The organism is Methylonatrum kenyense (genome assembly GCF_023195885.1).
Taxonomy (GTDB): Bacteria; Pseudomonadota; Gammaproteobacteria; order Nitrococcales; family Aquisalimonadaceae; genus Methylonatrum; species Methylonatrum kenyense.
In genome coordinates this window covers 1-54,971 of the sequence record NZ_JALPKO010000008.1, presented here as the reverse complement: position 1 = coordinate 54,971, position 54,971 = coordinate 1, and the positions used below count along the sequence as shown (strand labels likewise).

60 protein-coding genes, 4 tRNA genes and 1 other RNA gene (1 of these 65 running past the window's edge) are annotated in these 54,971 nt (G+C 62.0%); 54 read left to right on the top strand and 11 right to left on the bottom strand.

Annotated features, from left to right (window positions below; all coding sequences use genetic code 11):
- Positions 1–567, top strand: the 3' portion of a protein-coding gene (locus M0534_RS10655; protein ID WP_248568411.1) for a glycosyltransferase family 2 protein. The gene continues 318 nt to the left of window position 1, outside the view; 567 of the gene's 885 nt are visible here — the last part of the coding sequence; its start codon lies off the left edge, out of view; the stop codon is at positions 565–567.
- A gap of 3 nt (positions 568–570) precedes the next feature.
- Here the strand turns inward: M0534_RS10655 and M0534_RS10650 are convergent, their stop codons facing one another.
- The 9 genes from M0534_RS10650 to galE form a co-directional block, all read right to left on the bottom strand.
- Positions 571–2,106 carry an exosortase C-terminal domain/associated protein EpsI gene (locus M0534_RS10650; RefSeq protein ID WP_248568410.1) on the bottom strand — a complete coding sequence of 512 codons (1,536 nt, stop codon included), beginning with the start codon at positions 2,104–2,106 and terminating at the stop codon, positions 571–573.
- A 4-nt stretch (positions 2,107–2,110) separates the two neighbouring features.
- The gene (locus tag M0534_RS10645) at positions 2,111–3,724 is read right to left on the bottom strand and encodes a TIGR03016 family PEP-CTERM system-associated outer membrane protein (RefSeq protein WP_248568409.1); all 1,614 of its coding nucleotides are present in this window, start codon (positions 3,722–3,724) and stop codon (positions 2,111–2,113) included.
- A complete protein-coding gene (locus M0534_RS10640) occupies positions 3,699–4,595 on the bottom strand; it encodes an AAA family ATPase (RefSeq protein WP_248568408.1) in 897 nt (298 codons plus the stop codon). The genes M0534_RS10645 and M0534_RS10640 overlap by 26 nt, the downstream gene beginning before the upstream one ends.
- The gene (locus tag M0534_RS10635; protein ID WP_248568407.1) at positions 4,592–6,154 is read right to left on the bottom strand and encodes an XrtA system polysaccharide chain length determinant; all 1,563 of its coding nucleotides are present in this window, start codon (positions 6,152–6,154) and stop codon (positions 4,592–4,594) included. Before M0534_RS10635 ends, M0534_RS10640 begins: the two co-directional genes overlap by 4 nt.
- A gap of 78 nt (positions 6,155–6,232) precedes the next feature.
- The gene (locus M0534_RS10630; protein ID WP_248568406.1) at positions 6,233–6,853 is read right to left on the bottom strand and encodes an XrtA/PEP-CTERM system exopolysaccharide export protein; all 621 of its coding nucleotides are present in this window, start codon (positions 6,851–6,853) and stop codon (positions 6,233–6,235) included.
- Between the two features lie 381 nt (positions 6,854–7,234).
- On the bottom strand, positions 7,235–7,792 hold the full coding sequence (locus M0534_RS10625; protein ID WP_248568405.1) for a fibronectin type III domain-containing protein: 558 nt from the start codon (positions 7,790–7,792) through the stop codon (positions 7,235–7,237).
- Between the two features lie 122 nt (positions 7,793–7,914).
- The gene (locus M0534_RS10620) at positions 7,915–8,838 is read right to left on the bottom strand and encodes a VanZ family protein (RefSeq protein WP_248568404.1); all 924 of its coding nucleotides are present in this window, start codon (positions 8,836–8,838) and stop codon (positions 7,915–7,917) included.
- A gap of 8 nt (positions 8,839–8,846) precedes the next feature.
- A complete protein-coding gene (locus M0534_RS10615; protein ID WP_248568403.1) occupies positions 8,847–10,274 on the bottom strand; it encodes a mannose-1-phosphate guanylyltransferase/mannose-6-phosphate isomerase in 1,428 nt (475 codons plus the stop codon).
- Between the two features lie 20 nt (positions 10,275–10,294).
- On the bottom strand, positions 10,295–11,293 hold the full coding sequence (gene galE / locus M0534_RS10610) for a UDP-glucose 4-epimerase GalE (RefSeq protein WP_248568402.1): 999 nt from the start codon (positions 11,291–11,293) through the stop codon (positions 10,295–10,297).
- Between the two features lie 124 nt (positions 11,294–11,417).
- On the opposite strand from galE, the gene pcaD reads away from it, so the two are divergent.
- From pcaD to M0534_RS10365, 49 genes are all read left to right on the top strand, one after another.
- A complete protein-coding gene (gene pcaD, locus M0534_RS10605) occupies positions 11,418–12,194 on the top strand; it encodes a 3-oxoadipate enol-lactonase (protein WP_248568401.1) in 777 nt (258 codons plus the stop codon).
- A gap of 618 nt (positions 12,195–12,812) precedes the next feature.
- A tRNA-Tyr gene (locus tag M0534_RS10600) sits at positions 12,813–12,897 on the top strand.
- A 41-nt stretch (positions 12,898–12,938) separates the two neighbouring features.
- Positions 12,939–13,076, top strand: a non-coding RNA gene (locus tag M0534_RS10595) — RtT sRNA.
- A 324-nt stretch (positions 13,077–13,400) separates the two neighbouring features.
- Positions 13,401–13,474 (top strand) — tRNA-Gly (locus tag M0534_RS10590).
- A 64-nt stretch (positions 13,475–13,538) separates the two neighbouring features.
- A tRNA-Thr gene (locus tag M0534_RS10585) sits at positions 13,539–13,613 on the top strand.
- 76 nt (positions 13,614–13,689) lie between these two features.
- Positions 13,690–14,880, top strand: coding sequence for an elongation factor Tu (gene tuf / locus M0534_RS10580; protein ID WP_248568389.1), 1,191 nt, complete (start codon positions 13,690–13,692; stop codon positions 14,878–14,880).
- Positions 14,881–14,980: 100 nt separating this feature from the next.
- Positions 14,981–15,056: transfer RNA gene (locus tag M0534_RS10575), tRNA-Trp, on the top strand.
- A 52-nt stretch (positions 15,057–15,108) separates the two neighbouring features.
- A complete protein-coding gene (gene secE / locus M0534_RS10570; protein ID WP_248568400.1) occupies positions 15,109–15,489 on the top strand; it encodes a preprotein translocase subunit SecE in 381 nt (126 codons plus the stop codon).
- A 1-nt stretch (position 15,490) separates the two neighbouring features.
- A complete protein-coding gene (nusG, locus tag M0534_RS10565) occupies positions 15,491–16,024 on the top strand; it encodes a transcription termination/antitermination protein NusG (RefSeq protein ID WP_248568399.1) in 534 nt (177 codons plus the stop codon).
- Positions 16,025–16,164: 140 nt separating this feature from the next.
- A complete protein-coding gene (gene rplK, locus M0534_RS10560; protein ID WP_248568398.1) occupies positions 16,165–16,596 on the top strand; it encodes a 50S ribosomal protein L11 in 432 nt (143 codons plus the stop codon).
- Position 16,597: 1 nt separating this feature from the next.
- Positions 16,598–17,293 (top strand): 50S ribosomal protein L1, encoded by a 696-nt coding sequence (rplA, locus tag M0534_RS10555; protein WP_248568397.1) that lies wholly within the window; start codon positions 16,598–16,600, stop codon positions 17,291–17,293.
- A gap of 328 nt (positions 17,294–17,621) precedes the next feature.
- Complete coding sequence (gene rplJ / locus M0534_RS10550; RefSeq protein WP_248568396.1) at positions 17,622–18,149, top strand: 50S ribosomal protein L10; 528 nt, start codon at positions 17,622–17,624, stop codon at positions 18,147–18,149.
- A gap of 86 nt (positions 18,150–18,235) precedes the next feature.
- Positions 18,236–18,613: a 50S ribosomal protein L7/L12 gene (gene rplL / locus M0534_RS10545; RefSeq protein WP_248568395.1), complete on the top strand. Its 378-nt coding sequence runs from the start codon at positions 18,236–18,238 to the stop codon at positions 18,611–18,613.
- A 187-nt stretch (positions 18,614–18,800) separates the two neighbouring features.
- The gene (gene rpoB, locus M0534_RS10540) at positions 18,801–22,865 is read left to right on the top strand and encodes a DNA-directed RNA polymerase subunit beta (RefSeq protein WP_248568394.1); all 4,065 of its coding nucleotides are present in this window, start codon (positions 18,801–18,803) and stop codon (positions 22,863–22,865) included.
- 87 nt (positions 22,866–22,952) lie between these two features.
- Positions 22,953–27,221, top strand: a complete 4,269-nt coding sequence (gene rpoC / locus M0534_RS10535) for a DNA-directed RNA polymerase subunit beta' (protein WP_248568393.1) — start codon at positions 22,953–22,955, stop codon at positions 27,219–27,221.
- Positions 27,222–27,505: 284 nt separating this feature from the next.
- A complete protein-coding gene (rpsL, locus tag M0534_RS10530) occupies positions 27,506–27,880 on the top strand; it encodes a 30S ribosomal protein S12 (RefSeq protein ID WP_248568392.1) in 375 nt (124 codons plus the stop codon).
- Between the two features lie 42 nt (positions 27,881–27,922).
- Positions 27,923–28,393, top strand: coding sequence for a 30S ribosomal protein S7 (gene rpsG / locus M0534_RS10525; protein WP_248568391.1), 471 nt, complete (start codon positions 27,923–27,925; stop codon positions 28,391–28,393).
- 19 nt (positions 28,394–28,412) lie between these two features.
- Positions 28,413–30,506 (top strand): elongation factor G, encoded by a 2,094-nt coding sequence (gene fusA, locus M0534_RS10520; RefSeq protein ID WP_248568390.1) that lies wholly within the window; start codon positions 28,413–28,415, stop codon positions 30,504–30,506.
- Between the two features lie 85 nt (positions 30,507–30,591).
- Positions 30,592–31,782, top strand: coding sequence for an elongation factor Tu (tuf, locus tag M0534_RS10515; protein ID WP_248568389.1), 1,191 nt, complete (start codon positions 30,592–30,594; stop codon positions 31,780–31,782).
- Positions 31,783–31,788: 6 nt separating this feature from the next.
- Positions 31,789–32,100: a 30S ribosomal protein S10 gene (gene rpsJ / locus M0534_RS10510; RefSeq protein ID WP_248568388.1), complete on the top strand. Its 312-nt coding sequence runs from the start codon at positions 31,789–31,791 to the stop codon at positions 32,098–32,100.
- A 72-nt stretch (positions 32,101–32,172) separates the two neighbouring features.
- Positions 32,173–32,829, top strand: coding sequence for a 50S ribosomal protein L3 (rplC, locus tag M0534_RS10505; protein WP_248568387.1), 657 nt, complete (start codon positions 32,173–32,175; stop codon positions 32,827–32,829).
- Positions 32,829–33,431 (top strand): 50S ribosomal protein L4, encoded by a 603-nt coding sequence (gene rplD, locus M0534_RS10500; RefSeq protein WP_248568386.1) that lies wholly within the window; start codon positions 32,829–32,831, stop codon positions 33,429–33,431. Before rplC ends, rplD begins: the two co-directional genes overlap by 1 nt.
- On the top strand, positions 33,428–33,724 hold the full coding sequence (gene rplW, locus M0534_RS10495) for a 50S ribosomal protein L23 (RefSeq protein WP_248568385.1): 297 nt from the start codon (positions 33,428–33,430) through the stop codon (positions 33,722–33,724). The genes rplD and rplW overlap by 4 nt, the downstream gene beginning before the upstream one ends.
- Positions 33,725–33,753: 29 nt before the next feature.
- On the top strand, positions 33,754–34,590 hold the full coding sequence (gene rplB, locus M0534_RS10490; RefSeq protein WP_248568384.1) for a 50S ribosomal protein L2: 837 nt from the start codon (positions 33,754–33,756) through the stop codon (positions 34,588–34,590).
- Between the two features lie 13 nt (positions 34,591–34,603).
- The gene (gene rpsS, locus M0534_RS10485; protein ID WP_248568383.1) at positions 34,604–34,879 is read left to right on the top strand and encodes a 30S ribosomal protein S19; all 276 of its coding nucleotides are present in this window, start codon (positions 34,604–34,606) and stop codon (positions 34,877–34,879) included.
- Between the two features lie 6 nt (positions 34,880–34,885).
- Entirely contained in the window at positions 34,886–35,215 is a 330-nt protein-coding gene (gene rplV, locus M0534_RS10480) for a 50S ribosomal protein L22 (protein WP_248568382.1), read from the top strand.
- Between the two features lie 8 nt (positions 35,216–35,223).
- Positions 35,224–35,910 carry a 30S ribosomal protein S3 gene (rpsC, locus tag M0534_RS10475; protein ID WP_248568381.1) on the top strand — a complete coding sequence of 229 codons (687 nt, stop codon included), beginning with the start codon at positions 35,224–35,226 and terminating at the stop codon, positions 35,908–35,910.
- Between the two features lie 19 nt (positions 35,911–35,929).
- Positions 35,930–36,343 carry a 50S ribosomal protein L16 gene (rplP, locus tag M0534_RS10470; RefSeq protein ID WP_248568380.1) on the top strand — a complete coding sequence of 138 codons (414 nt, stop codon included), beginning with the start codon at positions 35,930–35,932 and terminating at the stop codon, positions 36,341–36,343.
- Complete coding sequence (rpmC, locus tag M0534_RS10465) at positions 36,343–36,546, top strand: 50S ribosomal protein L29 (RefSeq protein ID WP_248568379.1); 204 nt, start codon at positions 36,343–36,345, stop codon at positions 36,544–36,546. The genes rplP and rpmC overlap by 1 nt, the downstream gene beginning before the upstream one ends.
- The gene (gene rpsQ / locus M0534_RS10460; protein WP_248568378.1) at positions 36,543–36,806 is read left to right on the top strand and encodes a 30S ribosomal protein S17; all 264 of its coding nucleotides are present in this window, start codon (positions 36,543–36,545) and stop codon (positions 36,804–36,806) included. Before rpmC ends, rpsQ begins: the two co-directional genes overlap by 4 nt.
- 32 nt (positions 36,807–36,838) lie before the next feature.
- The gene (gene rplN, locus M0534_RS10455; RefSeq protein WP_248568377.1) at positions 36,839–37,207 is read left to right on the top strand and encodes a 50S ribosomal protein L14; all 369 of its coding nucleotides are present in this window, start codon (positions 36,839–36,841) and stop codon (positions 37,205–37,207) included.
- 12 nt (positions 37,208–37,219) lie between these two features.
- Positions 37,220–37,540, top strand: a complete 321-nt coding sequence (rplX, locus tag M0534_RS10450; RefSeq protein ID WP_248568376.1) for a 50S ribosomal protein L24 — start codon at positions 37,220–37,222, stop codon at positions 37,538–37,540.
- 4 nt (positions 37,541–37,544) lie between these two features.
- Positions 37,545–38,084 carry a 50S ribosomal protein L5 gene (gene rplE / locus M0534_RS10445; protein ID WP_248568375.1) on the top strand — a complete coding sequence of 180 codons (540 nt, stop codon included), beginning with the start codon at positions 37,545–37,547 and terminating at the stop codon, positions 38,082–38,084.
- 13 nt (positions 38,085–38,097) lie between these two features.
- Entirely contained in the window at positions 38,098–38,403 is a 306-nt protein-coding gene (rpsN, locus tag M0534_RS10440) for a 30S ribosomal protein S14 (RefSeq protein ID WP_248568374.1), read from the top strand.
- A 41-nt stretch (positions 38,404–38,444) separates the two neighbouring features.
- On the top strand, positions 38,445–38,837 hold the full coding sequence (gene rpsH / locus M0534_RS10435; protein ID WP_248568373.1) for a 30S ribosomal protein S8: 393 nt from the start codon (positions 38,445–38,447) through the stop codon (positions 38,835–38,837).
- 13 nt (positions 38,838–38,850) lie between these two features.
- Positions 38,851–39,384 carry a 50S ribosomal protein L6 gene (rplF, locus tag M0534_RS10430; RefSeq protein ID WP_248568372.1) on the top strand — a complete coding sequence of 178 codons (534 nt, stop codon included), beginning with the start codon at positions 38,851–38,853 and terminating at the stop codon, positions 39,382–39,384.
- Positions 39,385–39,398: 14 nt separating this feature from the next.
- Positions 39,399–39,752 (top strand): 50S ribosomal protein L18, encoded by a 354-nt coding sequence (rplR, locus tag M0534_RS10425; protein WP_282571398.1) that lies wholly within the window; start codon positions 39,399–39,401, stop codon positions 39,750–39,752.
- A gap of 14 nt (positions 39,753–39,766) precedes the next feature.
- Positions 39,767–40,264: a 30S ribosomal protein S5 gene (gene rpsE, locus M0534_RS10420; RefSeq protein WP_248568371.1), complete on the top strand. Its 498-nt coding sequence runs from the start codon at positions 39,767–39,769 to the stop codon at positions 40,262–40,264.
- A gap of 4 nt (positions 40,265–40,268) precedes the next feature.
- The gene (gene rpmD / locus M0534_RS10415) at positions 40,269–40,457 is read left to right on the top strand and encodes a 50S ribosomal protein L30 (RefSeq protein ID WP_248568370.1); all 189 of its coding nucleotides are present in this window, start codon (positions 40,269–40,271) and stop codon (positions 40,455–40,457) included.
- A gap of 1 nt (position 40,458) precedes the next feature.
- Complete coding sequence (gene rplO / locus M0534_RS10410; protein WP_248568369.1) at positions 40,459–40,893, top strand: 50S ribosomal protein L15; 435 nt, start codon at positions 40,459–40,461, stop codon at positions 40,891–40,893.
- Positions 40,894–40,922: 29 nt separating this feature from the next.
- A complete protein-coding gene (secY, locus tag M0534_RS10405) occupies positions 40,923–42,254 on the top strand; it encodes a preprotein translocase subunit SecY (protein ID WP_248568368.1) in 1,332 nt (443 codons plus the stop codon).
- A 100-nt stretch (positions 42,255–42,354) separates the two neighbouring features.
- The gene (rpmJ, locus tag M0534_RS10400; RefSeq protein WP_248568367.1) at positions 42,355–42,468 is read left to right on the top strand and encodes a 50S ribosomal protein L36; all 114 of its coding nucleotides are present in this window, start codon (positions 42,355–42,357) and stop codon (positions 42,466–42,468) included.
- A 78-nt stretch (positions 42,469–42,546) separates the two neighbouring features.
- The gene (gene rpsM / locus M0534_RS10395) at positions 42,547–42,903 is read left to right on the top strand and encodes a 30S ribosomal protein S13 (protein ID WP_248568366.1); all 357 of its coding nucleotides are present in this window, start codon (positions 42,547–42,549) and stop codon (positions 42,901–42,903) included.
- A 44-nt stretch (positions 42,904–42,947) separates the two neighbouring features.
- Complete coding sequence (gene rpsK / locus M0534_RS10390) at positions 42,948–43,337, top strand: 30S ribosomal protein S11 (RefSeq protein WP_248568365.1); 390 nt, start codon at positions 42,948–42,950, stop codon at positions 43,335–43,337.
- A gap of 17 nt (positions 43,338–43,354) precedes the next feature.
- Positions 43,355–43,975, top strand: coding sequence for a 30S ribosomal protein S4 (rpsD, locus tag M0534_RS10385; protein ID WP_248568364.1), 621 nt, complete (start codon positions 43,355–43,357; stop codon positions 43,973–43,975).
- Positions 43,976–44,028: 53 nt separating this feature from the next.
- Positions 44,029–45,030, top strand: a complete 1,002-nt coding sequence (locus M0534_RS10380) for a DNA-directed RNA polymerase subunit alpha (RefSeq protein WP_248568457.1) — start codon at positions 44,029–44,031, stop codon at positions 45,028–45,030.
- Between the two features lie 49 nt (positions 45,031–45,079).
- Positions 45,080–45,484 carry a 50S ribosomal protein L17 gene (rplQ, locus tag M0534_RS10375; RefSeq protein ID WP_248568363.1) on the top strand — a complete coding sequence of 135 codons (405 nt, stop codon included), beginning with the start codon at positions 45,080–45,082 and terminating at the stop codon, positions 45,482–45,484.
- Between the two features lie 205 nt (positions 45,485–45,689).
- Positions 45,690–46,418, top strand: a complete 729-nt coding sequence (locus tag M0534_RS10370) for an SAM hydrolase/SAM-dependent halogenase family protein (RefSeq protein WP_248568362.1) — start codon at positions 45,690–45,692, stop codon at positions 46,416–46,418.
- Between the two features lie 212 nt (positions 46,419–46,630).
- Positions 46,631–47,611: a malate dehydrogenase gene (locus M0534_RS10365; protein ID WP_248568361.1), complete on the top strand. Its 981-nt coding sequence runs from the start codon at positions 46,631–46,633 to the stop codon at positions 47,609–47,611.
- 121 nt (positions 47,612–47,732) lie between these two features.
- Here M0534_RS10365 and uvrA read toward each other — a convergent pair whose 3' ends face one another.
- Positions 47,733–50,591, bottom strand: coding sequence for an excinuclease ABC subunit UvrA (gene uvrA, locus M0534_RS10360; protein ID WP_248568360.1), 2,859 nt, complete (start codon positions 50,589–50,591; stop codon positions 47,733–47,735).
- A 210-nt stretch (positions 50,592–50,801) separates the two neighbouring features.
- On the opposite strand from uvrA, the gene M0534_RS10355 reads away from it, so the two are divergent.
- From M0534_RS10355 to M0534_RS10345, 3 genes are all read left to right on the top strand, one after another.
- Positions 50,802–51,011 (top strand): heavy-metal-associated domain-containing protein, encoded by a 210-nt coding sequence (locus tag M0534_RS10355; RefSeq protein ID WP_248568359.1) that lies wholly within the window; start codon positions 50,802–50,804, stop codon positions 51,009–51,011.
- A gap of 59 nt (positions 51,012–51,070) precedes the next feature.
- Positions 51,071–51,610: a DUF411 domain-containing protein gene (locus M0534_RS10350; protein WP_248568358.1), complete on the top strand. Its 540-nt coding sequence runs from the start codon at positions 51,071–51,073 to the stop codon at positions 51,608–51,610.
- 69 nt (positions 51,611–51,679) lie between these two features.
- Complete coding sequence (locus M0534_RS10345; RefSeq protein WP_248568357.1) at positions 51,680–52,495, top strand: M48 family metallopeptidase; 816 nt, start codon at positions 51,680–51,682, stop codon at positions 52,493–52,495.
- 241 nt (positions 52,496–52,736) lie between these two features.
- Here M0534_RS10345 and M0534_RS10340 read toward each other — a convergent pair whose 3' ends face one another.
- The gene (locus M0534_RS10340; protein ID WP_248568356.1) at positions 52,737–54,179 is read right to left on the bottom strand and encodes a glyceraldehyde-3-phosphate dehydrogenase; all 1,443 of its coding nucleotides are present in this window, start codon (positions 54,177–54,179) and stop codon (positions 52,737–52,739) included.
- 230 nt (positions 54,180–54,409) lie between these two features.
- On the opposite strand from M0534_RS10340, the gene M0534_RS10335 reads away from it, so the two are divergent.
- On the top strand, positions 54,410–54,859 hold the full coding sequence (locus tag M0534_RS10335; protein ID WP_248568355.1) for an SRPBCC family protein: 450 nt from the start codon (positions 54,410–54,412) through the stop codon (positions 54,857–54,859).
- Positions 54,860–54,971 lie beyond the last annotated feature (112 nt).

Sequence of the window (54,971 nt, the reverse complement as noted above, 5' to 3'; positions counted from 1 at the left end):
GCTTTCGCGTCGAATCCGGACGTGGGCATCGTTTACGGTGATTACGTCTTCATTAACTCTGCGGGCCGGGAGGTGGCAGTCAGCAATATGCGGCGCCATAGCGGCCGAATCGTCGCCCAACTCCTGCGCGATAACTGCGTCAGCATGAATACGACCATGGTCCGCCGGCGTTGTTTCGAAGAGCACGGCGGTTTCAGCGAGTACCGGGTCGCCGATGATTATGATTTATGGCTTCGTTTTTCAGCTTATTACCGATTTTTTTATGTGCCGGAACGTCTGGCCTGCTATCGCATGATGGAAGATCAGATTTCCTCTGACAAAATGGCGCGATTTGAAAGTAACGAACGCATCATTCGCCGATTTCTAGAGGCGCACGGGGATCGCGTGACCACATCGGAGGCGCGTGCCGGCTGGTGCTATTTTCATACCCGAAGGGGCCGTTACCTGGCATCTCGGGGAATGACACTGCAGGCTGCGGGTGCGTACGGGCGCGCACTCGCATACGGCCCGTTTTCGAGAGCACCCTGGCGCGCGTTGGCAAAACTGGTTCTCACGGGCACCGGGTAGCCATCAGCGAGCCGAGCCGGTGAGCAGATTTTCGAGTACGGTAAGCGTCTCGCCCTCCAGGGTGCTTGCAAGGAGCTGTTTCTCCGCGGCGCAATCTGTGGCCGAGCAGCGCATGTCCAGGCTCACCAGTGCACCATCGCGGCGGCCTGACAGCGCTCCGCGGAGCATCTGCGCCTTGATCGCAAGGGGGCCACTGGTCCAATTGCCAGCAACGGCATAGCCCGCAGCCAGGGCATGGGATTGGTCAAGGTGGCGGTGGCGCAGTGTCATAATCGACCAGCCATCAATCGGACCCGTTTCCCGGTGCTCGATGATCCATTCGTCCGGATCAACCAGTCGATTGCCGTATTGCACCAATTCGTGTCCCTGTCGCTGCGGCGCGTACAGCCAGATGCCGAGGTGGATTGTTGTGTTCAGGCGACTGCCTCCACGGTAAGCGGTGCGCAGCACTTGGTCGGCACGGTGCATGTCCGGGCTCCAGGGGCCGGGCGTCGCGCCAGGCATCTGTTCCCGATCGGCAAGCTGCGCAGGGGCGGTCAGCGGTCGCACTTCGGCGGCCTTCTCTGCACCAGTCAGGTAGAGGGCAGGAATCCATACGACCGCAGCCAGGACGAGCACACCGCATGCCGCCCTACTCCAGTGTGACGCGTTGCGGGGAATCAGATTTCGGCTGGTTCCCGCGTCGGCTTCCCGCTCTCCCGCCAGCCACCGGGCGAACAGGAAGAACGGAATCAGCGCGAGGGCGAACAGGATCCAGCCAAACAGTTCATGCTGGCTGATCAGACTGCTTTGCATTTCCGTCTCGTAGCCAACCAGGATGATGGTGAAAATACGCGCCCAGTTGACCACCAGTGCCAGCGCCACGGCAGTGGCATGCAGGGCTATCCAATCCCGGATGCGGGACAGGTTGAGGGCGCTGAACAGCGTCGCCAGGGTAAGGCCGACGATCAGGTAGCGAAGCCCGGAGCAGCCGTGGGCGATTTCGAAGGTGCCGATGTCCAGAAGATGGATGTAGACGCCTTCGACCTCGAAATGAATCCCGCGCAAGCCCAGCAGGACGGTGTTGATTTCGGTCGCAAGGAGCTGCAGCGGGAGAGCCAGGTAATCCCAAAAGGGCACGGCATAGAGAAGTATGCCGACCGGCACGGCAAAGGCCGCGCCGCCGCGAATTCCGAGCAATGCGAGAATGCAGGCCCACCACAGCAGCACCAACCCGATCTGCTGAAGGACCATCACGTTGATCATTGCGGCCAGACCGATGCCGACGGCAAGCACCGCGGCCAGCAAGATGCCGGCCGCGTTTGGTCGAATTCGAAAAGGTCCCGACTGGACCAGGCTGCGCGTCACCAGGAAGGTGGAAATCGCCAGAACCAGGAGGCCGTGCGAATAGGCCTCATCGAATCGAAGCCAGCGATTGAGCAATAATTCCGCCGGGTAAGGAAAGCTTGCAACGACCAGCACCAGCGTGCCGAAGGCGACCAGGCCATCGGTGCGGCGCCAGATCGGTGCCGCTCGGCCCTGCATGGTGGTTGCGCTCATCGCGTCAGAATACGCGGGTCAGTTCCAGAATGACCGCGTTTTCCGTGTATTGCGCGGCACGGTCATCGGAGCTCCGGTGCTGACGCCGCAGCGTGGCGCCGGCCTGCATCTGGGGGCTAAGCAGGTGCGCAACGCTGATCTGGGCCAGCCAGAGGTCGTCGTCGCGGCCCTCACGAAATTCCAGTCGTTCCCAGCCAGCTCTCGGGATAACCGCGGTTCGCGGCAGCCATTGCCAACGCCAGAAGGCATCGGCGCCGTAGCGCTCCTCAGAGTCCCCCGCAACGACGAACTCGCGTCGTTCATGGAACCCCCGGAGAACCACCCGGGACCGACCGGTTTCATACGCGGCCGACCCGGTTGTTCGCTTGCGCACGAAAATTTCCCGCTCGATGTCGACCAGGCTGATCAATTCCGGATCGCCGGTTACCGGATCGATCTCGATCTGGAATGTCTGCTCGCCGATGGTGAAACGGTCCGAAATCTGTTGGGTCTCTCGGTAACTGAGGCTGAGATCGAGGCGAGCTGTTTGGTGCGATATAAGACCAAAGTAGGTGTCACCAAAGAAGCGCCGACCGTAGCGACCCTCGATCTGGGTACGGTCACCTTCCCAGCGCAGTCCGGCATCCCAGTAGCTGCTGCCGAATCGATCCTGACTGCCATCGGGCCGTGGTTCAGTTTCATAGCCGCCACGGCCAACGACGCGCAGCCGGTCGGTGATCAGGTAGCCAAGTTCGAGGAAGGCATCGTCGAAATAGCGAGCACGGGGGTCAATATCCTCGCGCCTCACCCGTTCAGAGCGCACCGATGCTCGCCAGGAAAAAGGATCCGCGGCGTCAGGGCTGACAAGGTTGAAACTGCCCAGATGGCGGGTAACGTTGGGCACGCCCTCGTTATAGTTCGTGCGGGAATAGGCGTAGCGTGTGACCGAACTGCCGACCGGGCCGAAGTCCTGCAGAAGGTAAGGGCTTGCGCGCAGTGTCAGGGCATCGGCCCGGTTCCTGGTGGCGAGCGCATTGTCGCGGCTGAATGCTCCGCGGCTGGTGATTGGCTGTTGCTCGTAGGTGGCGCCCGCATCCAGAAACAGTCGTTCTTGAATCACCGAGGTGGTGCTGTCGGCGTTGAGGGTGTGGAGCACATCGTTGCGGCTGGAATCATCCCAGTAGTGCAGCAACTGCGCCTGGTAATCCGTTTGCACCCGGAAACGCGGACCGATGCGGCAGAAGCTCACTGCCGGAATCAGTTCGCTGATAAACTCTGATTCCTCGTCATCTCTGGAGAGCGTGACGTTGTCCGTATAGGTCTGACGAAACGTCAGCGACGGCGTGAGCAGGAAAGGACGCCCCTGCTGGCGTTCCAGATGGATAGCCGAGAGGCCGCCGTCCCGGTCGCCGCGGCTTGGCAAGGGTAGTCGGCAGGCGGCGAGTGTCGGAGCCCCGGCCGGGCCTGTGGCTGCCCGGTCGCGTTGTGTGGCCTGGGCCGCCAGGTCACCGGGCGCTGCAACGAGCAGCGCCATGGCCACCGAGGCCGACAACAGACCGCCCGAGACAGGTTGGCGCTGATGTGAATCGCGCAGATTAGTCTGGACGCTGCGCTCACGAACTCCTGTCTGCGGTTCCATAGTAGCCCCCGTAATAGCCGCCGTAATCATCCCCGCCGGGCCCGCCAAAACTTTGGTTCAGAACCAGATTGATGGCTTTGTTGGGATCGAGTTGTTCGATGGCGGACGTCACCTGGTGGCGTAGCGTTGATGACGCCTTTACTACCATGACGACCTGGCCGACATTGGACGACAGGGCGCACGCCTCCGGCGTACCCAGCAATGGTGCCGAGTCAAACAGGATGATCCGACGAGGTGACGGGTCTGCCAGGGCCGCGACTATGCGTTCCATGCGGGCACTGGATAATAACTCCTCACTATCCGCATGCTGTTTGCCGGCAGGGAGCACATAAAGTGATTCGATGCTGGTTGGCATGACGACTTGGCCTGCGCCAAGGCGGTCGTCGGCAAGCAGGTCAACCAGCCCGGGGCGATCCTGAACTCCCAGCAGTTTGCTGGCGTGTGCCCGAGAGACATCCCCGTCGACCAGAACCACGGAGAGATCCGGATCATGCGCGATGCTAAGTGCCAGGTTGATTGACGTAAAGGTTTTGCCTTCGCCGGCGACGGCGCTGGTAATCATGATCAGATTGCCACGCTCGATGGCCGGGGCACCGCGGCCGAGCGCGTTGGCAATCAAGGGACGCTTGATCCGTCGGTATTCGTCCCGCATCTGGCGTTCGAGACGCAAGGGCGGCTGCACGCCCAACTTGCGCAGCCGGTTGATGTCAACCTCCAGCATCGGCGCCTGGGTGTCGAATACCGGGGGCGGCTCGACACCCTTGCTCTTGTTATCCAGGGGGAGGACAGGTTCCGGTGGTGCGTTTCCGTCCACTGCATGGTTGCGACCGGGCCTGCGCAGACGGCCCAGAGCTTTCTCGATGGTACTCATATCGGCAGGTTCCGCATTAGTGTCTGCAGTTGGGCTGCCGCGACGTCCGCATAAAGTGCGGTTGCACCGATCATGCCGATCAGGGTCAACGCGACCAGGCTGAAAACGGAAAAACCAATCAACTTCATGTGACGTTGGGTTTGCGTCATGGCCAGGCTGACGGAGCCAAGTACCGGGCGACCAGTGAGGTCCGACAGCAATTGTCGGGTATGGAAAACCGGCCGAATCTGGTGCAGAAAGAAGGCAAATGCGCCGCCAATACCGAAACTGATTGGCAGAAGTGCAAGGATGTAGAAATCACGCGGTGGACCTGCCGCCTCCACCGGGCGGACGGGTGGGTCAATCAGGCGAAACTGGAACTGGCCGCCGGAGGTGTCGGCCTCGGTCGACATTTCTGCGGTACTCAGCCGGCTGAGGAGGGTCTGATAGCGATCCCGCGTCACCTCGTAGTTCCGGTTCAGATCGGCCAGGCGAGCCTCGACGTCAGTGATTTCGTCGACCTGGGCCTGCAGGTTGCGAATCCTGTTGCGTTGATCGGATATCCGGGCCTCAATGGCGGCAATTTCTCCGTTCCAGTCGTTCAGGCGGATGCGGAGTTCCTGATAGACCGGGTTGGCACTGAGGTTTGCGCGCGTGGTTGGCTGCGGTTCGGCGGCAACGCGATCCCGTTCGGCCTGTTGTCTCTCGATCTGGCCCTGTAATGCAATGACGTCCGGATGTGCTTCGGTATACCGCAGCAGCAATTCGTCAAGTTGTTCATTGCCTCGCCGAATCTGCTCATCCAGCACTGTCAGACGGGGGTTGGGAACGGTTTCGCTCTGCCGACCACTTTCCAGCGCAGCGATTTCCTGTTGCAGGCGGTCCCGCCGATTGGCCGCTGTCCGCAGGTTCGACTCCAGCTCTTCGAGTGTCTCTTCCGCTCCACGCAGGCGGCCATAGTAATCTCGACCACCCTGCTCCGGGAGCAAGCCCATGTTTTCGCGTTTGAAGTCGGCCAGGCGTTGCTCTGCGGTACGCAGGCGGTTCTCGTATTCAGCCACCTGGCGTTCCAGAAAGCCGGTGGCTGTGGCGGAATCGGTTAGCGTCATGCCGAGGGTCTTCTCGGTCATGATGTCCACTACCGCCTGGACGACCTGTTGCGCCTTCTCCGGGTTCGAGTTGGTATAGGCGATCTGATAGAGATTGTTTCGGCTTCCGCTGATGTTTATTCCCTGAGCGAGTCCCCGGAGCAAACGCTCCTGCTCCACTTCGCTTCGCGCGGCGAGCATCAGGTCCGCGTCGTTCGCAATGCGCTCCAGATTTTCGCGGTTGAGCAGGGTTGTTGTCAGTGCCTGAACGCGCGCATTCAGGTTTGGCGAAACCGCGAGATTCGCAAGCAACGGCTCCAGCATCGATTGCGTATCGACCTGCACCCGCGCCTGGACCCGGTATTCGTCGGGCATCGTGAGGACAACGTAAGCCCCGGCCGAAGACACAAGAAAGACGATCACCAAGGCGAACCAGCGAAACCGCCAGGTGCCGCGCAGTTCTCCGAGAATATAGGTATACAGTTCATGCATGGCCCAACTCCACCCGCGTGCGAAAGGCCCCTGTAAGCGGGCCGGTTCGACGATCGGCCCAGCCACAGCCAAGCGGTTCTAGAAAATCGACTCCGGAATAACCAGTACGTCGCCTGGCCGCAGTGGGTGGTTTTGACGCATGTCGCCATTTGAAATCAGGTCATTCAGCCTCACGTTGTAAGTTCGGCTGTCGTCTCCAGTGCCGCGGACCAAACGGGCCCGGTTGCCGGCAGCGAACTGGGTCAATCCACCAACTTCAATTACCGCATCCAGGACCGTCATGCCGTCCCGGTAGGCAATCGCCTGCGGCTGGACCGCCTGTCCGATAACGCGAATCTGGTCCTCGTAGGTGCCCACGAAACCCGTGACCATAACGGTGACGTTGGGGTCACGGATAAAGGCGGACAGTTCTGATTCGAGGTCCTCGGCCAGGACGGACGGCGTTTTGCCGGCGGCGCGAACGCTTTGCACCATGGGCACCGAGATCTTGCCGTCCGGTCGCACCGGGATATCCACTGACATGTCGGGGTTGTTGCGGACATAAACGCGCAACTGATCGCCGGGACCGATGACGTAATCGGCATCACCGATGTCGGCAGGTGTCGGCACTGTGCCACGGGTCTGGCCACCGGCACATGCCACCAGACTGAAAGTCAGGAAAACGAGCAGCATTCGGGCAAGTAAACGTGAACGCGTCATCGGTAGGCCCCCCCTGGTACGCCATTTTTTTGAATACAGCCAATCCGGACTCCGCAATCGCCTCCGTGGGCGCCTGTCAGCCATCGGGCAGCGTCGCCGGATCCTTCCTGTCTACCGGTTAAGCATTGCCCGTAATTCGCATGTCGTCAATTTACGACAGCTTGCAATTGCGTCAGTACGTCGGCGGCTTGTCGTCACTGACAAGATAGGCCGTGCTTAACACAACCGCCAGCGTGCGCGGAGAAATTTTTTCGTTGATTTTTCGGGAGGGTGGGGCACGGTTGCCATAGGCCGCGTTCCGTCGCGGCTATGGGATCTTGGTTGGTTCAGGAATGGGTAGTGGGTTAGAGGTCATCCGCTACACGGAGTGATTACGAGCAGTCAGTTGACGTCGACAGCGAGTTCCTCTGAGTAGGGGCTCCAGCGACCGTCGCTGTCCTTGGTCCTGACGGCGAAATGGTAAGTGCCGGAGCTCAGGCCCTCAACGGTCGTTCCGTAAAAATTCTCTTCTTCGAACACACTGCCGGAATAGTCGGATTCGTCGTGGCGACGGTACACCAGTTCGTGACCCTCGATTTCGTGGGTGTAGAGGCGTTGATCATTCTGGCGCTCGTGCGGAGGTTCCCAGGAAAACTCGATGGAGTTTCCGGAGACGGCAGTGCCGCTGCCGGACGATGTTCCATCACTGCTGCTGGTGCCGCTGTCATCACTGCTGCTGGTGCCGCCGCTGTCATCACTGCTGCTGGTGCCACTGTCATCACTACTGGCGGTAGTGCCGCCGTCGCTACTGCTGGATGTGCCACTGTCACTGCTCCCGGAACTGCTTCCTCCGCCTCCACCGCCAATACAGCCGGTGATCAGGAGGCTGCAGAGAAACAAGGCGGGAATCGACCACGAACGAACGGACCGGGATGAGACCCGATAGCTTGACTCAGGCATTCACGATGCTCCTTAGAAAGGCTGCGGCCAGTTGGGCCGCGAAACATGGGTACGGTCGGTCAATCCAGCATGCCCGGGATTGCTATCCCACTGGAGTGCCGCACGGAGAGATTAAAAGATGTTCAAAAACAGTGGTATCTGTGATCTCTGGACGACAGAAACACGGTGTCGACGATTAATTGACGTTGCTCCCCGAGGTTGGTGGTGAATAACGCAAGTTCGTCGATTCGGGCGAGGTCGAGGTGCCGTTCGCGGGGTGCGGTGCGGATGTTCTCGGTTGGAATGCGCAGTTCGTTGCGACCCGGTTCGAGTGTGGTGTGCAGATTGTAGCGATCCTGGTAGTTGCCGCCGCGTTGCCAATGCTCGTGGTCGCGAATGGAAACCGTCAGCGGCAATGCGGTGTCGGCCGGATTACGCAGTACCAGATGCAGGCAATGAGTGTCGTTCCAATTACCCAGGGACCGTTTCAGCGTCGTTCCGGCGTAGCGACCCGGGGTGAGGTCGACATGCAGCATGGGTTTCCCGTCCGGTCCCGTGCGAATGTCGCCCTGGGTCCAGCGTCGATGCTCGAAGGCGTGGTTGAAGTCGGCCAGCACCGGGAAACTCAGCCGCGCACCGACCCGGTCCCAGAGGCCGGTAATCGGCAGGTACAGGCTGGCGCTAGCCAGCGGCAGGGCGAGCAGGGGCAGAAGCAGTCGACGATGTTTCAGTTGCGTGCAGGCGCCGACGACCAGGCCGATGCCATTCAATAACAGGTCATCGATGCTCGGCTGTCGCCCGGTCAATGCCTGCAGGCCCTCGATGCTGGCGCCAAGCAGGAACAGCCCCGCCAGAATCGCCAGAATCCGTCCCGGTGGGCGTGGTGACCGCATGCGTGACAGGCACCAGGCCGCGGCCAGGGCGAAGAATGCGACATGCGCGATTGCCGACAATTCCTGGGGTGGCCCGGGGCCGCCGGTCAGTCCCTCGAGGTCGATAAAGAACAGGGGCACGATCAGGACAAGCAGCGCTGGCAAGAGATAAGTCGCGATGCGCTGCATGGCCATCGGTGCGTTCAGCAGCGGCCGTAGTTGTCGTCGAATCGCAGTATGTCGTCCTCACCGAGATAGCTGCCGGTCTGCACCTCAATCAGTTCCAGCGGTATGACTCCGGGGTTCTCCAATCGATGCATCGTTCCCAGGGAGATGTACGTCGATTGATCCTCGCTGACCAGGTAGCTTTCCTCACCGCGCGTGACCCGCCCGGTGCCACGGACCACCACCCAGTGTTCGGCGCGGTGATGGTGCATCTGCAGCGACAGTTGCTGCCCGGGATTGACGATGATGCGTTTCACCTGGAAACGATCGGCACTGGCAATTCCCTCATAGCAGCCCCAGGGGCGTGTTACCCGGCGATGTTGCAGGGTCTCGCTGCGTCCCTCGCGGCGGAGTCGCTCGACCACGGTCTTGACCTGCTGAATGCGATCACGTTTCGCGACCAGGACGGCGTCGACAGTTTCTACAATGATGCAGTCGTCGAGTCCGAGGCCGGCCACCAGTCGGCTGTCCGCATGCACAAAGGTGTTGCGGCAGTCCTCAAGCAGTGTGTCACCGGACTGCGTGTTACCCAGCTCGTCGGCGGTCCGGGCCTGTTGCAGGGCCGACCATGAGCCAAGGTCGCTCCAGCCCGGGTCCATCGGCACGACCATGGCACGCGTGGTGTGTTCCATCACTGCGTAGTCGATGGACTCGGATGGCGCAGCCGCGAATGCCTGCTCGTCAAGACGGAGGAAATCCAGGTCATGCCGGCCTTCGGTCAGGGCGCGACGGCAGGCATCCACGATCGCCGGCGCCTGTCGTTCAAGTTCCTCAAGCAGGCTTTCCGCCCGGAACAGAAAAATGCCACTGTTCCAGTAGTAATCGCCGCTGGCAAGGTAGTCACGTGCGGCTGGCAGGTCCGGTTTCTCGACGAACTGCGCGACCGGTAAGGCCGGGCCAGTGGCGTTGTCGTGCCGTGCGCGGATATAGCCATAGCCGGTTTCGGGATGGGTCGGGCGGATGCCGAATGTCACCAGCGCGCCCTCCGTGGCAGCTTCCAGACCGTCAAGCACGGCCGACTGGAATGCATCGACATCGTCAATCAGGTGGTCAGAGGGCATGACCAGCAAGATGGCATCGGGCTCCCCCTGCAGGCAATGCAGTGCCGCAACCGCGATGCCTGGCGCAGTATTGCGCCCAACTGGTTCGAGCAGGATGTGGGGTGTCCAGACGTCCAGTTGCCGTAATTGCTCGGCAACCAGGAAACGGTGGGCCTCGTTGCAGACGACGATCAGGTCGGAGCCGGTCGTCAGCCCCTGACATCGGGCGGCGGTTTGTTGCAGCAGCGTCATATCCGGCGAAGCGAGGCGCAGCAACTGTTTTGGAAAATGTTCCCGCGACAGGGGCCAGAGGCGTGTCCCGGCGCCGCCCGAGAGGACTACGGGGATGATCCGGCTGTCATTCATGGCTTGTCTCTTTCTGGTAATCAGATGCTGGCGTGACTTTCCAGTAATTTGCGTTCCCAGGCGAGCGATGTCGACACGATGGTCTGCAAGTCGTCGTACCGTGGCTCCCAGCCGAGTACGCTGCGAATGCGACTCGCCTCCGCGATCAGCGTTGCCGGATCGCCGGCGCGACGGGTTTCCTCGCGAACCGTGAGTTGCCTATCGGACACCCTGCCCACCATGTCCAGCACTTCCCGCACGCTGTAACCGTGTCCGTAGCCGCAGTTGAGGGTGGTGGAATCGCCGCCACGGCGCAGATAGTCCAGGGCACGAAGATGCGCCGCCGCGAGGTCCTCGACGTGGATGTAATCGCGAACCCCGGTGCCGTCGGGTGTCGGGTAGTCGGTGCCGTAGATGGCAACATGCGGACGTTTGCCCACAGCCGCCTCGCAGGCAACCTTGACCAGCAGGGTGGCGCGGGGTGTGCGCTGCCCGATCCGGCCGCCCGGATCACTGCCGGCCACGTTGAAATAGCGAAGCGTGACGAAGCGCAGCGGGCTGGCCGCAGCCAGGTCGCGGAGCATCCATTCAGACATCAGTTTCGAGTACCCGTACGGATTGATCGGCGCCGGGGTGGCGTCCTCCCGCGCAATGCCGCCTGCTGGTGTGCCGTAGACCGCCGCGGTGGACGAGAAAATGAAATACGGGATCTGCTCCTGCTGGCAGCAGACCAGCAGGTTGCGGGTCGCGCAGGTATTGTTGCCATAATATTTCAGCGGGTCGGCGACTGATTCGGGGACTATCGTGTGGGCCGCAAAATGCATCACGGTATCGATGCGGTGCTGCTGCAGGATGGCCCGCACCAGCGCTTGGTCTGCGGTGTTGCCGACGATCAGCTCGGCGTCGGGTACAGCGTCCGCAAAGCCGGTGCTGAGGTCGTCCAGCACCACCACCTGCTCGCCGCGGGCGGCGAGTTGTTGCACAACGTGGCTGCCGATATAGCCGGCACCTCCGGTGACAAGTACGTTGGTGCGCGGCATGTGCATTGGTCTCCCTGGTAGCCCGGTTCCAACCTTGAACGTATGCGAATGCGGGTAAAAGGCAAGATCGCGACCCGATGCCTGGTTTAGTGGCGGGGGGGATCCCATCCGCAGGAGGAAGTGAATGCAGTTGCTCGAGACAGCACAGGGGGTTGTGCATTACCGGCTGGATGGCGCCGAGGACGTGCCGGTGATGGTAATGCTGAATTCGCTTGGCACTGATCTCCGGATCTGGGACGACCTGGTCGAGCGGCTTACACCGTCATGGCGCGTGCTGCGCTACGACCTGCGTGGGCACGGCCTGACGCCCGCCACGCCGGGGCCCTACTCGATGGAACTGCTGGCCTCTGACCTGCTGGCGTTGCTGGACGCGCTGGGCATCGACCGTTTCGCGCTCTGCGGTCTGTCCATCGGTGGCATGATTGCGCTGCAGGTGGCGGCGCATGCGCAGGGGCGGGTGACGCATCTGGCGCTGTGTGACACCACGATGAAGATGCCGGAGCCTGCAATGTGGCACGAACGTGCCCGGCAGGCCCGAGACGAGGGCCTTGAGGCAATGGCCGACGCGGCGATCGAGCGATGGTTTACGCCCGCGGTTCGGAGGACCCCATTTGCGGCCGGGGTTCGGACTATGGTCGCCCGAACCTCTGCGGAGGGTTACGCAGCGTGTTGCGAGGCAATCGCTGCCATGGACCTGGAGCTGTTGGCGCAAAAAGTGGAGGCGCCGACCCGCGTTTTCGTCGGTGAACATGATCCGGCGACGCCGGTGGCCGCCGCGGATGCCATCTGCAAGGCGATCCCGCAAGCCGAATTGACGGTGATGCCGGGGCTTTACCATCTGGCCTGTATCGAGCGTCCGGATTTGTTTCTTCCGGCGATGGAGCGGTTTTTGTCGCCGTGATCGGGGCGGTCCGGAGGGGGCTTGGGTTTGGTGCCCGACGTGGTGGGTGGTGCCGGGTTCGGGCGCCTGACACCGCCTGCATTCATTGTGCTTAATGCGCCATACGTGGATTGGTTTTTGGACAAAAAGGTTTTCGGTTTTCGGACCAAAGCAGGAACTGGCTGCGCCTCCTGCATTAGCACTACGTCCTGGTGGTCGTCGTAGGGTGGGTCAAGCGAAGCGGACCCACGCGGTGTAATGTGCAAGAATTCGCCACCGAATTACGCGCAGCTGTCGTTGGGTGAATTGGGCGCATGCGAATCCACGCCGTGTGATCCGTCACGATCGTGGCAACAGGCTCTCGGTCACCGCCGCCACCAATGCCCATGCCTGCACTGGTTCGTCCGAACACCTTCCTTGTCCGAAACCCTGCGTTGTCCTGCCAACAGATCACACCGCGTGGGTCCGCTTCGCTTGACCCACCCTACAAAGGCCGGATCGGGCCTTGTGTGAAGCACATTATATATGACGCGCGGGGATCGGCGCTGGGTGGTCAAATGCAGTTGACAGCATACCCCGCCTTGCCGCAGAGTACGGCGCCTTCAGCGAAGCCGTGCGCGGAGCCGCTGGAACGAATACGGAGGGGTTCCCGAGCGGTCAAAGGGGGCAGACTGTAAATCTGCTGGCAAAGCCTTCGGAGGTTCGAATCCTCCCCCCTCCACCAGAATTGATCGGCAGGGCGCCAGCAATGACTGAAGGCGACAGCCGGAGCCTCCCAGGGGGAGGATGAGAACCGAGAGAGGTTCGAGCGATCCGCAAAGCGGATCACAACGCAGGAGCGCAGCGACTGCGACCCGAAGGGCGTAGCGCCGGAGGCGCGGAGTAATCCTCCCCCCTCCACCAAGTTATGAGACGGGCAGTGTGCTGCAGCGATTGCGCGGCATTTGCCGAAGCCTCCCAGGGGGGGGTGGTGAGAACCGAGAGAGGTTCGAGCGATCCGCAAAGCGGATCACAACGCAGGAGCGCAGCGACTGCGGGCCCGAAGGGTCGGAGCACCGGAGGTGCGGAGTACTAAAATCGCGAATGCGATTTTGAACAGCGGAGCAGAGCGACGCTGGCCCTTACAAGGGTGGAGCCGGAGGCGACATAATCCTCCCCCTTCCACCAGAATTGATCGGCATGGCGCCAGCAGTGATTGTAGGCGACAGCCGGAGCGGGACAAATCTCGCGGGTGTAGTTCAATGGTAGAACCTCAGCCTTCCAAGCTGATGATGTGGGTTCGATTCCCATCACCCGCTCCACTTGGTTGGCCCTGCTGAGGGGTCCGGTCTCGGCAGAGGCTGGCAGTAGCAAGGTCGGTTTACGGCCCGTGTAGCTCAGGGGTAGAGCACTCCCTTGGTAAGGGAGAGGTCCCCAGTTCAAATCTGGGCACGGGCTCCAATTTCTCTATGGCGGACGCATGGCCGGGCAGTGTACCGGCGGTCCGGAATCAGGAAGAGGCCGGGGGTAGAACACCATGTCCAAGGCGAAGTTTGAGCGTAGCAAGCCGCACGTAAATGTTGGGACGATTGGTCATGTTGACCATGGCAAGACGACGCTGACGGCGGCGCTGACGAAGGTGATGGGCGAGCAGTTTGGTGGCGAGTTCCGTGCGTACGACATGATCGACAACGCACCGGAGGAGCGCGCTCGCGGCATCACGATTGCGACGGCGCACGTGGAGTACGAGTCGACGGATCGTCACTACGCGCATGTGGACTGCCCGGGTCACGCGGACTACGTGAAGAACATGATCACGGGTGCGGCGCAGATGGATGGCGCGATCCTGGTGTGTTCGGCGGCGGACGGCCCGATGCCGCAGACCCGCGAGCACATCCTGCTGGCCCGCCAGGTTGGTGTGCCGTACATCGTGGTGTACCTGAACAAGGCGGACATGGTGGACGACGAGGAGCTGCTGGAGCTCGTCGAGATGGAAGTCCGCGATTTGCTGTCGACCTACGATTTCCCGGGTGATGACACCCCGATCGTGACCGGTTCGGCGCTGAAGGCGCTGGAGGGTGACACCTCGGACATCGGCGTGCCGTCGATCGTCAAGCTGGTCGAGGAGATGGACAAGTACATTCCGACGCCGGAGCGTCCGAAGGATCAGCCGTTCCTGATGCCGATCGAGGACGTGTTCTCGATCTCGGGCCGGGGCACGGTGGTCACGGGCCGCGTCGAGCGTGGAGTTGTGAAGACCGGCGAGGAAGTGGAGATCGTTGGTATTCGTGACACGCAGAAGACGGTGTGCACGGGTGTCGAGATGTTCCGCAAGCTGCTGGATCAGGGCGAGGCGGGCGACAACATCGGTGCGCTGCTGCGTGGCACCAAGCGTGACGAGGTGGAGCGCGGGCAGGTGCTGTGCAAGCCGGGTTCGATCACGCCGCACACGAAGTTCGAGTGCGAGGTGTACATCCTTGGCAAGGACGAGGGTGGTCGTCACACGCCGTTTTTCAATGGCTATCGTCCGCAGTTCTATTTCCGGACGACGGACGTGACCGGATCGTGTGATCTTCCGGAGGGCACCGAGATGGTGATGCCGGGGGATAACGTGAAGATGACGGTGACGCTGATTGCGCCGATCGCGATGGAAGACGGTCTGCGCTTTGCGATCCGTGAAGGCGGCCGCACCGTGGGTGCCGGCGTCGTCTCCAAGATCATCGAGTAAGGGCGCTTCCGCCCGCTGACGACCGCGGTCGTCATCTGGACTTGACGGCGTGGGGCGCGTATGGTGTCCCACGCTTCCCAGTTCCAGGTTCCGTGAATACAGGCCAGTAGCTCAATTGGCAGAGCAGCGGTCTCCAAAACCGCAGGTTGGGGGTTCGAGTCCCTCCTGGCCTGCCAGTGACAGCGTGGAACGGCGCGGTCGGTGCTGGCAGCTGCATAACAGGCCCAGATGAAATCCAAAACGCTTCCTGAAAAATCGCCGGCTGACACGATCAAGCTGGCAGCTGCTGCTGTCATCCTTGGTGCGGGGATCGTCGGTTTCTATGTCTACGAGGACCAGCCGCAGCTGATGCGCGTGCTGGGCATCCTGTTCGTGGTGGCTGCCGCGGTTGCCGTGGCCATGACTACCGCGCAGGGGCGGAGTCTCTGGGGCTTTTTGAAGGAGTCACGGGTCGAGCTGCGCAAGGTGGTCTGGCCCACCCGGCAGGAAACCCTGCAGACCACGCTGATCGTGCTGATCGTGGTGCTGATCGTTGCCATCTTCCTGTGGTTGATGGACATGTTCCTGTTCTGGGCCGTCGATGCCATCGTGCGACCGGGAGGGTCCTGACATGAGCAAGCGCTGGTATGTGGTGCACGCTTACTCGGGCTTCGAGAACAAGGTCAAGCAGGCCCTCGAAGATACGATCAAGCGCGTCGGCATGGAAGACAGGTTCGGCGAGATCCTGGTGCCCACCGAGGAAGTCGTCGAAATTCGCAATGGCCAGAAGCGGCGCAGTGAGCGCAAGTTCTTCCCGGGCTATGTCCTGGTCCGCATGGAGATGGACGACGAGACCTGGCACTTGGTGAAGGGTGTGCCGCGAGTGATGGGTTTCATCGGCGGTTCCAGCGACCGGCCGGCGCCGATCTCCGACAAGGAGGCCGACCAGATCCTGAACCGCGTTCGCGAGGGCGTGGAAAAGCCGCGGCCGAAGGTGCTGTTCGAGGTTGGCGAGATGGTGCGGGTCACCGACGGTCCGTTCACCGATTTCAATGGCGCCGTGGAAGAAGTGAATTACGACAAGAGCCGCCTGCGGGTGGCGGTGTCGATCTTCGGTCGGTCGACGCCGGTGGAGTTGGGGTTCGACCAGGTCGAAAAGGTTTAAGGAATCAGCGTTTCCTTAATTGCGCAACCGTGCCGTTTGCGGGTAAAGTTGCGGGTCGCGGATAACCGACCAATCGGTCGGTTATCCTTTTTGCGTTTCGGGGAGCCGAGCAGGCGTTTGCACCCGACAGGGAGTTCAACATGGCCAAGAAAGTCACTGCCTATATCAAGTTGCAGGTCAAGGCGGGCCAGGCTAATCCGTCGCCACCGGTGGGCCCGGCGCTGGGTCAGCACGGCGTCAACATCATGGAGTTCTGCAAGGCGTTCAACGCCCAGACCCAGGAAATGGAAGCCGGCCTGCCCGTTCCCGTGGTGATCACGGTCTACAACGACCGCAGCTTCACCTTTATCACCAAGACGCCGCCCGCGGCGATCCTGCTGCTGAAGGCCGCCGGCCTGAAGTCCGGTAGTGGTCGTCCGAACACCCAGAAGGTGGGCAAGGTGACCCGGGAGCAGCTGGAAGAAATTGCAAAGACCAAGGAGCCGGACCTGAATGCCGGTGACCTGGATGCCGCGGTGCGCACCATTGCCGGTAGCGCGCGCAGCATGGGTCTCGACGTGGAGGGTCTGTGACATGGCAAAGCTGACCAAGCGCCAGAAAGCGATTGCCGAGAAGGTCGAGCACGGCAAGCTGTATCCGGTCGAGGAAGCCTTCAGCCTGCTGAAGGAGCTTCCGACGGCGAAGTTTCCCGAGTCCGTCGAGGTCTCGGTAAACCTGGGCGTCGACCCGCGCAAGTCGGACCAGGTGGTTCGCGGTTCCACCGTGCTGCCCAACGGCACCGGCCGTACCGTGCGTGTCGCGGTGTTCACCCAGGGCCCGAATGCCGATGCCGCTAAAGAAGCCGGTGCCGACATCGTCGGCATGGACGATCTGGCCGAGCAGGTGAAGGCCGGTGAGCTCAATTTCGACGTGGTGATTGCCAGCCCGGATGCCATGGGCGTGGTCGGTCGTCTGGGTACCATCCTGGGTCCGCGCGGCCTGATGCCGAACCCGAAGGTCGGCACCGTGACGCCGAATGTCGCCGAGGCGGTGCAGAACGCCAAGGCGGGTCAGGTGCGGTATCGCACCGACAAGGGCGGCATTATCCATTGCGCTATCGGCAAGGTGGATTTCGAGCCGGCCAAGCTGCGCGAGAACCTGGATGCACTGCTGGCGGATCTGAACAAGATGAAGCCGGCGGCAGCGAAGGGTGTGTACGTCAAGCGCGTGACCGTTGCATCGACCATGGGTCCGGGTATTCCGGTGGACATGGCGTCGCTCGGCATCTGATGTAGCGCTGAATTGAAGCCGTCGTCGCCCGGAGGGTGTGCGGCGGAAGAAATCCGGAGGCGGAGCCGGCGATGGTCGGTTTCACTGATGGTGTCTTGAGGCTGTCGGATTGCGGCAGCCGTCAAAGACCGCTTGGTGCGAGCCTGCTCGCTTAAACCGTCGAATGGCGGGCCAGCGCAGACGGTGCGGCCGAGACAGGAGTTTCCTGCGTGAGGCGACCGTCATCCCCGTCAGGGGAAGACAGGTTCACCGCTCGAGAGGGCGGTGGGTCGACACAGGTCCCGGCCGGAATGGCCGGGGGTCAGAGCCCGTTCCAGGAGGTACATCGATGGCACTGAGTCTGGAACAGAAAAAGGCGATGACCGCGGAAGTCAATGCGGTTGCCCAGACAGCGAATGCCGCTGTCGCCGCCGAATATCGCGGTATCAAAGCAACCGAAATGGATGGCCTGCGTGCCACGGCGCGGAAGGAAGGTGTCTACCTGCGGGTAGTCAAGAATTCCATTGCCCGCCGGGCAGTTGCTGGCACCAGCTTCGAGTGCATGACGGAAGGCTTCAACGGGCCGTTGCTGCTCGCATTCTCGACCGAGGATCCGGGTTCCGCAGCGCGCGTGGTGAAGAATTTCTCGAAAGAGAATGACCGTCTGGTGCCGAAACTGGTTGTCCTTGGTGGCACCCTGTATCCCGCCTCCGATCTGGAGCGCGTGGCCAGTCTGCCGACCCGGGACGAAGCCATCAGCCTACTCATGGCGACCATGCGTGCGCCGGTCCAGAAGTTCGTCACCACTCTCAACGAGGTGCCGAGCAAGCTGGTCCGTACCGTCGCAGCGGTTCGCGATGCGAAGGAAGCAGGTTGATCCGGGGCTTTCCGGTTCGCCGACATGTTCAGAACGCAGGGGACTCCGCTGGAGTCCTGGAAACATTCTTATCAGGAGTTTGAACAATGGCCGTTTCCAAAGAGGACATCCTCGAGACGATCGGTAACATGACCGTTCTGGAGATCGTTGACCTGATCTCCGAGATGGAAGAGAAGTTCGGCGTCACCGCGGCTGCCGCCGTGGCCGCTGCCCCGGCCGCCGCCGGTGGTGGTGAAGCTGCCGCCGAAGAGAAGACCGAGTTTGACGTGGTGCTGACCGGCTTTGGTGACAACAAGGTTGCCGTCATCAAGGCCGTCCGCGGCATCACCGGCCTGGGTCTGAAGGAAGCCAAGGAAGTGGTGGAGGGTGCGCCTTCTCCGCTGAAGGAAGGCACTTCCAAGGAAGAAGCCGAAGAAATGAAGACCAAGCTGGAAGAGGCTGGCGCTTCCGTCGAGATCAAGTAAGACTTGACGGTACACGTCTGCACAGCAGCTGAAAGGGAGCTGGCTGGTGCCCCTCGGGGCGCCGGCCTTTTCCCGTTGTTGTGCGGAAATCACGCGTGTTCAGCGATGCGTACTTAGGCGCGCTGCCTGAGTACGGATCCCTGAGCATCCGCCCCGCTCCGTGGACAGAACCTGGTGAGGAACCTCGATGGCCTATTCGTTCACCGAAAAGAAGCGCATCCGTAAGGACTTCGGCAAGATCCCCAACATTCTGGAGGTGCCGTTCCTGCTGGCGACCCAGCTGGACTCGTACCGGCAGTTCCTGCAGGCCGACCTGGCCCCTGACAGCCGGGAAGAAACCGGGCTGCATGCCTCGTTCAAGTCGGTGTTCCCGATCAGCAGCTATTCCGGCACCGCGACGCTGGAATACGTCAGCTACCGGATCGGCACCCCGGTGTTCGACGTCAAGGAATGCCAGCTTCGCGGCATGACCTACGCGGCGCCGCTGCGTGCCCTGGTGCGCCTGGTCATCCACGACAAGGACGGCAAGACGGTCAAGGACGTGCGCGAGCAGGAAGTCTACATGGGCGAACTGCCGCTGATGACCGAGAACGGCACCTTTGTCGTCAACGGCACCGAGCGCGTTATTGTCTCGCAGCTGCATCGCTCGCCGGGCGTGTTCTTCGACCATGACAAGGGCAAGACCCACAGCTCCGGCAAGCTGCTGTTCAGCGCGCGGGTGATCCCGTACCGCGGCTCCTGGCTGGACTTCGAGTTCGATCCCAAGGACAACATCTTCGTGCGCATCGACCGCCGGCGGAAACTGCCGGCAACGATCCTGCTGCGCGCGCTGGGCTTTGAAGCGCACGAAATCCTGGATCTGTTCTTCGAGAAGAACACCTTCCACCTGAAGAAGACCAAGACCAGCCTGGATCTGGTGCCGGAGCGTCTGCGCGGCGAAACCGCCACCTTCGAGATCAAGGTCGACGGCAAGACCCTGGTCGAACCGGGCCGTCGGGTCACCGCGCGCCACATCCGCGAGATGGAGAAGGCCGGCCTCAAGCAGCTGGACGTGCCGGAGGATTACCTGGAAGGCAAGACCCTGGCCCACGACATCGTCGACGAGTCCACTGGCGAGCTGCTGGCCGAGGCCAATACGGAGCTCACCGCCGAGCTGGTGCAGCAAATCCGTGATGCCGGCATCAAGAAGATCGACACCCTGTACGTGAACGACCTGGACCAGGGGCCGTACATCTCCACCACGCTGCGGATCGACACCACGCGCACGCAGCTGGAATCGCTGGTCGAGATCTACCGCATGATGCGTCCGGGCGAGCCGCCGACCAAGGAGGCCGCCGAGAACCTGTTCGGCAACCTGTTCTTCAGCGCTGACCGCTACGACCTGTCGTCGGTGGGCCGGATGAAGTTCAATCTGCGTGTCGGTCGCGACGAGGTGACCGGCCCGGGCACGCTGGACAATGATGACATCATTGCCGTGCTCAAGACGCTGATCGACATCCGCAACGGCAAGGGCACCGTCGACGACATCGACCATCTGGGCAATCGCCGCATCCGTTCGGTCGGCGAGATGGCCGAGAACGTCTTCCGTGTCGGGCTGGTGCGGGTCGAGCGCGCCGTGCGCGAGCGCCTGAGCCTGGCCGAGAGCGAAGGCCTGATGCCGCAGGAATTGATCAACGCCAAGCCGGTGGCGGCGGCGGTCAAGGAGTTCTTCGGCTCCTCGCAGCTGTCGCAGTTCATGGACCAGAACAACCCGCTGTCGGAAGTGACCCACAAGCGCCGGGTTTCGGCCCTGGGCCCGGGTGGCCTGACCCGCGAGCGGGCCGGTTTCGAGGTGCGCGACGTGCACCCGACCCATTACGGCCGGGTCTGCCCGATCGAGACGCCGGAAGGCCCGAACATCGGTCTGATCAACTCGCTGGCCTGCTATGCCCGCACCAATCGCTACGGCTTCCTGGAAACGCCGTACCGCAAGGTGGTCGACGGCCAGGTCACCAGCGATGTGGATTACCTGTCCGCGATTGAAGAGGCGCGCTACATCATCGCCCAGGCCAACGCCCGGCTGGACGAGAACGGCCGCCTGGTGGATGACCTGATTTCCATTCGCCACCAGAACGAATTCGGCATGGCCACGCCGGACAAGATCCAGTACATGGACGTGTCGCCGAAGCAGACCGTGTCGGTGGCGGCCGCGCTGGTGCCGTTCCTGGAGCACGATGACGCCAACCGCGCGCTGATGGGGTCGAACATGCAGCGCCAGGCGGTGCCGACGCTGCGTGCCGAGAAGCCGCTGGTCGGCACTGGCATGGAGCGTGCCGTGGCCACCGATTCCGGGGTCACCGTGGTTGCGCGTCGCGGTGGCATCGTGGAGTCGGTCGATGCGGCCCGCGCCGTGATCCGGGTCAATGATGACGAGACCGCACCGGGCGAACCGGGCGTCGACATCTACAACCTGACCAAGTACACCCGCTCGAACCAGAACACTTGCATCAACCAGAAGTCGCTGGTCAATGTCGGTGATGTGGTGGCGCGGGGTGATGTGCTGGCCGACGGCCCGAGCACCGACATGGGTGAGCTGGCGCTGGGCCAGAACATGCTGGTCGCGTTCATGCCGTGGAACGGCTACAACTTCGAGGATTCCATTCTCATCTCCGAGCGCGTGGTGCAGGAAGATCGCTACACCACGATCCACATCGAGGAACTCACCGCGGTCGCGCGGGACACCAAGCTGGGCTCGGAGGAGATCACTGCCGATATCCCCAACGTCGGTGAATCCGCGCTGGCCAAGCTGGACGAGGCCGGCATCGTCTACATCGGTGCCGAGGTCAAGGCCGGCGACATCCTGGTGGGCAAGGTGACGCCGAAGGGCGAGAGCCAGTTGACGCCGGAAGAGAAGCTGCTGCGCGCGATCTTCGGCGAGAAGGCGTCCGACGTGAAGGACACCTCGCTGCGCGTGCCCTCGGGCATGGACGGCACCGTCATCGACGTGCAGGTGTTCACCCGCGATGGCGTGGAGAAGGATTCCCGCGCGCTGTCGGTGGAACGCGAGCAGTTGTCCAAGATCCGCAAGGACCTGAACGACCAGTACCGGATCTTCGAGGACGATGCCTTTGCCCGCGTGCGCAACGCCTTGGTCGGGCAGGTCGCCGAGGGTGGGCCCTCCGGCCTGAAGGCGGGCACCAAGGTCAGCGAGAAATACCTGGAAAGCCTGGAATACGCGAAGTGGTTCGAGATCCGCATGCGCGACGAGGCGGCCAACGAAATCCTGGAGCGCACCAAGCGCCAGTTGCAGGAGCAGAAGGAGGCCTTCGACGCCCACTTCGAGGAGAAGCGCGGCAAGATCACCCAGGGCGATGACCTCGCCCCCGGCGTGCTCAAGATGGTTAAGGTCTACATGGCCGTGAAGCGCCGCATCCAGGCCGGTGACAAGATGGCCGGTCGCCACGGCAACAAGGGCGTGATCTCGATGATCGTGCCGCAGGAAGACATGCCATTCGACAAGGACGGCCGTCCGGTGGACGTGGTGCTGAACCCGCTGGGTGTGCCGTCGCGCATGAACGTGGGCCAGGTGCTGGAAACCCACCTGGGCTGGGCCGCCAAGGAGCTGGGCCGCAAGCTCGGCAACATGCTGGAAGCCAAGTCAAAGGTCGATGATCTGCGCCAGGAGCTGGACAAGATCTACAACCGCAGCGGCCAGACCGTGGATCTGCCGGCGCTGTCCGACGAGGAGGTCATTCGCCTGGCCACCAATCTGAAGGGCGGCGTGCCGATGGCCACCCCGGTGTTCGACGGTGCCAACGAGGACGAGATCAAGTACATGCTCGAACTCGCCGGCCTGCCCACCTCCGGCCAGACTACGCTGTACGACGGTCGTACCGGCGACGCCTTCGAGCGTCCGGTCACGGTCGGCTACATGTACATGCTGAAGCTGAACCACCTGGTCGACGACAAGGTGCACGCCCGTTCCACGGGGCCGTACTCGCTGGTGACCCAGCAGCCGCTGGGCGGCAAGGCGCAGTTCGGTGGTCAGCGCTTCGGCGAGATGGAGGTCTGGGCGCTGGAGGCCTACGGCGCGGCCTACACCCTGCAGGAAATGCTGACGGTGAAGTCCGACGACGTGAACGGCCGGACCCAGATGTACAAGAACATCGTCGACGGCAACCACCAGATGAAGGCGGGCATGCCGGAATCGTTCAACGTGCTGGTCAAGGAAATCCGTTCGCTCGGCATCAACATCGAGCTGGAACAGGACTGAGGCCACCGCTGGCGAGGGCCGTCGACGGCCCTCGCCATTCGGGAACGACGGCACCCATTTTTCGATATAGCAGGCGGATAAACGGCTATGAAAGACTTACTGAACCTGTTCAAGCAGCCCGGCGCCCAGCTGGATGACTTTGATGGCATCCGCATCGCGCTCGCCTCGCCGGAGATGATCCGGTCCTGGTCCTTCGGCGAAGTGAAGAAGCCGGAGACCATCAACTACCGTACCTTCAAGCCGGAGCGTGACGGCCTGTTCTGCGCCAAGATCTTTGGCCCGGTGAAGGACTACGAATGCCTGTGCGGCAAGTACAAGCGGCTCAAGCACCGCGGCGTGGTCTGCGAGAAGTGCGGCGTCGAGGTGACCCTGGCCAAGGTGCGCCGCGAGCGCATGGGCCATATCGACCTGGCGAGTCCGGTGGCGCACATCTGGTACCTGAAGTCGCTGCCGTCCCGCATCGGCCTGCTGCTGGACATGACCCTGCGCGACATCGAGCGGATCCTGTACTTCGAGGCCTTCGTGGTCATCGATCCGGGCATGACACCGATGGAGCGTGGCCAGCTGCTGACTGACGAGGGCTATCTGGACGCGGTCGAACAGTACGGTGACGAGTTCGACGCCCGCATGGGTGCCGAGGCCGTCATGGAGATGCTCAAGGACGTGGACCTGGTGGAGCAGCAGGAAAAGCTCCGCGAGGAACTGTCCGCGACCAACTCCGACACCAAGATCAAGCGCCTGTCCAAGCGGCTGAAGATCATCGAGGCGTTCCTCGAGTCCGGCAACAAGCCGGAGTGGATGATCCTGACCGTGCTGCCGGTGCTGCCGCCGGACCTGCGTCCGCTGGTGCCGCTGGACGGTGGCCGCTTCGCGACCTCGGACCTGAACGACCTGTACCGCCGGGTCATCAACCGCAACAACCGTCTGCGCCGGCTGCTGGAGCTGAACGCCCCGGACATCATCGTGCGCAACGAAAAGCGCATGCTGCAGGAATCCGTCGATGCGCTGCTCGACAACGGTCGCCGTGGCCGTGCCATTACCGGCACCAACAAGCGGCCGCTGAAGTCGCTGGCGGACATGATCAAGGGCAAGCAGGGCCGTTTCCGGCAGAACCTGCTGGGCAAGCGTGTCGACTACTCCGGCCGTTCCGTGATCGTGGTCGGACCGACCCTGCGACTGCACCAGTGCGGCCTGCCCAAGCGCATGGCGCTGGAGCTGTTCAAGCCGTTCATCTTCTCCAAGCTGCAGCGGCTGGGGCTGGCGACCACGATCAAGGCCGCCAAGAAGATGGTCGAGCGCGAGTCGCCGGAAGTCTGGGACATCCTGGAAGACGTGATCCGTGAACATCCGGTGATGCTGAACCGGGCACCGACCCTGCACCGCCTGGGCATCCAGGCATTCGAGCCGGTGCTGATCGAGGGCAAGGCGATCCAGCTGCATCCGCTGGTCTGCACTGCCTTCAACGCCGACTTCGACGGTGACCAGATGGCGGTGCACGTGCCGCTGGGCCTGGAAGCCCAGCTCGAGGCGCGGGCGCTGATGATGTCCACCAACAACATCCTGTCACCGGCCTCCGGCGAGCCCATCATCGTGCCGTCGCAGGACGTGGTGCTGGGCCTGTATTACATGTCCCGCGAGCGCATCAATGCGCGCGGCGAGGGCATGAAGTTCAGCGACCTGAATGAGGTGCATCGCGCCTTCGACAGCGGCGTGGTCGACCTGCAGGCGCGGGTCGAGGTGCGGATCCGCGAGATGCGGGAGAACGAGCAGGGCGAGACGGTCGAAACTCTCAAGCGGTACAAGACCACCGTCGGCCGGGCGCTGATCTTCCGGATCATGCCGGAAGGGCTGCCGTTCGAAATGGTCAATCGCAACATGACCAAGAAGGCGATCTCGGCCACGATCAATGCCTGCTACCGGGAAGTGGGCCTCAAGGCCACGGTCATCTTTGCCGACCAGCTGATGTACACCGGCTTTGCCTATTCCACACGTGCGGCGGTCTCAATCGGGGTCAACGACATGACCATCCCGGACGAGAAGGAAGCCATCCTGGCCGGCGCCGAGGAAGAGGTGAAGGACATCGAGGGGCAGTACGCCTCGGGTCTGGTCACCAACGGCGAGCGCTACAACAAGGTGGTGGATATCTGGTCGCGCACCAACGATCAGGTGGCCAAGGCCATGATGGAGAAGCTCGGTACCGAGGCGGTGATCAATGCCGAGGGCGAAGAGGAACGGCAGACGTCGTTCAACTCGATCTTCATGATGGCCGACTCCGGCGCCCGTGGTTCGGCCGCGCAGATCCGGCAGTTGTCCGGCATGCGTGGCCTGATGGCCAAGCCGGACGGCTCGATCATCGAGACGCCGATCACGGCCAACTTCCGTGAAGGCCTGAACGTGTTGCAGTACTTCATCTCCACCCACGGTGCGCGCAAGGGTCTGGCGGATACCGCGCTGAAGACCGCGAACTCCGGTTACCTGACCCGGCGTCTGGTGGATGTTGCCCAGGATCTGGTCGTTACCGAGCAGGATTGCGGCACCGAGGAAGGGGTCTACATGGCGCCGATCATCGAGGGCGGCGATGTGGTCGAGCCGCTGCGTGAGCGCGTTCTGGGCCGGGTCACCTGCCACGAGGTGCTGACCCCCGGTACCGACGAGGTCGGCGTGCCGGAAGGCACCCTGCTGGACGAACGCTGGGTGGATCGCCTGGAAGAACTGGGTATCGACGAAATCAAGGTGCGTTCGCCGATTACCTGCGAAACCCGCTACGGCGTCTGCGCCAAGTGCTATGGTCGTGATCTTGCCCGCGGGCACCAGGTCAACATCGGCGAATCGGTGGGTGTCATCGCGGCGCAGTCCATCGGTGAGCCGGGTACCCAGCTCACGATGCGGACCTTCCACATCGGTGGTGCCGCCTCACGTGCCGCGGCGGTGAACAATGTCGAGATCAAGTCCGACGGCAAGGTTCGCCTGCACAACATGAAGACCATTGAGCACCATTCGGGCAACCTGGTGGCGGTCTCGCGTTCCGGTGAAATCACGGTCATGGACGAGCAGGGCCGTGAGAAGGAGCGCTATAAGGTGCCGTACGGGGCCGTGATTTCGGCGGCCGACCTGGAAGCGGTTTCCGCCGGCCAGGTGGTGGCGAACTGGGATCCGCATACCCACCCGATTGTTACCGAGGTGAAGGGTCGCCTGAAGTTCTTTGACTTCATTGAAGGCGTGACTGTGGTGCGGCAGGTGGACGAGATCACCGGCCTGTCCTCGCTGGAGATCACCGATCCCAAGACCCGCGGCAACCAGGAGCATCCGAGCCAGCTGGTCACCGCCAAGGGCGGCGAGGCCAAGGTGGCTGCCAAGGACATGCGGCCGATGGTCAAGCTCGTGGACGAGGACGGCAAGGACATCATGATCCCGGGCACCGATATTCCGGCCCAGTATTACCTGCCGGCCGGCGCCATCGTTAGCGTCGAGGACAACGCCACCGTGGATGTGGGCGATGTGCTTGCCCGTATTCCGCAGGAGTCGTCCAAGACCCGCGACATCACCGGTGGTCTGCCGCGTGTTGCCGACCTGTTCGAGGCGCGCAAGCCGAAGGAGCCGGCGATCCTCGCCGAAATCTCCGGCACCGTGTCGTTTGGCAAGGACACCAAGGGCAAGCAGCGCCTGGTGATCACGCCGCAGGAGGGTGATAACTACGAGGAACTGATTCCGAAGTGGCGCAACGTCAACGTGTTCGAGGGTGAACACGTGGAGAAGGGTGAAGTGGTCGCCGACGGCGAGCCGAGCCCGCATGACATCCTGCGCCTGCTCGGTGTGCCGGCGTTGGCTTCCTATGTGGTCAAGGAGATCCAGGACGTCTACCGGCTGCAGGGTGTGAAGATCAACGACAAGCACATCGAGGTCATCATCCGGCAGATGCTGCGCAAGGTGGAAATCACCGATTCCGGCGACAGCAAGATGCTGCGCGGCGAGCAGATGGACCGGGCGAAGGTGCTGGAGGAGAACGACATCCTGCAGGCCGCCAACAAGGAACTGGTGCAGTGTGTGCCGGTGCTGCTGGGTATCACCAAGGCGTCGCTGTCCACCGAGTCCTTTATCTCGGCGGCTTCGTTCCAGGAAACCACCCGGGTCCTTACCGAGGCTTCGGTGCGTGGCGCGCGGGACGACCTACGCGGTCTGAAGGAGAATGTCATTGTCGGCCGCCTGATTCCGGCCGGCACGGGCTTCGCCTATCACGAGGATCGACGGCGTCAGCGGCGTGGCATCGAAACCGGCACCAGTGCCGCCGAGGCCGAGGCTGAGCTGGCTTCGGAGCTTGCCAACAGCAACGAGGGTGAAGCCGACAGCGAGGCCTGAGCCCGACGCCGGGGCTGCCTGCGCGGCCCCGATGGATCGAACCCTGCCCGGCCGGACCCGACCCGCCGGGCAGGGTTTTTTTCACCCGGCAAATCGCCGCCGGCCGCCCGGCTGGCCGCCTGGATGAACGATGCCCGCAACGGGACGGCGCCGATTCGGTGCAAGGCCAGATATGGCGCGGGATTCGTTTGACTTAACCGGGGACTCTGTCTAGAATTGCGGCCCTTCGACAGGCCGGGACCGCTCGGCCTGTCGTTTATTTTCAGCTTGGAGTGAGCGTTTCGATGGCGACAGTCAATCAGTTGGTTCGCAAGGGGCGGACCCGTAAAACGGCCAAATCCAACGTGCCGGCGCTGGAGGCCAGCCCGCAGAAGCGCGGCGTGTGCACTCGCGTTTATACCACGACCCCGAAGAAGCCGAACTCGGCCCTTCGAAAGGTGGCACGTGTCCGTCTGACCAACGGTTTCGAGGTCTCCTCCTATATTGGCGGCGAAGGCCACAACCTGCAGGAGCACTCGGTGGTGCTGATCCGCGGCGGTCGCGTCAAGGATCTACCGGGTGTGCGTTACCACACGGTGCGTGGCTCGCTGGACACCGCCGGTGTCGATGGCCGTCGCCAGGGTCGCTCCAAATACGGCGCCAAGCGCCCCAAGGGTTGAGCCAGGCTCAGCCTCCGTTACTGACAACGTTCGGGTAGAACCATGCCGAGAAGACGCGAAGTTCCCAAGCGCAAAGTGTTGCCGGATCCGAAGCATGGCAGCGAGTTGCTGACCAAGTTCGTCAACATGCTGATGAAGGATGGCAAGAAGTCCGTCGCCGAGAAGATTGTCTACGATGCTCTGGATGAAGTGCAGCGCAAGGGGTCGGCCGACCCGCTGGCGTCCATGGAGCAGGCGCTTAGCAACGTCAGTCCGGCAGTCGAGGTGAAATCCCGCCGGGTCGGCGGCGCCACCTATCAGGTGCCGGTCGAAGTGCGACCGGAGCGCCGCAACACGCTGGCCATGCGCTGGCTGATCGACGCTTCCCGCAAGCGCAGCGAGAAGACCATGGCGCTGCGTCTGGCGGGTGAAGTCAGTGATGCCGCCGAGAACCGCGGCACCGCTGTGAAGAAGCGTGAAGACACCCATCGCATGGCGGAGGCCAACAAGGCCTTCTCCCATTATCGCTGGTAACGGCAAATAGGTATTGATCGTGGCACGCAAGACTCCAATCGAGCGCTATCGCAACATCGGCATTATGGCTCACATCGATGCCGGCAAGACGACCGCCACCGAGCGGATCCTGTTCTACACCGGGGTGTCGCACAAGATCGGCGAGACCCACGATGGTGCGTCCACCATGGACTGGATGGAACAGGAGCAGGAGCGTGGCATCACGATCACCTCCGCTGCCACGACCTGTTTCTGGAGTGGCATGGACCAGCAGTATCCGGAAACGCGAATCAACATCATTGATACGCCCGGGCACGTTGATTTCACCATCGAGGTGGAGCGTTCTCTGCGAGTGCTCGATGGCGCCATTTGTGTGCTGGATGCCAACGCCGGTGTCGAACCGCAGACCGAAACGGTGTGGCGGCAAGCGAACAAGTACGGCGTGCCGCGCATGGTGTTCGTCAATAAGATGGACAAGATGGGCGCCGACTTCTATCGCTGCGTCGACATGATGAAAAAACGGCTTGGCTGCAACGCTGTGCCGATCCAGGTGCCAATCGGTGCCGAAGACGATTTCGAAGGTCTGGTGGATTTGATTCGCATGAAGGCCATTTACTGGAATCCGGATGACATGGGTATGACCTATGAGCAGAAGGACATCCCGGCTGAATTGCAGGCCAAGGCCGAAGAGCACCGCGAAGCGATGATGGAAGCCGCCGCCGAAGGCAGCGAGGAACTCATGGAAAAGTACCTCGAGAGCGGCGAGCTGGACAACGATGACATCAAGGCCGGTCTGCGTGCGCAAGTGCTGGCGAATGAGGTCGTGCCGGTCCTGTGTGGATCGGCATTCAAGAACAAGGGTGTGCAGGCATTGCTGGATGCCGTCATTGAGTACATGCCCAGCCCGGCCGATGTGCCGGCCATCCAGGGCGAACTGGATGATGGGTCGCCGGCTGAGCGGCATCCGGTGGACGAGGAGCCGTTTTCGGCCCTGGCCTTCAAGATCGCCACTGATCCGTTTGTGGGTACGCTGACGTTCTTCCGTTGTTATTCCGGTGTCGTGCAGTCGGGCGACAGCGTGTTCAATCCGGTGAAGGGCAAAAAAGAGCGTTTTGGCCGGATCGTGCAGATGCACTCCAAGGAGCGGAAGGAAATCTCCGAGGTGCGTGCCGGTGACATTGCCGCTGCAATCGGCCTGAAGGACGTGACCACCGGTGACACGCTGTGCGACGCAAACTCCAAGATCACCCTGGAGCGGATGGAGTTTCCGGATCCGGTGATCTCCGTGGCGGTGGAGCCGAAGACCAAGAGCGACCAGGAGAAGATGGGTGTCGCGCTGGGCAAGCTGGCCCAGGAAGACCCCTCATTCCAGGTGCGCACCGATGAGGAGTCGGGTCAGACCATCATCTCCGGGATGGGTGAGCTGCATCTGGACATTATCGTTGATCGCATGAAGCGTGAGTTCAAGGTCGAGGCCAACGTCGGCGCGCCGCAGGTGGCGTACCGTGAAACCATCCGTAAGACCATCGAGCAGGAAGGCAAGTTCGTGCGGCAGTCGGGTGGCCGCGGTCAGTTCGGCCATGTCTGGATTCGGCTGGAGCCGCAGGAACCGGGCGAAGGCTACGAATTTGAAAACGCCATCGTTGGTGGTGTGATCCCGAAGGAATACATCCCGTCCGTGGACAAGGGGATCCAGGAGCAGGCGCTGAACGGTGTGCTTGCCGGTTTCCCGGTCGTCGATTTCAGGGTCACCTTGTACGACGGCTCTTTCCACGAGGTTGACTCTTCGGAAATGGCCTTTAAGATTGCCGGCTCCATGGCCTTCAAGGAAGGTGTGATGAAGGCCAGTCCGGTGTTGCTTGAGCCCATGATGAAGGTCGAAGTCGTCACCCCCGAGGATTACATGGGTGACGTCATGGGCGACCTCAACCGCCGTCGTGGCACGGTCAAGGGCATGGAAGAGTCGGCCACTGGCCGGATCATCCGCGCCGATGTTCCGCTGAAGGAAATGTTCGGTTACTCCACCGACCTGCGTTCCTCGACCCAGGGTCGTGCGAGCTATGTGATGGAGTTCAGCCACTACGCCGAAGCGCCTGCCAGTGTTGCCGAGCAGGTGCAGAAGAAGGCGTCCTGAGGGCGCCTTCTTTTCTGGCCGGGTTATTTCAACGTATCACCAGCCGCCGCATTGCCGGCGGCTGAGCATCTGAGGGGATTGAGTCGTGTCCAAGGCGAAGTTTGAGCGTAGCAAGCCGCACGTAAATGTTGGGACGATTGGTCATGTTGACCATGGCAAGACGACGCTGACGGCGGCGCTGACGAAGGTGATGGGCGAGCAGTTTGGTGGCGAGTTCCGTGCGTACGACATGATCGACAACGCACCGGAGGAGCGCGCTCGCGGCATCACGATTGCGACGGCGCACGTGGAGTACGAGTCGACGGATCGTCACTACGCGCATGTGGACTGCCCGGGTCACGCGGACTACGTGAAGAACATGATCACGGGTGCGGCGCAGATGGACGGAGCGATCCTGGTGTGTTCGGCGGCGGACGGCCCGATGCCGCAGACCCGCGAGCACATCCTGCTGGCCCGCCAGGTTGGTGTGCCGTACATCGTGGTGTACCTGAACAAGGCGGACATGGTGGACGACGAGGAGCTGCTGGAGCTCGTCGAGATGGAAGTCCGCGATTTGCTGTCGACCTACGATTTCCCGGGTGATGACACCCCGATCGTGACCGGTTCGGCGCTGAAGGCGCTGGAGGGTGACACCTCGGACATCGGCGTGCCGTCGATCGTCAAGCTGGTCGAGGAGATGGACAAGTACATTCCGACGCCGGAGCGTCCGAAGGATCAGCCGTTCCTGATGCCGATCGAGGACGTGTTCTCGATCTCGGGCCGGGGCACGGTGGTCACGGGCCGCGTCGAGCGTGGAGTTGTGAAGACCGGCGAGGAAGTGGAGATCGTTGGTATTCGTGACACGCAGAAGACGGTGTGCACGGGTGTCGAGATGTTCCGCAAGCTGCTGGATCAGGGCGAGGCGGGCGACAACATCGGTGCGCTGCTGCGTGGCACCAAGCGTGACGAGGTGGAGCGCGGGCAGGTGCTGTGCAAGCCGGGTTCGATCACGCCGCACACGAAGTTCGAGTGCGAGGTGTACATCCTTGGCAAGGACGAGGGTGGTCGTCACACGCCGTTTTTCAATGGCTATCGTCCGCAGTTCTATTTCCGGACGACGGACGTGACCGGATCGTGTGATCTTCCGGAGGGCACCGAGATGGTGATGCCGGGGGATAACGTGAAGATGACGGTGACGCTGATTGCGCCGATCGCGATGGAAGACGGTCTGCGCTTTGCGATCCGTGAAGGCGGCCGCACCGTGGGTGCCGGCGTCGTCTCCAAGATCATCGAGTAAGGGCCAATGGCTAATCAGAAGATCCGTATTCGTTTAAAGGCCTTCGACCACCGGCTGATTGATACCTCGGCCGGTGAAATCGTCGAGACGGCGAAACGGACCGGCGCCCAGGTGCGCGGGCCGATTCCGCTGCCGACGAAGAAGGAAAAGTTCACACTGCTCATTTCGCCGCACGTCAACAAGGATGCGCGTGATCAGTACGAGATCCGCACCCACAAGCGGCTGATGGACATCATCGACCCCACCGACAAAACCGTCGACGCGCTGATGAAGCTCGATCTGGCGGCGGGGGTCGACGTTCAGATCAAGCTCTACTAAGGCTTGCGCGAATAGCATGAGCCCGGGCCGTGAAAACCGCGGTCGGGGCTCTTTGTCTCTGAGGAAGTAACGATGGCTATCGGAATCGTCGGTCGTAAACGCGGCATGACGCGGGTCTTCACCGAGGACGGTGCATCCGTGCCGGTGACCGTGATCGAGGCGACCCCGAATCGCATCACCCAGCTCAAGGATCTTGAGCGTGACGGGTACCGTGCGGTTCAGGTCACTACCGGCTCGCGCCGTTCGTCCCGTGTGACCAAGCCGGCTGCAGGTCAGTTTGCCAATGCCGGTGTTGAAGCAGGGCGCGGACTCTGGGAGTTCCGGCTCGGTGCGGACGAAGGTTCGGACCTCGAGGTCGGTGGTGAGCTCAAGGTCGACGTGTTCGAGGCCGGGCAGATGGTGGATGTGCGCGGCACCAGCAAGGGCAAGGGTTTTGCCGGTGCGGTGAAACGGCACAACTTCCGCACCCAGGATGCCACCCACGGTAACTCGCTGGCGCACCGTGCCCCGGGTTCGATCGGCATGGCGCAGACGCCGGGCCGCGTGCTCAAGGGCAAGAAGATGGCCGGCCAGATGGGTAACAAGCGCGTCACCGAACAGAACCTTGAGGTGGTTCGGGTCGACGTGGGGCGCAACCTGATCCTGGTTCGGGGTGCCGTACCCGGTGCCGCCGGCAGCGATGTGCTGGTGCACCCGGCGGTCAAGGCGCGTGTCGGAGGTGAGGCGTAATGGAACTGCAGATTCAAGGCGGTGGCACTGCGTCGGTTTCCGACAAGGTGTTTGGCCGTGACTTCAATGAGCCCCTGGTGCATCAGATCGTGACCGCCTACCTGGCCGGTGCGCGTGCCGGAACGCGGGCGCAGAAGACCCGCGCCCAGGTCAGCGGCGGCGGTGCCAAGCCATGGCGGCAGAAGGGCACTGGCCGTGCACGCGCCGGCACCACGCGCAGCCCGATCTGGCGACATGGTGGCGTGAGCTTTGCGGCGCGTCCACAGGACCACAGCCAGAAGGTCAATCGCAAGGCATACCGTGCCGGCATCGCCTCGATTTTCTCGGAGCTGGCCCGACAGGAGCGTCTGATTGTCGTCGAGAAGATCGATGTCGAGGCGCCGAAGACCAAGGAGTTGATCAAGCTTTTGGCCGAGCACCAGCTCGACGACGTGCTGATCATTACCGAGGACGTGAGCGAGAACCTGTTCCTGGCCTCGCGAAACCTGCACAAGGTCGATGTCACCGATGTGGCCGGTCTGGATCCGGTGCGCCTGGTCGGTTTCGCCAATGTGCTGATCACCGTGGATGCGCTGAAGCGTGTTGAGGAGTGGCTGGCATGAAACAGGAACGCTTGTACCAGGTGCTGCTTGCGCCGCATGTCTCCGAGAAGACGACCAATGCCGCGGATTCCGGCAACCAGGTGGTTTTCCGGGTGGCGCGTGACGCCAGCAAGAATGAAATCCGTCAGGCGGTGGAAACGCTGTTTGACGTCAAGGTGGCCGGCGTGAAAACCGCGTTGATGAAGGGCAAGTCGAAGGGCTTTGGCCGCATCCGCGGACGCCGTTCGGACTGGAAGAAGGCCTATGTGGCCCTCGAGGCTGGCCAGGACATCGATTTCCTGGGCGGCGAGTAAGCTTCCGCTAGAGACGACGGACTAGAATCATGGCACTGCTCAAGGCAAAACCAACTTCTCCGGGCCGACGCTTCGTCGTCAGCGTCCGGAACGATCAGCTCCATAAGGGCGCGCCGTACGCGCCGTTGCTGGAAAAGAAGTCCAGGTCCGGCGGCCGCAACAATGCGGGCCGCATCACCACGCGTCATCGTGGTGGCGGTCACAAGCAGCGTTATCGGGTTGTGGATTTCAAACGCGGCAAGGATGGCGTGCCAGCGACCGTGGAGCGTCTGGAATACGATCCGAATCGCAGCGCGAATATTGCATTAGTGCTTTATGCGGACGGCGAGAGGCGGTATATTATTGCGCCTCGCGGTTTGGCGGTTGGCGGCACCATCCAGTCGGGTGAGGACGCACCGATCAAGCCGGGTAATTCGCTTCCGTTGCGGAATATCCCGCTCGGTACCCAAGTGCACTGCGTCGAGCTGCGCCCCGGCAAGGGCGCGCAGATTGCCCGTGCCGCCGGTGCTGCCGTCCAGCTGGTTGCCCGGGAGGGGCGCTATGCGACCTTGCGGCTGCGTTCCGGCGAAATGCGCAAGGTTCCCGCGGAGTGTCGGGCCACCATTGGTGAGGTCGGCAATTCCGAGCACAGCTTGCGGTCGCTCGGCAAGGCCGGTGCGACGCGCTGGCGCGGCGTGCGCCCGACGGTGCGCGGTGTGGTCATGAACCCGGTTGATCATCCGCATGGGGGCGGCGAGGGCCGCACCTCGGGCGGCCGACATCCGGTTTCGCCCTGGGGTATGCCGACCAAGGGTTACAAGACCCGGTCGAACAAGCGTACCGACAAGTTCATCGTGCGTTCGCGTCGCAAGAACAAACGCAGCTAGAGGTTGGTAACTCGTGCCACGTTCAATCAAGAAAGGTCCTTTTGTTGATCTCCACCTGATGAAGAAGGTGGAAGAGGCTGCGGAGGCGAACTCCAAGCGCCCGATCAAGACCTGGTCGCGCCGTTCCATGGTCCTGCCGGACATGGTGGGGCTGACGATCGCGGTGCATAACGGCCGCCAGCATGTCCCGGTGCTTGTTTCCGAGAACATGGTCGGCCACAAGCTGGGCGAATTCGCCGGCACCCGGACCTACCGGGGCCACATGGCGGACAAGAAGTCCAAGAGGTAGGGGCTGATGGAAGTCGCAGCAAAACTGAAATTCGCGCGGATTTCGCCGCAAAAGGTGCGGCTGGTCGCTGATCAGATCCGCGGCAAGCGCGTTGGAAGCGCCCTGCAGATTCTCGAGTTCAGCCCCAAGAAGGGCGCTGCGGTCGTGAAGAAGATTCTGCTGTCCGCCATCGCCAATGCCGAGCATAACGACGGCGCGGACATCGACGAACTGGTGGTTTCCACCGTGTTCGTCGACGAGGGGCCGATGTACAAGCGGATCCAGCCGCGGGCCAAGGGCCGCGCCAACCGGATTCTCAAGCGCACCAGCCACATCACCGTGAAAGTGGCTGAGTAGGGGGCTGTATGGGACACAAGATTCACCCGACCGGGTTCCGCCTGGGTATCACCGAAGCGTGGCGCTCCATGTGGTTCGCCAACAGCAACGAGTTCGGTGACTACCTGAACACCGATCTGAAGGTGCGGGAGTTCATCAAGAAGAAGCTCTCGCATGCATCGGTCAGCCGGATCCAGATCGAGCGCCCCGCGCGCAACGCCCTGGTGACCATTCACACGGCGCGGCCCGGCATGGTGATCGGCAAGAAGGGTGAAGACATCGAGGCCCTGAAGCGTGAAATCAGTGCGCTTATGGGTATTCCGGTTCAGGTGAACATCGAGGAAGTGCGCAAGCCGGAACTGGATGCGCAGCTGGTTGCCGAGAACGTCGCCCAGCAGCTGGAGCGTCGGATCATGTTCCGTCGCGCGATGAAGCGGGCGGTGGGCAACTCGATGCGGCTCGGCGCCGGCGGTATCAAGATTCACGTCTCCGGCCGCCTGAACGGCGCCGAGATTGCGCGCAGCGAATGGTATCGCGAAGGCCGGGTGCCGCTGCATACCCTGCGCGCGAACATCGATTACGGTTTCGCCGAGGCCAAGACCACGTACGGAATCATTGGCGTGAAGGTCTGGGTGTTCAAGGGCGAAATCCTGGAGCCGGACGTCTATTCGTCGGCGGACACCAAGGCGAAGGGCGCGGACCGCGCTGGCGCCTAAGGGATAAGGATCAGCAGGCATGTTGCAACCGAAGCGAACGAAATTTCGCAAGCAGCAAAAGGGCCGTAACAACGGTCTTGCGACGCGCGGCGACAAGGTCAGTTTTGGTGAGTTTGGCATCAAGGCGACCACCCGCGGTCCGGTGACTGCGCGTCAGATCGAGGCAGGCCGTCGGGCCATCAACCGCTACGTCAAGCGTGGCGGCAAGGTGTGGATCCGGATCTTCCCGGACACCCCGGTGACCTCGAAGCCGTTGGAAGTGCGCCAGGGTAAGGGCAAGGGCAACGTTGACCATTGGGCGGCGAAGATTCAGCCCGGCCGCGTGCTGTATGAAATCGAGGGCGTGTCGGAAGAGGTTGCGCGCGAGGCGTTTCGCCTGGCGGCTGCAAAACTTCCGGTGCAGACCCGCTTTGTTTCCCGGACGGTGATGTGATGGACGCGAAAGAACTGCGTGAGAAGGACGAGGCGGCACTCGAGGCCGAGTTGCTGGAGAAGCGCAAGGAGCAGTTCAACCTGCGGATGCAGGCTGCTACCGGTCAGCTCAGCCGGCCCGATCTGGTGCGCAAGGCGCGCCGGGACGTGGCGCGCATCAAGACCGTCCTGAATGAGAAGCGGAAGTCGGGTGAACAGTCATGAGTGAACAAGTGAAAGTGGCGCGCACCCAGACCGGCCGCGTCGTTAGCGCCAAGGCGGACAAGACGATCACCGTGTTGATCGAGCGTCTGGTCAAGCATCCGCTCTACGGCAAGTTCATTCGCCGGTCGAGCAAGCTGCATGCGCATGATGCGGACAACCAGTGCCACGAGGGTGACGTTGTTTCCATCGAGCAGTGCCGCCCCGTGTCGAAATCCAAGACCTGGCGGCTGGTGGAAGTCATCGAGCGCGCACAGCGCTGAAGCCGGCGAACAGGGAAATCGGGTAGAACGCCATGATTCAGATGCAAACGCTTTTGGACGCTGCCGACAACAGCGGTGCCCGTCGAGTGATGTGTATCAAGGTGCTGGGTGGATCCAAGCGCCGGTACGCCAAGATCGGCGACATCATCAAGGTCAGTGTCAAGGACGCGATCCCGCGTGGTCGCGTCAAGAAGGGTGAGGTTTACAACGCGGTTGTCGTGCGCACCCGGCGTGGCGTTCGTCGTCAGGACGGTTCGCTGATCCGTTTCGACGGCAATGCTGCGGTGCTCCTGAACAACCAGCTGCAGCCCATCGGCACCCGTGTGTTCGGCCCGGTGACTCGCGAACTGCGTACCGAGCGGTTCATGCGGATCATCTCGCTGGCACCGGAAGTTCTCTGAGGCTTAGACGTCATGCAGAAGATCAAGAAGGGCGATGACGTAATTGTCATCGCCGGCAAGGACAAGGGGCGGCGCGGCACTGTCGTGCGCGTTTTCCGCGACGCCGACAAGGTTGTCGTCGAGAACGTGAACGTGATCAAGAAGCACGTGAAGCCCAACCCGCAGCGCGGCGAGTCCGGCGGTATCCAGGAAAAGGAAGCACCGCTGCACATCTCGAATATCGCGCACTACAACCCGGCCACGGCCAAGGCGGACCGGGTCGGCATCAAGGTGCTTGAGGACGGGCGCAAGGCGCGGTTCTACAAGTCCAACAACGAACTGGTTGATGGATAAGGTCATGGTTAGGCTTGCGCAGCAGTACAAAGACGAGGTTGTCGGCCAGCTCACCGAGCGGTTCGGCTACGCCAATGTCATGCAGGTTCCGCGCATCCGCAAGGTGACGCTGAACATGGGCCTGGGCGAGGCGGTCAAGGACAAGAAGATCCTTGAGCACGCCACCAGCGACATGGCGGCCATTGCCGGCCAGAAGCCGGTCGTGACCTACTCGCGGAAGTCCATTGCGGGCTTCAAGATCCGCGACGGCTGGCCGATCGGCTGCAAGGTGACGCTGCGCCGTGACCGGATGTGGGAATTCCTGGATCGCTTCATCAACGTTGCGGCGCCACGGATTCGCGACTTCCGCGGCCTGTCGCCGAAGTCCTTCGATGGCCAGGGCAATTACAACTTCGGTGTCCGGGAGCAGATCATCTTCCCGGAACTGGAATTCGACAAGGTGGACACGATTCGCGGGCTGGATGTGACGATTACCACCAGCGCGCGCAATGACGAGGAGGGCCAGGCCCTCCTCGAGGCATTCAATTTTCCGTTTCGGAAATAGGTAGAGGTCGGTTATGGCGAAGCGTTCCATGGTGGCACGGGAAGACAAGCGGGCGAAGCTCGTCGTGCGTTATGCGGCGAAGCGCAAGGCGCTGAAGGCCGTGATCCAGAATCCCGAGGCGTCTGCCGAGGAGAAGATGGAAGCGCAGGAGCGTTTGCAGAAGATGCCGCGGGACGCGAGCCCCGTGCGTGGCCGCAACCGCTGCCGTGTCACCGGTCGGCCGCGCGGCTACTACCGCAAGTTCGGCCTGGGCCGGAACAAGCTTCGTGAAGCCGCCATGGACGGGATGATTCCCGGCCTGACCAAGTCCAGCTGGTAAGACGCGCTCGCGTCCCGGCAATCGGTATACAGGTAACAATCATGAGCATGACCGATCCCATTGCAGATCTGTTGACCCGGATCCGCAACGCGCAATTGGCCGACAAGGCCGAAGTGAGTGTTCCCGCTTCGCGTCAGAAGCAGGCGATCCTCACCGTGTTGAAGGACGAGGGCTACATCGAGGACTTCCGCACGGAAGGTGATAAGAAGCCGCAGCTTGTCGTGAAGCTCAAGTATTTCCAGGGCAGGCCGGTCATCGATTTCATCAGCCGTGTCAGCCGTCCGGGTCTGCGTATTTACAAGGACACTGCGTCGCTGCCCCGCGTCCGGGGCGGCCTTGGCGTCGCCGTTATCTCCACCTCCCGCGGGGTGATGAGTGATCGGGCCGCCCGCGCCGCCGGTATCGGTGGCGAGGTCCTGTGCGAAGTCTTCTGAGGCAGGATTCATCATGTCCCGAGTAGCAAAGAAACCGATCAGCATCCCCTCCGGCGTGACCGTCACGATTGATGGCCAGCGGGCTACCGTGAAGGGCTCGAAGGGTGAGCTGAAAATGGACCTGCACCCCCAGGTCAAGGTCGTTCAGGAAGGTGACGAGTTGCTGTGTTCGCCGATGGGCGAGCGTCAGAGCACGGTCGCCATTACCGGTACCACGCGGGCGGTGCTCGCGAACATGGTCACGGGTGTCAGCGAGGGTTTCGAGCGCAAGCTCGAGCTGCGCGGCGTCGGCTACCGCGCCCAGGCGCAGGGCAAGACGCTGAACCTGACCCTGGGCCTGTCGCACCCGGTAAACCATGCCGTACCGGACGGCGTCACCGTCGAAACCCCGAGCCAGACGGAAGTGCTGGTCAAGGGTATCGACAAGCAACTGGTTGGCGAAGTGGCCGCGCAGATCCGCGCTTATCGGCCGCCGGAACCCTACAAGGGCAAGGGCGTGCGTTATGCGGACGAGCGCGTGGTCATGAAAGAAGCCAAGAAGAAGTAGGCGGGTAATTGATCATGGACAAGAAAACCTCTCGCATGCGTCGCGCCCGCCGTGCCCGGATGAAGATCCGCGAGCTCGGTGCGTTTCGCCTGAGCATTCATCGCACGCCGCGCCATATCTACGCGCAGGTGATTGGCCCGGAAGGCGGTCGCACCGTGGCGTTTGCCAGCACGCTGGACAAGGACCTGCGCACGCGACTGAATGCCACCGGCAATCGCGATGCCGCAGTGGAAGTAGGCAAGCTGATCGCCGAGCGGGCCAAGGCTGCCGGTGTCGAGTCGGTCGCCTTCGACCGTTCCGGCTTCAAATATCACGGTCGGGTGCGTGCGCTGGCGGATGCCGCGCGTGAAGCCGGCCTGCAGTTCTGACCAGGGGCAATACCATGGCGATGAATGACAGCAATGACGGGATGCAGGAAAAGCTGATCACCGTCAACCGCGTGGCGAAAGTGGTCAAGGGCGGTCGGCAGTTCGGTTTTACCGCCCTGACCGTCGTCGGTGACGGTGCCGGCCGCGTGGGCTTTGGATATGGCAAGGCGCGGGAAGTGCCTGCGGCCATCCAGAAGGCGATGGAAAAGGCCCGCAACAGTATGGTTACCGTGAGCCTTAATGGCGGCACACTGCAGTATCCGATCACCGCGGAACACGGTTCAAGCAAGGTGTTCATGCAGCCGGCTTCCGACGGTACCGGGATCATCGCCGGGGGCGCGATGCGTGCGGTGTTCGAAGTGCTTGGTGTGCATGACGTGCTGGCCAAGAGCATCGGATCCCGCAACCCGATCAATGTGGTCCGCGCCACGATCCGCGGTCTCCAGGCGATGAATTCGCCGGACGACGTGGCAGCGAAGCGCGGCAAGACTGTCGAAGAGATTCAGGGCTGAACCCATGGCCGAGAGCAAACAGTTGAAAGTGACGCTGAGCCGTAGCAAGAACGGTCGCCTGGCCAGTCACAAGGCCTGTGTCGCCGGTCTTGGCCTGCGTCGTATGCACCAGAGCGTGATTGTTCAGGACACCCCGGAAAACCGCGGCATGATCAATCGCGTGTCCTACATGCTCACGGTGGAGGAAGCCTGAGATGCGTTTGAATTCGCTCAAGCCTGCCGAAGGCAGCAAGAAGGATCCGAAGCGTGTCGGTCGCGGCATTGCCTCCGGCAATGGCAAAACCGCCGGCCGTGGCCACAAGGGTCAGCACTCCCGTTCCGGCGGTTATCACAAGGTCGGATTCGAGGGCGGCCAGATGCCGTTGCAGCGTCGGGTGCCGAAGGTAGGCTTCCGCTCGCGCACTGCCCGCTTCATCGATGAGGTGCGGCTGTCGGAACTGCACAAAGTCGATGGTGATGTGGTTGACCTGATGAGTCTGAAGGCGGCAAACGTCGTTTCCGAGCAGGCCAGGTCCGCCAAAATCATCCTCTCTGGCGAGGTCAAGTCGGCTGTCACCGTGCGCGGCGTCGCCGTGACCAAGGGTGCCCGCGCTGCCATCGAGCAGGCTGGCGGGAAAGTCGAGGAGTGAATTACCTCCCAGGCCGGACGGACTAAGGTATGTCCTCTATTGGTGGTATCGCCAAGCTGACGGAAGTCCGTCAGCGCTTGATGTTTGTGTTGATGGCACTGATCGTGTTCCGGATCGGTTCGCACCTGACCATTCCGGGCATCGACTCCAGTGCGATGCAGGAAATGTTCGATCGCCAGCAGGGCACGATCCTGGACATGTTCAACATGTTCTCGGGTGGTGCCCTGGAGCGCTTGAGCATCTTTGCCATCGGCATCATGCCGTACATCTCCTCGGCGATTATCATGCAGTTGCTCACGGCGGTGGTGCCGAGCCTTGAGCGGTTGAAGAAAGAGGGCGAGGCCGGCCGCCGCAAGATCACGCAGTACACGCGCTACGGCGCCCTCGGCCTGGCCATCGTTCAGGGTATCGGTGTCACGGTGGCGTTGCAGAATCAGGGTGTCACTTTGCGCGGCGCCGACGCAGGGTTCGATTTCGCCTTCACCTTTACCGGCACCGTGACGCTGGCGACCGGCACCATGTTCCTGATGTGGCTCGGCGAGCAGATCACCGAGCGCGGTATCGGCAACGGTATCTCCATCATCATCTTTGCCGGCATCGTGGCCGGACTGCCCAGTGCCTTTGGGGGTACGCTGGAGCTCGCGCGCACCGGCGAACTGAGCATGGCGCTGGTCGCCTTCCTGTTCATCGGCATGCTGGCGATCACCGCGTTTGTGGTGTTTGTCGAGCGCGGCCAACGGCGGATCACCGTCAACTACGCCAAGCGCCAGCAGGGGCGGAAGATGATGCAGGGGCAGACCACGCATCTGCCCCTGAAGCTGAACATGGCGGGCGTGATTCCGCCGATTTTCGCGTCCAGCATTATTCTGTTCCCGGCGACTCTGGGGACCTGGTTCAGCGATCCGGAAGGCGGCGGCATGATCTCGTATCTTGCCAACACGCTGCGTCCGGGGCAGCCGTTGTACGTGATGTTCTATGCGCTGGCGATCGTGTTCTTCTGTTTTTTCTACACGGCGTTGGTGTTCAACTCCAAGGATACGGCAGACAACCTGAAGCGCTCGGGCGCCTTCATTCCCGGTATTCGGCCGGGGCAGAATACGGCCCGTTACATCGATGGCGTGATGACCCGGTTGACGGCCGTGGGGGCGATCTACATCACCGCCGTCTGTCTGCTGCCGGAGTTCCTGATCCTGTACTGGAACGTGCCGTTCTACTTTGGCGGTACGTCACTGCTGATCATCGTCATTGTGGTCATGGACTTCATGGCCCAGTTGCAGTCGCACCTGGTGTCGCATCAGTACGAGCCGCTGATGAAGAAGGCAAACCTGAAGTCCTACGGCCGTTCCGGCGTGCCGCGATAGGCGCCGATCCGACAGCTAACAAAAGACCGCACACGGCGCGGATTTTCTGGTATCATCCGCGCCCTTCGCGTGGCGGCTTTAACGATTTCGGAGAAAGAACATGAAGGTACGCGCTTCGGTGAAGAAGATTTGCCGGAACTGCAAGATCATTCGCCGCGGTGGCGCCGTGCGTGTTATCTGCACCGACGCCCGGCACAAGCAGCGTCAGGGCTGAAGCCCCGGCCAATCTTGCGATATCAGGCTTTGATTCGCTAACATTGCGGGTTTTCCGCACAATCTGGGAGTTCGACACATGGCGCGTATTGCTGGCGTCAATATTCCGGTCCAGAAGCACGCCGTCATCGGGCTGACCGCCATTTACGGTATCGGCCGATCGCTGTCCGCCAAGATCTGCAAGGCGGCCGGTGTGGCAGAGGACCGAAAGATTCGTGATCTGGCTGAGCAGGAAGTGGAAGCGCTGCGCGCCGAGGTGGCAAAACACCTTGTCGAGGGCGATCTGCGCCGCAAGAATGCCATGGACATCAAGCGACTGATGGACCTCGGATGCTACCGAGGCATTCGGCACCGTCGCGGCATGCCCGTGCGTGGTCAGCAGACCCGCACCAATGCACGCACCCGTAAGGGTCCGCGTCGGGCGGTCCGGAAGTAGGCCGTTTGCCTGCTCCGTCGAGTTATTAACTGGGAACAAGCGCTATGGCGAAAGCGACGACGCGTTCACGCAAACGCGTGAACAAGAATGTGGTGGATGGGATCGCGCACATCAACGCGACCTTCAACAACACCATCATCATGATTACTGACCGTCAGGGCAATGCCCTGAGCTGGGCCAGTTCCGGCGGTAGCGGTTTTCGTGGCTCGCGCAAGAGCACGCCGTTCGCCGCGCAGGTGGCCTCGGATCGTGCCGGCCAGGCGGCCAAGGATTACGGTTTGAAGAACCTGGAGGTCCGGGTCAAGGGCCCGGGTCCGGGTCGTGAGTCGGCGGTCCGCGCGCTGAACAATGCCGGGTTCAAGATCACCCATATCTCCGACGTGACGCCGATTCCGCATAACGGCTGCCGTCCGCCCAAGAAGCGTCGCGTCTGACGCAACGGAGTTCCTGAATGGCTAGGTATATCGGTCCCAAGTGCAAACTGTCCCGCCGTGAAGGGACGGACCTGTTTCTGAAGAGCGGCGTGCGCCCGCTGGAAAGCAAGTGCAAGCTCGACACGCCGCCGGGTCAGCACGGCCAGCGCCGCACCCGCGTTTCCGACTACGGGCTGCAGCTGCGCGAAAAGCAGAAGCTGCGTCGTATCTATGGCGTGCTCGAGAAGCAGTTCCGCAACTACTACAAGGAAGCGGCGCGGCTCAAGGGATCCACTGGTGAACGCCTGCTGCAGCTGCTGGAAAGTCGGCTCGACAACGTGGTCTGGCGGATGGGCTTCGGCTCCACCCGTTCCGAGGCACGCCAGCTGGTTAGCCATCGGGCCGTGCTGGTGAACGGACAGAGTGTGAACATCCCGTCCTATCAGGTTCAGCCAGGTGACGAGATCACCGTGCGGGAAAAAGCCCGCAAGCAGGGCCGGATCGCGGCGGCCATGGAAATGGCGCAGCAGAATGGTCTGGTCGACTGGGTTGAGGTCGACAGCAAGAATTTCGTGGGGACATACAAGGCTCGTCCCGAGCGGAGCGATCTGTCCGCCGAGATTAACGAGAGCCTCGTGGTCGAACTGTACTCCAAGTAAGGGGTCCGGTGACCGACGGTCACTCACCAGTTATTCGAGAGAGAGACGTGTCAATGCAGGCTCAGTTCAAGGAATTCCTCAAGCCGCGAATCGTTGACGTGCAGGCGGCAGGCAGCCGTCAGGCGCGGGTGACCATCGAGCCGCTGGAGCGGGGTTTTGGTCATACCCTCGGCAATGCGTTGCGCCGCATCCTGCTCTCCTCCATGACCGGTTATGCGGTGGTGGAAGTCGAGATCGAGGGTGTGTTGCATGAGTACACTGCGATTGAAGGTGTGCAGGAAGATATTGTCGATATCCTGCTCAACCTGAAGAATCTTGCGGTGCGCATGCATTCCAAGGACGAGGCGACGCTGACCCTGAAGAAGAAGGGTGAAGGCGTCGTGACGGCCGGCGACATCGAAACCGGTCATGATGTCGAGATCAAAAATCCCGAGCTGGTGTTGGCGACCCTGACCAAGAGTGGCGAGCTCAACATGACGCTGCGTGTGGTTCGTGGCCGTGGTTACGAGGCGGTGACCCAACGCGAGCTGGACGAAGATCGTGCCATCGGTCGCCTGCAGCTTGATGCCAGCTTCAGCCCGGTGCGGCGCGTGGCTTACAGCGTTGAAGCTGCGCGTGTGGAACAGCGTACCGACCTCGACAAGCTGGTGATGGATATCGAGACCAATGGCGTCATCGAGCCAGAGGAAGCGATCCGGTTTGCGGCCGGCCTGCTTCAGGATCAGCTGTCGGTGTTCGTTGCCCTGGAAGGTGGCGACATCGAAGCCGGTAGCGGCGAAACTGGTGGTCCGGAAGTGGACCCGGTGCTGATGCGCCCGATCGACGATCTGGAATTGACCGTGCGCTCGGCCAATTGCCTGAAAGCCGAGAGCATTCATTATGTCGGCGATTTGGTCCAGCGGACCGAAGTCGAACTGCTGAAGACGCCGAATCTCGGCAAGAAATCTCTCACCGAGATCAAGGAGGTCCTGGCCTCCCACGGTCTGTCGCTGGGCATGCGCCTGGACGAGTGGCCACCGGCCGGTCTCGGTGAACGCGAACATGTGGCCGGCTGAGGTCGCGCAAGCGACCCGGGCCCTGACTGTCTAAGGAAGGTATTGAGCGATGCGTCATCGTAAATCCGGTCGAAAGCTGAACCGTAACAGCAGCCATCGTACGGCCATGTTCCGCAACATGACGTCCAGCTTGATTGAGCACGAGGCAATCAAGACGACCTTGCCGAAGGCCAAGGAACTGCGTCGGGTTGCCGAGCCGCTGATCACCCTGGCCAAGGAAGACACCGTGTCCAAGCGGCGTCTCGCCTTCTCGCGCCTGCGCGACAAGGCTGCGGTCGGCAAGCTGTTTGCCGAGCTTGGACCACGCTACAAGGCTCGCCCCGGTGGTTATCTGCGTATCCTCAAGTGCGGCTTCCGCCCCGGGGACAACGCGCCGATGGCGTTTGTCGAACTGGTCGATCGGCCGGAGGCAACGGTGACGGAGCCGGCCCCGGAAGAGGCGACGGCGGAGTAAAACTGCTTCGATATGGTCGACAAAAACCGGGCTTTCGCCCGGTTTTTTTGTTTCCGTAAGCCGTTTTATGGGGCGTTTTATGTGTAACGTTTTACGTTTTACGTTACAGGCATGAACGTCGAGAACCTGCGTAGCTCCCAACCTAAAACCTAAAACCTAAAACCTAAAACCTAAAACCTAAAACCTAAAACCTAAAACGAATCCCATGTTCGCCTTATTCACCGATTTCACAGCCAGCGGCCCTTATCTCGGCCAACTGCGGGCAGCCCTGCATCACCTGGCACCGGCGCAGCCTGTGGTGGACCTGATGCACGATGCGCCCCCGTTTGCGCCGGATCTGGCCGCCTACCTGCTTGAGCCTGTCTGCCGCAGCTTGCCGGTTCGTTGCACCGTCATTGCCGTGGTGGACCCGGGGGTTGGCAGTGACAGGGCGGCATTGGCGCTGGAAGCGGACGGCCGGCTGTTTATCGGTCCGGACAACGGGCTGCTGGAATTTGTTGCCAGGCGCAGTGACGACGTCCTCTGCGCGCCTTTGCCGACCGCTGACGAAGAGGTCGCGCCGACGTTTCATGCGCGTGACCATTTCGCCCGCTGGGCGGCGAAAATAACCCAGACAGGGCTGAACCGGAGCGGCCTCGAGCCGGTTCGGTTTCCCGAACGGGGCTGGGCTGACGATACGCCACGCATCATCTATATCGATGGTTATGGTAACGGCTGGACCGGGATCCGGGCCGAGATGCTGTCGGACCAGGCAGTCATTGCCATCGACGAGCAGCATCTGGAGCGGGCGAAGACCTTCAGTGACGTGCCGCGCGGTCAGGGATTCTGGTACCGGAATTCCAGCGGTCTGGTGGAGATCGCGGTCAACTGCGGTCGTGCCGATCAGGTACTGGGGCTGGTGCCGGGCAGTCGCATCCGCCTGGTCAGGCCCTAGGGAAACACTGAGTTATCCTCGTGCCTGCGCCTTGTCGCCGCGCGGCTGCACCCCCTGGCGACAGTCTGCTAAACTACCGTCCCGCTGCAGCGCAGCATTTGCGTTGCGCGTCCGGCCAAGTGGCCTGGAACCGTGCGCCGGTCGGCACCTCGAGCGACGCTCCCGGTGTACGGAAACGCCCGGCTGCTCACATCCTGACAAGGAGTTAGATTATGAAAGCACCTGTACGCGTTGCGGCCACGGGCGCTGCTGGCCAGATCGGCTACAGCCTGCTGTTTCGAATTGCCGCCGGTGACATGCTCGGCAAGGACCAGCCGGTGATACTGCAGTTGCTGGAGATCACACCGGCGCTGGAAGCGCTGGGTGGCGTGGTGATGGAGCTCGAGGACTGCGCGTTCCCGCTGGTCCAGGGCATCACCATCAGTGACAAGGCGGAAGAGGCGTTCAAGGATGCCGATGTGGCCTTGCTGGTCGGGGCACGGCCGCGGGGACCCGGCATGGAGCGCAAGGACCTGCTGGAAGCCAACGCCGCCATCTTCTCGGTTCAGGGCAAGGCACTGAACGATGTCGCCAGTCGCGACGTCAAGGTTCTGGTGGTCGGTAACCCGGCGAACACCAACGCCCTGATCGCGCAAAAGAACGCGCCAGATCTGGATCCGGGCCGGTTCACCGCGATGACCCGGCTGGATCACAACCGCGCGCTGGCGCAACTGGCGGGCAAGACCGGATGCCACAGCACCGAGATCAAGCGAATGACGATCTGGGGAAACCACTCGGCGACCCAGTATCCGGACATCAGCCAGACGCTGATCAGCGGCAAGCCGGCGGCGGACCAGGTGGACCGCAGCTGGTACGAGACCGATTTCATACCGACCGTGCAGCAGCGCGGCGCGGCCATCATCAAGGCGCGCGGCGCATCCAGCGCGGCCTCCGCAGCCGGTTCGGCGATCGACCATATCCGCACCTGGGCGCTTGGCACCGACGACGGCGACTGGACCAGCATGGCAATCCCGTCGGATGGCAGCTATGGCATTAGCGAAGGCCTGATCTATTCCTTCCCGGTGACCTGCAAGAACGGCAAGTACGAGATCGTGCAGGGCCTGGAACTGGATGATTTCAGTCGCGACCGGATGCAGGCGACGGAGCAGGAACTGGTCGAGGAACGGGATGCGGTGAAGCATTTATTTCCGTAATGGATCGAAGGGCGCCGGGAGGCGCCCTTCTCGTTTTATGTTTAACGTTTTAGGTTTTAGGAAAGCTTGGGGTTCCGGTTACTCGTAAAACGTAAAACCTAACACTTAAAACTCGCCAGAATCATTTCCTGATCGCCTTCGTCTCCGCCAAATTCCCTTTCCCCAACAACGGTTTCAAATACCGCCCCGTATGCGAATCCGGATTCTCCGCGATGTTTTCCGGCGTGCCGGTGGCGACGATGGTGCCGCCGCCGCGGCCGCCTTCGGGGCCCAGGTCGATCAGCCAGTCGGCGGTCTTGATCACGTCCAGATTGTGTTCGATGACGACCACCGTATTGCCATGGTCCCGCAGCCGGTGCAGGACGGCGAGCAGCTGATCGATGTCATGGAAGTGCAGGCCGGTGGTCGGTTCGTCCAGGATATACAGTGTCTGACCGGTGTCCCGGCGTGACAGCTCGCGGGCCAGCTTGATGCGTTGTGCTTCGCCGCCGGACAGTGTGGTTGCGGCCTGGCCGAGGCGAATGTAAGACAGACCCACGTCCATCAGGGTTTCCAGCTTGCGCCGCAGGACAGGGATCGGCTGGAACAGGTTCAGCGCCTCTTCGACGGTCAGTTCAAGCACCTGATGGATGTTCAGGCCCTTGTAGCGCACCTCCAGGGTTTCCCGGTTGTAGCGCTGGCCATGGCAGGCCTCGCAGGCGACGAAGACGTCGGGCAGGAAATGCATTTCCACCTTGATCACGCCATCGCCCTGGCAGGCTTCGCAGCGACCACCCTTGACGTTGAAGCTGAAGCGGCCCGGTTGATAACCGCGGGCCCGGGCCTCCTGGGTGCCGGCGAACAACTCCCGGATCGGCGTAAACAAGCCCGAATAGGTCGCCGGATTGGAGCGCGGCGTGCGGCCGATGGCGCTCTGGTCGATGTCGACCACCTTGTCGAATAGCTCCAGACCCTCGATGGAATCCAGTGGTGCCGGCTCCATTCCGGCCCGGTTGAGCCGTCGCGCTGCCGCCGGATACAGCGTGTCGTTGATCAGGGTGGATTTGCCTGAGCCGGAAACACCGGTGATGCCGACCAGAAGCCCAGCAGGAATATCGAGGTCGACGCCCTGCAGATTGTTGCCGCGCGCGCCGCGCAGACGCAGAATCCGTCCGCCATCGGCGGGATGTCGGCGTTTCGGCACAGCAATCCGGCGGCGGCCGGACAGATACTGCCCGGTCAGTGAGGCGCTGTGCGCCGCCACCTCGTCGGGTGTGCCCGCTGCGACAACGTGCCCGCCACGGGTTCCTGGCCCCGGGCCCATGTCGAGCACATGGTCCGCAGCCCGGATCGCATCCTCGTCGTGTTCAACGACTATCACGGTGTTGCCGATGTCCCGCAGGTGGGTCAGTGTGCCCAGCAGTCGGTCATTGTCCCGCTGATGCAGTCCGATCGACGGTTCGTCGAGCACATACATCACACCAACCAGTCCGGCCCCGATCTGGCTCGCCAGGCGGATGCGCTGGGCCTCGCCGCCGGACAGCGTGCTCGCGCTACGGTCCAGGCTCAGGTAGTTGAGACCGACGTTGACCAGGAATCGCAGGCGGTCGCCGATTTCCTTGACGATCGGGCGGGCGATTTCCCCACGGTTGCCGGGCAGGTCGAGTTGTTCGAAGAACGTCAGGCAGTCACCCACCGGCATGGCCGCGATGGACGGCAGATCGCGCTCGGCGACAAAGACATGCCGTGCCGTGCGATTCAGACGGGTGCCCGCGCAGTCCGGGCATTGGCGTTCGCTGATGTAGCGGCTGAGCTCCTCGCGCACGATGCTCGACTCGGTTTCCCGGTAGCGCCGCTCCAGGTTCGGCAGGATGCCTTCGAACGGATGGGTCTTGCGCAGGGTCCGGCCATCGGAGCTGATGTAGCGGAACGCGATCGGCTGTTCGCCGCTGCCATGCATGAGCACCTCGCGGACGGAAGGGTCCAGCTCCTCCAGCGGGGTTTCGATGTCAAAACCGTAGTGCTCCGCCAGCGATTGCAGCAGCTGAAAATAATAGGCGTTGCGCCGGTCCCAGCCCCGGATCGCACCGCCCGCCAGACTCAGGCCCGGTTGGGTGATCAGGCGGTTCGCATCGAAGAAGGTCTGGACGCCCAGCCCATCGCAGGTCGGACAGGCGCCCCGGGGGTTGTTGAACGAGAACAATCGTGGCTCGAGTTCGGTCAGTGCATAACCGCAGGCAGGGCAGGCGAAGCGCGAGGAAAAGCTCAGTTCGGCGCGTTCCGGTTCGTCCATCCAGGCAATCCGGGCGACGCCGTCTCCCAGCGTCAATGCGGTTTCCAGCGAATCAGCCAGGCGGCCGGCCAGATCCGGGCGGACCTTGAAGCGGTCAACGACGGCTTCAATGCTGTGAGGTTTTTTCGGGTCAAGCGTCGGTGCGGTATCCAGATCCACGACGATGCCGTCTATCCTGGCACGGATGAAGCCCTGGCTTCGCAGCTCCTGCAAGGCGTGCAGATGTTCGCCCTTGCGCGCATCGATGACAGGTGCCAGCAGCAGCAGGCGACTGTTTTCCGGCAGATCCAGCACATGATCAACCATCTGGCTGACGCTTTGTGCATCCAGCGTTTCGCCGTGATCCGGGCAGCGCGGGGTTCCGGCCCGTGCGAACAGCAGCCGCAGGTAATCGTGGATCTCGGTCACGGTGCCGACGGTGGATCGGGGGTTGTGTGAGGTGGACTTCTGTTCAATCGAGATCGCCGGGGACAGTCCCTGAATATCGTCGACATCCGGCTTGTCCATGATCGACAGGAACTGGCGGGCGTAGGCCGAAAGGGACTCCACGTAGCGCCGCTGACCCTCTGCATAGAGGGTGTCGAAGGCCAGCGAGGACTTGCCCGAACCGGACAGGCCGGTGATCACGATCAGCCGGTTCCGTGGCAACTCCACGTCGATGTTCTTCAGATTGTGTGTGCGGGCGCCGCGAATGCGGATGGAATCCATGCGAATCGGAACCTCGATTTTCGCTGTCGGGTCGGGCGCCGAGTCCCCGAGGCCTCGGCGAACCCGATAGTCTACACCGGTCGGGTCCCGGAACGCTTGCTCACCGCCTCGGTCAAAGCTGTCGGGATGCGGCTTGCGTCGCCTGAATGCCGCGGCTACTCGCGGTGAGACGTTCAGCCTGGGTTAGGCTTTGCAGGAGGAGACTCGGTCATGCGTTATCAATTCTCGGTGACCGGTATGGATTGCGGTCACTGCAAACAGGCTGTAGAGAAGGCGGTGTCCGGCATTGATGGCGTGCAGTCGGTTCAGGTTGAGCTCGCTGGGGCCCGGGTGACCGTGACCGGGGATGTCAGGCCGGAAACCGTCGTGGAGACGATCCGGGGTGCCGGGTATGCTGCCTCGCAGATAGCGGTGGTCTGACAGTCGACATTCAGCGTTACGCACCGCGGTAGACAGGAGTGATGATGAAAACGCTTGCCATGAAACGCCCTACGCGACTTGCCCTGCTGGCAGGCACGTTTTTGCTGGCCGCCGCGGGCGCCTGGATGCTGGCCCAGGCGGCCGTTGCCGACAAGAGCGCCGCCGACGGCAGTTCGATACCGGAATGGCAGCAGACGGAACAGGACATGAAGGTGTTCAAGACGCCGCAGTGCGGCTGCTGCACCGACTGGGTGGTGTATCTGCGTGAACAGGGCATGTCGGTAGAGGCGGTGGACGTCACCCACCAGCAGCTCAACCAGATCAAGATGGAAGTCGGGCTCAGCCGCGAGCTGGCCTCCTGCCATACCGGATTCATCGACGGCTACGTGATCGAAGGACATGTGCCGCACGAGGATGTACTTCGGCTGCTGGATGAGCGCCCCGATGTTGCCGGCCTGGCCGTGCCGGGCATGCCGGTCGGATCCCCGGGTATGGAGATGGGAGATCGTTTCGATCCTTATCATGTGCTCAGTTTCAGCCGTTCCGGCGATACCGAGATCTTCTCGACCTATCATCAACTGGAAGGCACTGGAGATTGATCCCTGGCCCGCGGTAGTTGCGCAGCCTGGTACGGCAACGGCTGAACGGATTTGATGCGGAGACGTGTGATGCGAACCAAGACGCTGGCCTGCATGGCCGTCCTAATGATTCTGGTATACACGCTGGTTGCCTGTTCGACGTCACCGACGGGTCGCCAGCAACTCACACTGTTTCCGTCGGCGGAACTGAATCGCATGGGGGTGGCGGCCTTCGACGAAATGCGTGATGAGACGCCCGTTTCCCGGGATTCCGCGACCAACAACTATGTGAACTGCATCACCGACGCCTTGCTGGAGCAGGTGGAGGGACGGGATCGCAATCTTGACTGGGAAATGGTGGTGTTCGAGGACGACGCGGTGAATGCCTTCGCCCTGCCTGGCGGCAAGATGGGTGTCTACACCGGACTGCTCGACGTGGCCGAGAACCAGCACCAGCTTGCGGCGGTTATCGGGCACGAAATCGGCCATGTGCTCGCCGAACACGGCAACGAGCGGATGTCGACGCAGTTCGCCACCGGCGCCGGCCTGCAGATCGCCGCGATTATCGGTGCCGACGGCTCGCCCCAGCGCTCGGCCGCCCTGGCCGCGCTCGGCCTGGGCGCCCAGGTGGGCGTGCTATTGCCCTTCAGCCGTGCCCACGAGCGCGAGGCCGACCTGATCGGGCTGGACCTGATGGCCAAGGCCGGGTTCCAGCCCGAGGAAAGCGTGCAACTCTGGCGCAACATGTCCGCCGCCAGCGGCAACGGCGGCCCACCCGAATTCCTCTCCACGCACCCGTCCGGCGATACCCGCATCCGCGAACTGCAAAATGCGATGCCGGATGCGAAACGGGAGTATGAGCGGGCAAGACAGGCGGGGAGGCAGCCGAGCTGTCAAAGGCCGTGAAGGGAGAGTGTTCAGGTTTCAGTGTTCAGTTTTCAGACAAACATGTAGCTGCGGAATGAGCTGGGATTCGCTCTACGCTTGGCGTCTTCCGGATGGTGGTCGAAATAAAAACATTTGACTGCCGTCAGACTCAAGAACACCCCGGCCCGCCCTGTCTGAACACTGAAAACTGAAGCCTGAAAACCAAAAAGCCCGACCACCAAGGCCGGGCTTTTCTGTTCACGCCAACGTCGGGCTTTTTCTACGGTACCAGCGGAAAACTGATCCCCGCCATCTCGCGCATCACGCGCATGACCTGGCAGCTGTAGCCGAACTCGTTGTCGTACCAGACGTAGAGCACCACCCGGTTGTCCTCGGCGATGGTGGACTGGGAGTCGACGATGCCGGCGTGTCGCGAGCCGATGATGTCTGTGGAGACGATCTCGGTGGAGGCCGTGTAGTCCACCTGGTCCTGCAGGTCGGACCGCAGGGCAATGCCTCGCAGATATTCGTTCAGGCTGTCCCGGTCGGTGGCCTTCTTCAGGCTCAGGTTGAGCACCGCCAGCGACACGTTCGGCGTCGGTACGCGGATCGCGTTGCCGGTGAGCTTGCCTTCCAGTTCCGGCAGGGCCTTGGCGACGGCCTTGGCGGCGCCAGTCGAGGTGATCACCATGTTCAACACCGCGCTGCGACCGCGGCGGTCACCGGCATGGTAATTGTCGATCAGGTTCTGGTCGTTGGTGAACGAGTGAACCGTCTCGACGTGGCCGTGTTCCACGCCATATTCGTCGTGGATGGCTTTCAGGACAGGGGTGATCGCATTGGTGGTGCAACTGGCCGCTGACAGGATGCGGTCATCCGCACTGATCATGTGTTCGTTGACGCCATGCACGATGTTCTTGATGTTGCCCTTGGCCGGTGCGGTCAGCAGTACGCGGGCCACTCCCTTGGATTTCAGATGCAGACCAAGGCCCTCCTCGTCGCTCCAGCGGCCGGTGTTGTCCACCACCAGCGCGTCCTTGATGCCGTACTGGGTGTAATCCACCTTGTCGGGCCCCTCGGCATAGATCACGCGGATGGTGTTGCCGTTGGCGACGATCGCCTGGGCATCTTCGTCCACGTGCACCGAACCATTGAACGGGCCATGCACCGAGTCACGCCGCAGCAGGCTGGCGCGCTTGGCCAGGTCGTTGCCCTTGGCCTTGCGCACGACAATGGCCCGCAGCCGCATCTTGTTGCCGACGCCGGTGCGTTCGATGAGCAACCGCGCCAGCAGACGGCCAATGCGACCGAAGCCGTAAAGCACCACATCCTGGAAGTCCTCGCGGCGCTCACCCCGGCCATCGACGATGTCATGCAGCTGTTGCTTGAGGTAATCGGCGATCGGCTGGTTCTTGCCGTCACGCAGATAACCGATGGTCAACTTGCCCAGGTCAACGCGGGCCGGTGCCAGGTCGAGTTCGCTCAGTGCCTCCAGCACCGGGAAGCTGTCCTTAATCGACAGGCCCTCGGATTCATACTCACGCACGAAGCGGTGCGCCTTGATGATGTCCAGGGTGCCGCAGTTCACCACCGGCCGGCTGTAGATGCGGGTGGCGACACCCTTGTCGCGGTACAGTTTGCCGATCAACGGCAACATGCGTTCCGCCAGTTCCTGACGTTCGGTCCAGTCCTCCAGATAGGCAGCCTGTTGTTCCTGACTCATGCTTCCTCCGACAATGTAGCGGACGTGCCCGGCCACCCCTGGATGGCAACGAACAAAAGGTACTGTCCCGGATGGCCTGGCGGGCCAACCAGCCGCACTCCAACGTCCTAATGGTTGAAATATGGGAGCTTTCGAAAAATTTTTGCGGATTCTACGCAGAACCGCTCAGCGAGTCACGCTGCGCTGCGATGCCTGTCACGAAATCGTGACAGGGCGCCGGGAGCGAGCCTGTGCGGCGTGACCTGGCCAGTGCCGTATCGCTTGATGCCGCGCCGGAGACGGTCTGGCGGTGCCTGCACGATCTGCCCGCCTGGGCGGACTGGAATCCGGTCATCCCGGAAATTGAGGGTACCCTGGAAACTGCCCGGCGCCTGCAATTGCGACTTGAGTTACCGGATGCCCGGCCACGACAGCTTGAGGCCGAAGTCATGCGCGTTCTGCCACAGCAGGAACTCAGCTGGTTGCTGCGGCTAAAGGTGCCCGGCCTGCTGGACTGCGAGCATCGATTCCTGCTGCAGCGCCCGGACGACACCCCGGACGCGCCCGCCTGCCGCCTGATCCAGCGCCTGCGGGTCAGCGGAATCCTTGTACCCTTCATCTGGCCGAGGTTGCGGAAGCAACTCGGTACGGCGTTGCAGGACAGTAATGCAGGACTCAAGACCGCGGTGCAGCAGCCTTAGGCTGCGCCACCGCGGTCGTTTTACGTTTTACGTGTAACGTTTTAGGTCGGCTCGCCATGCGCCTCGACGCACGGCGATTGTGTTCCTAACGTAAAACATCAAACGTTAAACA

Excerpts from the sequence above, each read along its gene's own strand:
- rplA (WP_248568397.1), top strand. The coding sequence starts at position 16,598 with ATGGCAAAGCTGACCAAGCGCCAGAAAGCGATTGCCGAGAAGGTCGAG.
- nusG (WP_248568399.1), top strand. The coding sequence starts at position 15,491 with ATGAGCAAGCGCTGGTATGTGGTGCACGCTTACTCGGGCTTCGAGAAC.
- rplC (WP_248568387.1), top strand. The coding sequence starts at position 32,173 with ATGGCTATCGGAATCGTCGGTCGTAAACGCGGCATGACGCGGGTCTTC.
- rpoC (WP_248568393.1), top strand. The coding sequence starts at position 22,953 with ATGAAAGACTTACTGAACCTGTTCAAGCAGCCCGGCGCCCAGCTGGAT.
- rplK (WP_248568398.1), top strand. The coding sequence starts at position 16,165 with ATGGCCAAGAAAGTCACTGCCTATATCAAGTTGCAGGTCAAGGCGGGC.
- rpsL (WP_248568392.1), top strand. The coding sequence starts at position 27,506 with ATGGCGACAGTCAATCAGTTGGTTCGCAAGGGGCGGACCCGTAAAACG.
- M0534_RS10630 (WP_248568406.1), bottom strand. The coding sequence starts at position 6,853 with ATGACGCGTTCACGTTTACTTGCCCGAATGCTGCTCGTTTTCCTGACT.
- secY (WP_248568368.1), top strand. The coding sequence starts at position 40,923 with ATGTCCTCTATTGGTGGTATCGCCAAGCTGACGGAAGTCCGTCAGCGC.
- M0534_RS10645 (WP_248568409.1), bottom strand. The coding sequence starts at position 3,724 with ATGGAACCGCAGACAGGAGTTCGTGAGCGCAGCGTCCAGACTAATCTG.
- galE (WP_248568402.1), bottom strand. The coding sequence starts at position 11,293 with ATGCCGCGCACCAACGTACTTGTCACCGGAGGTGCCGGCTATATCGGC.
- rpsM (WP_248568366.1), top strand. The coding sequence starts at position 42,547 with ATGGCGCGTATTGCTGGCGTCAATATTCCGGTCCAGAAGCACGCCGTC.
- M0534_RS10640 (WP_248568408.1), bottom strand. The coding sequence starts at position 4,595 with ATGAGTACCATCGAGAAAGCTCTGGGCCGTCTGCGCAGGCCCGGTCGC.
- rplL (WP_248568395.1), top strand. The coding sequence starts at position 18,236 with ATGGCCGTTTCCAAAGAGGACATCCTCGAGACGATCGGTAACATGACC.
- rpmJ (WP_248568367.1), top strand. The coding sequence starts at position 42,355 with ATGAAGGTACGCGCTTCGGTGAAGAAGATTTGCCGGAACTGCAAGATC.
- rplW (WP_248568385.1), top strand. The coding sequence starts at position 33,428 with ATGAAACAGGAACGCTTGTACCAGGTGCTGCTTGCGCCGCATGTCTCC.
- rplP (WP_248568380.1), top strand. The coding sequence starts at position 35,930 with ATGTTGCAACCGAAGCGAACGAAATTTCGCAAGCAGCAAAAGGGCCGT.
- rplF (WP_248568372.1), top strand. The coding sequence starts at position 38,851 with ATGTCCCGAGTAGCAAAGAAACCGATCAGCATCCCCTCCGGCGTGACC.
- M0534_RS10350 (WP_248568358.1), top strand. The coding sequence starts at position 51,071 with ATGAAACGCCCTACGCGACTTGCCCTGCTGGCAGGCACGTTTTTGCTG.
- rpsG (WP_248568391.1), top strand. The coding sequence starts at position 27,923 with ATGCCGAGAAGACGCGAAGTTCCCAAGCGCAAAGTGTTGCCGGATCCG.
- M0534_RS10340 (WP_248568356.1), bottom strand. The coding sequence starts at position 54,179 with ATGAGTCAGGAACAACAGGCTGCCTATCTGGAGGACTGGACCGAACGT.
- rplJ (WP_248568396.1), top strand. The coding sequence starts at position 17,622 with ATGGCACTGAGTCTGGAACAGAAAAAGGCGATGACCGCGGAAGTCAAT.
- rpsN (WP_248568374.1), top strand. The coding sequence starts at position 38,098 with ATGGCGAAGCGTTCCATGGTGGCACGGGAAGACAAGCGGGCGAAGCTC.
- M0534_RS10345 (WP_248568357.1), top strand. The coding sequence starts at position 51,680 with ATGCGAACCAAGACGCTGGCCTGCATGGCCGTCCTAATGATTCTGGTA.
- rplD (WP_248568386.1), top strand. The coding sequence starts at position 32,829 with ATGGAACTGCAGATTCAAGGCGGTGGCACTGCGTCGGTTTCCGACAAG.
- rplV (WP_248568382.1), top strand. The coding sequence starts at position 34,886 with ATGGAAGTCGCAGCAAAACTGAAATTCGCGCGGATTTCGCCGCAAAAG.
- tuf (WP_248568389.1), top strand. The coding sequence starts at position 13,690 with ATGTCCAAGGCGAAGTTTGAGCGTAGCAAGCCGCACGTAAATGTTGGG.
- rplQ (WP_248568363.1), top strand. The coding sequence starts at position 45,080 with ATGCGTCATCGTAAATCCGGTCGAAAGCTGAACCGTAACAGCAGCCAT.
- M0534_RS10620 (WP_248568404.1), bottom strand. The coding sequence starts at position 8,838 with ATGGCCATGCAGCGCATCGCGACTTATCTCTTGCCAGCGCTGCTTGTC.
- rpmD (WP_248568370.1), top strand. The coding sequence starts at position 40,269 with ATGGCCGAGAGCAAACAGTTGAAAGTGACGCTGAGCCGTAGCAAGAAC.
- rpsQ (WP_248568378.1), top strand. The coding sequence starts at position 36,543 with ATGAGTGAACAAGTGAAAGTGGCGCGCACCCAGACCGGCCGCGTCGTT.
- rplX (WP_248568376.1), top strand. The coding sequence starts at position 37,220 with ATGCAGAAGATCAAGAAGGGCGATGACGTAATTGTCATCGCCGGCAAG.
- rpsK (WP_248568365.1), top strand. The coding sequence starts at position 42,948 with ATGGCGAAAGCGACGACGCGTTCACGCAAACGCGTGAACAAGAATGTG.
- rpmC (WP_248568379.1), top strand. The coding sequence starts at position 36,343 with ATGGACGCGAAAGAACTGCGTGAGAAGGACGAGGCGGCACTCGAGGCC.
- rplB (WP_248568384.1), top strand. The coding sequence starts at position 33,754 with ATGGCACTGCTCAAGGCAAAACCAACTTCTCCGGGCCGACGCTTCGTC.
- rplE (WP_248568375.1), top strand. The coding sequence starts at position 37,545 with ATGGTTAGGCTTGCGCAGCAGTACAAAGACGAGGTTGTCGGCCAGCTC.
- rpoB (WP_248568394.1), top strand. The coding sequence starts at position 18,801 with ATGGCCTATTCGTTCACCGAAAAGAAGCGCATCCGTAAGGACTTCGGC.
- rpsH (WP_248568373.1), top strand. The coding sequence starts at position 38,445 with ATGAGCATGACCGATCCCATTGCAGATCTGTTGACCCGGATCCGCAAC.
- rpsE (WP_248568371.1), top strand. The coding sequence starts at position 39,767 with ATGGCGATGAATGACAGCAATGACGGGATGCAGGAAAAGCTGATCACC.
- rplN (WP_248568377.1), top strand. The coding sequence starts at position 36,839 with ATGATTCAGATGCAAACGCTTTTGGACGCTGCCGACAACAGCGGTGCC.
- M0534_RS10650 (WP_248568410.1), bottom strand. The coding sequence starts at position 2,106 with ATGAGCGCAACCACCATGCAGGGCCGAGCGGCACCGATCTGGCGCCGC.
- rplO (WP_248568369.1), top strand. The coding sequence starts at position 40,459 with ATGCGTTTGAATTCGCTCAAGCCTGCCGAAGGCAGCAAGAAGGATCCG.
- secE (WP_248568400.1), top strand. The coding sequence starts at position 15,109 with ATGAAATCCAAAACGCTTCCTGAAAAATCGCCGGCTGACACGATCAAG.
- pcaD (WP_248568401.1), top strand. The coding sequence starts at position 11,418 with ATGCAGTTGCTCGAGACAGCACAGGGGGTTGTGCATTACCGGCTGGAT.
- M0534_RS10615 (WP_248568403.1), bottom strand. The coding sequence starts at position 10,274 with ATGAATGACAGCCGGATCATCCCCGTAGTCCTCTCGGGCGGCGCCGGG.
- rpsC (WP_248568381.1), top strand. The coding sequence starts at position 35,224 with ATGGGACACAAGATTCACCCGACCGGGTTCCGCCTGGGTATCACCGAA.
- rpsJ (WP_248568388.1), top strand. The coding sequence starts at position 31,789 with ATGGCTAATCAGAAGATCCGTATTCGTTTAAAGGCCTTCGACCACCGG.
- uvrA (WP_248568360.1), bottom strand. The coding sequence starts at position 50,591 with ATGGATTCCATCCGCATTCGCGGCGCCCGCACACACAATCTGAAGAAC.
- M0534_RS10625 (WP_248568405.1), bottom strand. The coding sequence starts at position 7,792 with ATGCCTGAGTCAAGCTATCGGGTCTCATCCCGGTCCGTTCGTTCGTGG.
- M0534_RS10635 (WP_248568407.1), bottom strand. The coding sequence starts at position 6,154 with ATGCATGAACTGTATACCTATATTCTCGGAGAACTGCGCGGCACCTGG.
- M0534_RS10370 (WP_248568362.1), top strand. The coding sequence starts at position 45,690 with ATGTTCGCCTTATTCACCGATTTCACAGCCAGCGGCCCTTATCTCGGC.
- M0534_RS10365 (WP_248568361.1), top strand. The coding sequence starts at position 46,631 with ATGAAAGCACCTGTACGCGTTGCGGCCACGGGCGCTGCTGGCCAGATC.
- M0534_RS10355 (WP_248568359.1), top strand. The coding sequence starts at position 50,802 with ATGCGTTATCAATTCTCGGTGACCGGTATGGATTGCGGTCACTGCAAA.
- rplR (WP_282571398.1), top strand. The coding sequence starts at position 39,399 with ATGGACAAGAAAACCTCTCGCATGCGTCGCGCCCGCCGTGCCCGGATG.
- M0534_RS10380 (WP_248568457.1), top strand. The coding sequence starts at position 44,029 with ATGCAGGCTCAGTTCAAGGAATTCCTCAAGCCGCGAATCGTTGACGTG.
- rpsD (WP_248568364.1), top strand. The coding sequence starts at position 43,355 with ATGGCTAGGTATATCGGTCCCAAGTGCAAACTGTCCCGCCGTGAAGGG.